We start from the raw sequence: 57,671 nt of genomic DNA, 5'->3' as shown, positions 1-57,671 counted from the left end.
ATCAATTTCCTCATTCCTATTCAATAAATACTAAGCATTAACGCAAAGTGATACTAGTGAACTCATCATTTTCAATGCCAATCACTAAAGGCTTCCCAATCTGATCACTGTTCATCAGTACGGTTGTATTCAGCTCTCGGCTTGATCTGCGTATTTTGCTTTTTCTTATGATATGAACATTCACAATATAATCGGAATACTCCTTTATGATTCCGCCGGAAAATTCTACGTGCTCACTTTCATTGTCTCGGACAACATGAAATTTTCGATTGGCTTGAATATCAGTACTGATGGAGGAGTCACCATAGTTCAGCACAACGGACGTTGGTTCGCTATCTTGATTGGCAAAACAGCCAAATGCGAACATGCTTAATGCGAGTATACTTTTTGATTTAAACATTAATTATTCTATTTCTAGTTATTTTTCTGCTATTTGCATGACCAAACAGCACTTGTTCTGTGAGCGCCTATTGTGCCATAGCTGAGCGCTGACTCTAAACGCGCAAAAAGATGAGCGATGAAAATTCCGCCCAAAACAAGCAAATGCGAGACAATGTGAGGGTCCCAAACTCACTCAATCAGTCAAAATCCACTGTAAACCTCTGTTTTTTCAATGTTTTTAATTCATGTGGCCGTGTAAGGAATACATACAACCTCTTACTTTTTCATACGCAACTAGACGAATCGTTCGAGAAATACGGCATCGTCTATGCCACATGTTACAAATCGGCTTACCTTATTATTACGTATGAACTGGAATTATGGCACTAACTTCCCTCTCTCTTTTAATAAGGAGAGGATTTCAACTATCAGACTTGCCACGTTTTTATAGCTAAAATCAATAGAGCGTTACCAGCATCGGTTGGTCTAGGAGCAATAAATGAAAGACCTTCTCAACTTTACTCACCTTGTAAAAATTTGGCTCATGTCAATCGCGGTTATGCTGGGTGGATGCACTCAAGGAGATTGGCGTACCGCTAGCAGAGAACCTGCGGGTATCGCACCCGATCCTTCCAATGTTAAGCATGCTGTGATTGAGTTTTACGCCGCAGACGCGTTTGGTTGGCGAGGCTGGTTTGCCGTTCATACATGGTTTGCAATAAAGCCTGAAAATGCGAACGAATATACAGTGTATGAAGTAGTCGGCTGGAGAGTGAATCGCGGACAACCCGCTCTATATCAGTACCAAACTGGGACGCCAGATCGATATTGGTATGGTGCAAAACCAGAAAAGATCCTCTCCATACAAGGTGAAAAGGCCCGCCAGCTTATCCCTAAAATACAAAGTGTGATTAACCAATACCCTTGGGCTGAAGAATATACGCTGTTTCCAGGGCCAAATAGCAATACATTTCCGGCTTGGGTGGGTAAACAAATTCCAGAATTAGAGCTGAACTTGCCGTTTCGCGCAATTGGTAGCGGTTACGCCAGCGATTAACAGCAAAAATTAGTCACTGGCTCGTTTTATGTTCAGCATAAAGCGCAATATCTATTGTGCGTCGTCACCCAACTCCGTTCTATTTCTTCCATTATGTTTCGCTTTATACAGTGCATTATCGGCGTCTTTCATTACCGCTTCAATTGGTGTGTCATTGCCTTTCCAGTGAGAAACGCCCAACGAAACCGTGACCTTACCAACGACTTGGAAGTCATGTTTTTCCACGTTGTGTCTAATACGCTCTGCAACATCCATAGCGTGGTTTACGTCTGTTTTTTCCAAAAACATCATAAACTCTTCACCGCCAGAACGACACAGGTGATCATTAGAACGAGCTTGGTCTTTCATTAACTGCGCAAACTCTCTAAGTAAATTGTCACCCACGTCATGGCCATAGTTATCGTTTACGCTCTTAAAGTGGTCAATATCTAGCGCCAAAACAGAGAACGCGGTATTTTCCTGCTTAAACAAACCAAGAACTTTATCTAATCCACGTCGATTCAATAATCCAGTCATCGAATCTGTTAATGTATCCAGTTGCAGCTTATCAATGGTTTTTGACACGATACCAAATGCTTTAAGAAAACTAAGCTTCAAATGTGAGACCTCAAAATACCAAGACTTAACCAGTTTGAGATCATCGATAGATGATGAATGTTCTTCGACACCTCGCACAGCACCCGCTAACTGCCAAAGTGGTCTAGAAATAAGAAGGGACAAGAACCAAATTAGCAACAAAGTTAATAAACCAATTGGAATCGACTTAAGGAAAACATTCCACATCTGTTCATCTAGCACAGATAACGTCATCGATTTCGGGCGCTGAGCAACAATTCCCCATCCTGATGACTTTACTGGCGCATAACCAGCAAGCATTTCGACGCCGCGAGAGTTAACAATTTCTTTGTTGCCGCTCTGCCCCATCGTCACCGCTTTGATTGCTTCATTATCGTCGATTACTTCACCAACCCTCGATTGATCTGGGTGATAAATCAGAGTGTTACTCTCATCGACAACGTAAAGGAAAGAACCATCTTTGTATGCGTGCTGGCTGAGTAACTCTGCGAGAATATTTTCTTTTTCTAGATAAATAGTGCCGCCGATATAACCTAAATATTCATTAGATTGAGAAAATATAGGGTATGAGATGGTTAACAAGTAATTTCCAGCGGGCGATATAAATGGTTCAGTAACAACTGGTGCTTGAGCGTTTAAAGATTGGCGTTTTCTTTCACCCACTAACCTTACACCTTTCACCTGAAGTGTTTCAGGTGATACGGAAATAATAACCCCTTTTGCATTAACGACAACCACAGAGTTAAATGATTTGGTTTGCGTTCTTAATCTCTCAGCCTCTTTATCAAGAAGCTGAGCGTCATGCATCTTGTCTTTTAGCACGTTCGCACTGTATTTTAGCTGCGACATTGAGCTTTCTATGAAAGAGTCTGTCATTTCAGACATTTTTTGGGCGTAAACACGGTTTGATTCTAACGTGTTATTGATGATGAGATCCCTTTGAACACGATAAATCGAGTAGAATGCGTTGATCAAAGTGACAAGCACACTGAACACACATAGGGTGACAATAAGATTTCTAAGATTGAGTTTTTCTTTTCTTCTAAAAGACATTGCCAATGGCCAACTTTGAAGGCTTTCTATATGAATGAGCGTATAGGTTATATGAAATTGATTTGATTTTCAGGTAGTAAGTTGGGATCAATGTTAATATTTGCTCACATTAAAGAACACTTTATGAGCTAAAAAGAGAATTCAGTAGCACGATAAAGAACCGTGCTACTTTCATATTTGGCGTTTAAGAGGGTTTTGTCTCTATCATCGTTTTTAATATATCCACAACTAGCTGATGATCATCTAACTGCGGTAAACCCGATACCGTCACAACCCCAACCAAACCAGACCCAGAAAGCCGAATTGGGAACGCGCCACCATGAGCACAGTACTCACGAGCATCGAGATGAGGCTGGTTTTCGAAATCACGTTGCTTTTGCTTGTTGTACAGAGAAAGATAGTAAGAGCTGTGGCCATACCTTAACACTGAGTTTCGCTTCCTACGGACCCAATCTACATGATCAGCGCAGGTTCCTGCCATCGCGTATTGAAATAGCGTTTGTCCAAAGCCGTAAACCTCAATAGCAACAGCCGCGCCGCGAGCTTCAGCCTCTTCTTTTAGAGCGAGGCCGATAGACCACGCAATATGGTGATTAAATTCCGCCAACTGAAGTTCATGCTCTTGCAGGGCCACGAGTTCAAGCGTCAAACTCATGGTTTCACCTGAATCGTTTTACCCGTTTTACTGCTTTCCAATGCCATCTCAATCAGAGCGATATTCTGTACTGCTTGAGCGGCAGGAACCGGGTTATCAGTGCCCAAACGAATGGCGTCTGCCACACCAACAAAGTAAGCTTGGTACGCGCCTCTCTCCGTTTTGATAGTTTGCGCACCGTCTTCGTCGTAACGGACGCCGTATAACGCCTCATCTTCTTCCGACCAAGCATCGTTTTCCGGCAAACGGCCTTCTTTTAAGTAGCCCTCTTGAGGATCTAATCCGAACTTTTCATATTTAGCTTCCGTACCCAATACTTTGTAGCGGAGATTCGGCTCTGGGCTATACAAGTTTGAATGCAAGTGCACAATATGCTCAGGGTAATGAAGTATCAAGTTGTAATAATCAATCGTCGTCGCGCCCGGACGCATCATTCGACATTGTGCGTCTATCGCATCTGGCAAGCCAAACAACACCAATGCTTGATCGAGAAGATGAGGAGCAAGGTCGAATAGAATACCACCGCCATCTTGAGCCTGCTCTCGCCATCGTTGACGAACTTCAGGGCGGTAACGGTCAAAGTGTGACTCAAACAGCTTTATATCACCTAACTTACCTTGTTCGATAAGAGATTTAACCGTGAGAAAATCTCCATCCCAACGTCTATTGTGAAAAACGCTCAGCACTAGACCTTTCTCTTCCGCCAAGGCGATAAGTTCATTACCGTCTTCTATACGAGTAACAAACGGTTTCTCGACGATGACGTGTTTCCCATTGTTCAACGCACGCTTTGCAAGTTCGTAATGTACGTCATTTGGCGCAGTAATGATTACGAGCTCTGCATCACTATCATCGAGTAAAGTATTCGCATCAGAAAACCACTTAGCATCTGGCCAATCATTTTGAACCGCCTCCTGTTGACGAGAGCTTATCGCGCTCAGCGTTAAATTTGGTAGCGCTTTAATGAAGGGTAAATGAAACGTTTTTGCTGAATATCCGTAACCAATCACAGCGGTTTTTACGGGATCGTAAGCCATTCTAAGATTCCTTATTTCGGTGACACAACAATACATTCAATATCATTGTGATCGAGGAGTTGTTGAAAATCTGATTGAGGGGGATGATCGGTAATAATGACGTCGATCTTTGACAAATCACATACGTGGTGGAAATTGTCGCTACCAATTTTTCGGGATTCACAAACGACGATGACCTGCTGAGCTTGAGCAATCATCGCTTGTTTCATTGTAGCTTCTAACAAACTATTTGTTGTCAGCCCTCGGGATGTCAATGCACACACGCCAATGAACGCTTTGTTCACGTGATACTGCTGCATTTGCTGCTCTGCTTGCGCCCCTAAAACTGCTCTGGCATAAGGGTCAAAGTGTCCGCCTAAGAAATGAACGTCCATTGTGTCGTTTGTCTCAGCAGCGGTCAGCACATCAATGCTGTTAGTAACGACGTTGAGCTTGTTTTCTCCACAACGCGCTTTTCCTGCATAGAGTGGGAGCAGAGACAAAATGGTGCTGGTATCAATAACAAGATGGTCGCGCTCATCCAACAACGCTGCGGAAGCTTGAGCTAGTCGATGTTTAACGTCACTCACGGGTCGACTCGCGTATGCCTCGGTATGGGAAGAGATCGGCGCAAGCATGACACCACCTCGTATTCTTTGTAACCCAGGTTGCTGACTCAACTTAACTAAGTCTCGACGAGCTGAATCTCGCGAGATACCAAAGTACTCACAAACTTCAGACAACGTTACTTTATTTTGCTGATCCAGCTTCGCTCTGAGCGCTACGAGTCTTTCTTCTTGTGTCATAACTTAAATTCACTTAAGTGATTTTAAGTAAACTTGCCACAATGATAGAAAAATTACCAACAAAACCACTTATAACCAACTCAATTGACCAAAAGTTAACCAAAGATAAATGAGCAGCAAGGCAAAACTTCCTAGGACGGTACGTTCACTCAAGCCCACATAGTTAGGCGTATGAAGTTTATTTATACCCATTTAAAACAACTGGCTCATCTAGCCCTAACTTCACTCTATTTATTTTAATAAGCGCTTTTGGTAGTGGAATAAACCCAGCATTTCGTACCTGTTGTGTATTGTTGTCGGTTGTAAGGAGTTCAAATAGCTTTGATTTTTTGATCTTCTGATTAGTGTCGAATTGTTTATTTATATAAACGTAATAGACCACGGAAAGTGGATAGCGAAGAGAATAGATGCAATCTGTGCTCAAAGAGCATGAGTCATCGTTATGATGAACAGAGAGAGCCTTGTAGCTCGACCACTGTTCTGAGTATTTAAAATCGGAGTATCGCATATAAGCTTTGGCTGAAAAGTCGTCACTTAAAGCCCGTTTCAATCGGTCTTCATCAAGCATTTGAATCGATGATTGACAACCATTAGAGCTCACATCTGGGTTACTTAAACGCATCTCCCCGAAAGCATACGTATTTGCATCACAGCGTTTCAATTCACTAACGGAAACACTATCTACCGTACTCTTTTGACTATTGATTACGACAATAGCGTTTGCCATTAAAAACAAACGTGTAGGCCTGTGGCCTCTTTCTCGTTGAAATCGGGAGATGTTTTCATCTGACCATTTCTTAGATGTGATCGCAATAGAGGCTCCGTCATTTAGCATGTCGTTAAAACCACCAGACTGAGATGCAAGCGCTACATTTACACTTGGCTCATCTATCAATGTTTCTATCGTTTCTAGTATCTCTGGTTCGACAAAAATCGATGTTCGAGCCTCAGAGTCAGCAAATGCCAGCGGTGAAATCAAACATGAAGCTAGAGCAAAGAAAGGCAAGACTTTAATTTTCATAATTCAACTCCAACTTCGAATTAGGTGTCAACTCGCTGTCCGAACTAAATATAGTCCACGCTTGTTCAGTACTTTCAGCTTTCGTGTTTACAACAGCAATTGTGCGCCTTTCCCGTTTTTTTAGTTGTACCGTCAATGCCGTATTCTGATAAAACTCTTGCTCTTCAATTCGATTGTCTTGAATTCCGTTTCTCACTAGCAATTCTCGTATAGCTGCCGTTCTTTTCTTTGCCAACGCTTTGTTGTATTCGAGTGACGCTTCAGGGCTTGTGTCTCCTATCAGTATGACTTGCGCATTTGGGTTACTCTGAAGCAATGCTTTCAACTCGCTTAGCGGCATATCATGAGATGGCGTTACCTGATGCTCATCCATCGCAAAGAAAAAACTGATCAGGTGTGTCTGCGAGTCGTTGACCCAATTCGCACAGCCCTCACTGTCAACAACGACACCTTTTGGCGTATCTGCGCAGTTATCTCGTTGGTTTATCACACCATCACTATCATTGTCTTTAAGGTCGTTGTACTGGTAAGTGGTCAACGTCGTATCCGGTGATTCAGCACAGCCCGCTAACATGAAAACTAGAAGACTCGTCACTGCGAATTTATCCATTATTGTTCTCCTTCCAGTTCTCTGGATACTCAACTCGCAACGCATAAGTCAGAATCCCCATCGAGTTGAATAAACGGTAAGTGGCAACCAAATGATCGTACTTTGTTCGGGTGTAGTTCCGTCTCGCAACAAACGTTTCAACTTTGGCATCTAATACATCTAACAAACTGCGTCGCCCTACATTGAACTGCTGGATGTACCCTAATTCAGTTACTTTCGCCGCATCAACGTTGACTTTTAAAAACTCCATTTGCTGTTGAAGCAATGTATGTGCGTCCCATGCCAGCCTTACACCTTCATTCGCATCTAGTTCTGCATTTGCTCGAATAGCCCTCGCCTCCTCAACTCTCCAGGCGGATGACTCCACTCGGGAGTCTGTAGAAAAGCCGTTAAAAAGATCGTAGTTGACCGTCAGCATAACCTTTGCATCTTCGTTAATGCCTTCAATATTATCCACGTTGTCTGTTTTGTTGGCTGACAGCTCAAGCTTGAGCTCTGGGTAGTAATCCCCCTTTTCTCTTTTTACTTCATGTCGAGCCGCCTCTAAATCTTTCATCGCCGACTGTATGGATGGGTGCAGCCTAACCGCTTGTTTGAGTGCTTCGTCAAGCTTATTCGGAAGCAATTCCTGCGGGTAAACAGGCTCAACTAAGTTTTGCGGCGCTCGACCAACCAAACGTACAAATCTTGTTCTAGCATCGGAAAGATTGTTTTGGGCGGCAATCAATGAGGACTGTGTTGTCGCGACACGCGAAGAAACCTGTGCTAAATCGGAGTTGCTGGTTAAACCTTTTTCTTTTTTATCTAGAATGAAACGGTAGATCTCTTGGTGTTCACTTAGGTTTCTTTCTGTCAGTTTCATCAACTCTCGGGCATGTAAAACATCCACATACGCTCTGACAGTATCTAATGCAACATTTTCCGCAGATGCCAATAAGTCCAAGCGTTCAGCTTCAGCCTCGTAAGATAGGCGATCAACATCAGCACTTGTTTTAAATCCATCAAATAACAGTTGGGAGATTCTTACGCCCATCTCCGTTCTTTCTAATGTTCTATCTTCACTGTCGATGTAGTTTCCGTTGTTATATCGAGTACCTTCGTACCCTGCTGCTGCATACAAATTAACCTGAGGAAGAAATGAACCATTTATGGCATTTCGGTCTCGTACCATCGACTCATAGCGAGAATAGCGAGCAAGCAAACTGGGGGAGCTATCGAGAGATAACGTAACTGACTCTTCTAAAGTCAAAGCGTTTGGCGACGATGATACTGCAAACAAGACCAATAACGTTGATTTAAGCCGCATCTTATATCCTTATGTCTATCTTTCTCTGAGCGAATTCTCTTTCGCACGTAATATAGGTTTTAACCAATAATTCAGTACTGTTTTTTCTCCTGTAAGAATGTCTACCACAACCTGCATTCCCGGGATGATCGTAAACTTATCATCAACCTTGAAAGTAACGTTGGCACGGTAGTAGGCATTGCCCTCTTCATTTTGAAGTGCATCGGCGCTTACGTAGGTCACTTCTCCTTCTAGGCCTCCGTAAATGACAAAGTCATAGGCAGACAACTTTACCGTTGCCGGCAGGCCAGGCCTTATGAAGGCGATATTCTGAGGAGAAATTCTCGCTTCAACGATTAACGTGCTATTACGAGGGACTATTTCTAAAATAGGCTCACCCGGCTTAACCACACCTCCGATGGTTCTGACAAAAACATCTTTGATGGTTCCATCGACCGGAGAAAGTAACTGCGTTCGATTCAACTGATCCGCAATCGCCTGACGACTTTCATTGAGCTGCGCTAGTTGCGTCACAACTTCATTGAGCTGCCCTTGTGCCTCTGCCCTAAAAGCAAGCGCAGTACCACGATAATCTGCGATGGATTCAGAATACACAGCCCTTTGCTTTTGGGCAGCAGCTCGTGAACTCGCGATGTCTCCTTTGAGCTTTATAACGTCTCTATTCAGTTTTAATAATTCCACTTCAGCCACCGCGCCACTAGAAACCACCTCTCTCAACATATCTCGCTCTTTCGAGACAATAACCAGACTGCTTTTTAGTGTTTGAATGGTATTCAAGGTATCTAGATAAGCTTGCGATTGTTGCTCAATTCGCAATTTAGCCTCCTCCAGCTCAGACTCCAGTTGGCTCAACCGCTCAAGATAGTTTGCTTTGGCATTCAGATAGGCAGAGTGGCCGGTCATCGAAATATCAAATGTCTGAGGCTCGATACTCACTTGTTGTTTCCAATCCAGTTGGAGGCTATTCACTTTTACCGTTTCTAATTCAATTTGAAGCCTCTGCTTTCTGGCGAGCAAAGATTCAACTTGTTCAGAGGTCTCCGAATAGGTCGACTTAAACCTTGTATCATCCAGAATAGCGATGGTTTGCCCCTTAGTGACGCTTTCACCAGGCATGACAAGTAACTCCTTTAGAATGCCTCCCTCTAAGCTCTGAATCGTCTGAACAGACAAAGTAGGAACAACCTTTCCTTCGCCGACAACCACTTCGTCTAACCTCGCCCACGAGGCCCAAATAATCACACTTAGCACTAACGCGGCAGACAACCAAATCAACGTTCTCGAACGGTTTGCTAAATGAGCATTACTCCAACGAACTGTGCTCATCATTGACCTCCTTCGCGTACAATTGATACTGCGCGTACTCTGTTCGTTTTCGCGTTAGACTGTTGTTTAGCAAAAATTTCTTGGGGCGATCCTTCCCTCAAAATTGTGCCTTTATCAAGCACAACAATTCGATCACAAAGCGATAATAAGGAATGTTTATGAGAGCTAATAATCATCGTCGTCGAGTGCGGCAACGATTTGAGAGCATTAAACAATGCATTCTCAGCAGGCTGGTCTAAGGAACTGGTTGGCTCGTCTAAAATTAATGCTGCTGGGTTTCGATAAAAAGCTCTTGAAATCGCTACAGCTTGCCTTTGCCCCCCCGACAAATAACGCCCTCCTTCTCCGACTTGCGTTTCTAGACCATGAGGAAGGCGACTCATGTACTGGTTCAAACCCGATAATTCTATCGCACGGCGTAATCGTTCTTGATCAATAACATGATGTCCTAATACTATGTTTTCCATAATGCTGCCGTATATAAGATGCGAATCTTGGCCAACCCAACCCGTTTTCTCTCTTATCAATTCGGCGGGCCAAAGCTGACTGTCAATGTCATCAAAATAAACGCTACCCTGTAAGGCACTGAGTTGATTGGTAATAATAGAAAGGAGTGTAGACTTTCCTGCTCCTGCACTACCAATAACGCCAACGCGTTCGCCTTGCTTGATAGTAAGATTAATATCTCTCAAACATGGCATATCAACATCTGGGTATTGGAAGCTCACGTTTTCTAAACGTATATTCCCTGTAAATTCGGCAGACGTAATGACCTGACTGCGTTGCGCCTCCTGAGGTAAAGACATGATAGAATTTAAGCCTTCAACCGCTGTTTTTGTCTGTTGATAGCGAAGTAACAGCATAGCTAACTGGTTAATCGCCCCTGCAGCACGACCGCTAAGCATGACAATAGCAATGAGCCCCCCCATGCTGAGCAATCCCTCAGAAATTCTGTACACGCCTGTTACAAGTAACATTACGGTAATTATCTGCTGGCTAGATTGAATGGAGTAAGCAACGATATTCGAATAGTTTCGCGATTGATTTTGCCAATCAGAAAGCATGGATACCGTTTGCTCCCAACGCTTTTGTGCTTCTCCCGTAGCGTTATTTTGCTTAATCTCTTTTAAAGAGGACAATGAATCAAACAAGTGAGCTTGTCGCTTCATGGATAGTGCAGCACTTTCCGTATGTGATTGTTCTATTTTTGCTTTTACCGCAAAGCCAAGGATCAGCAGGATAAACATGACGGCAATAGGTATGAACATCATTGCCCCACCTAGCCAACCTATTAAGACTAAAAATAACAACGTAAATGGGAGATCAACTAAGGTCACAAGAGATGCAGAAGTAAAAAAATCGCGAACACTATCAAAATCTTGTAGTTGTCGAGCGAATGCACCGACTGATGCAGGACGGTGTTCAAGTTTCATCCCCATAACTTTAGAAAAAAGTATCGAAGAAAGCTTGTTATCGATGTACTTACCCGCGGTATCAGTGACAACTCCCCTTGCTTTACGCAATAGCCAATCAAAAATAATGATGACGGAGACACCAGCGACCAAAACCCATAATGTACTGAAAGCTTGATTAGGCACTACACGATCGTAAACGTTCATAGTGAAAAGCGGAATAACTAGCGCTAGCGTATTGATAAGGAAAGAGGCAATCAAAAGATCTCGATACCACGGAGACATTTCTTTCACTACGGCGAAAAGCCAATGTTCATTATAATCCGCTTGAATAGAACTTATCCGTTTGTCCAGCTCTGGACGCATAGAAACTTGCCATGCTTGAGGCTGGAATTGATTATGCAGCTCCTCGCTCGTGACGTATTGCGTTTCACCTTGATCTTCACTAAATAACGTGACTTGATAATCGCTGTTATGTCGCTCAGATATAATAGCGGGTTGTAACGTCTTCCTATTGATTACCACCAATGGAAAGCTCAACATTGCGGTGGATTTTAAATCGATTAATGTGAGTTCAAGATCGGCTCGCTCAGCGGCTCTGATGAATAAGTCACTATCCAATCTACCCTCAACAAGAGGTAATCCAGAAAGCACCTTTTTTGTATGGTGTCTAACCTCAAAATAACGCATCAACCAAGTTAACGATTGCCCCCAAGGATCGTTAGTCAGCTCACTTGATGAGGATGAGTGATGCTTCATGACATACCACCTACTAGCAAGTTGTTGTCATCAATCATCTTCTGTAAGACATTTTCTTCGGCTACGCCAGTCGAGTCACCTTTGTAAAGCTGATCAAGAGTGACGCCCTGCATAAGAATCTGTTGTTTTGTCCCCGTCTCTTCTGGTTTTATGTGAAGCGTTACGCCATCATCATTCTCTGTTAAATCGAGCTTATTATCGACTTCTGTTATCGAGGTAGCGGTGATTATCGAGGCGATGTCAATTGTGTCATTATCATCACCAATAACGGATATTTGGAAATCGTTGATCACATCGTACGAGGGCTTTAACTCGTTACCGAGCCCTGAACTGTCAAACTGGAATACATCGCTGCCACTTCCTCCAATAAGCAAATCATTAGCATCTGTCGCAAGTAATGTTTGGCCCCCTTCTTCCACTAAGGTAACATTGACTGTCTGAGCAGCACCTTCTGCGACTGTAGCACCCAGTGCTGCAATCGGTTTTATCGACAACGTAAAATCACTTGCACCGCTAAACCCGCCAACGATGGAAAGATCAGCGACATCCTCTTGATCAACAGTATAAATGCCGTTCAATCTTTCACCATGACTCAACTCTAGATCTGTTGGTAATCCGCGAATCTCCACACTTCCAAACTCTTCGGGTGCAGGATTGACTAAATTCATGCTCAACCCCAAAGGAATACTCCCAGACGCTTCAGACACAATAGACTGATAATCGGCCGTTAGTGTTGGCTCATCAGCTTCAGGGGTAACAACAATGGTTAGATCGGTAGTTTGCACATCTCCAAAATCGGTTTCGAGTGTCTCTGACACTATCGCTTGATCAAACGTTCTAACATTGAGAGCAACATCCATCGTTCCAAATGCATCCTTCGGAATGAACTCCAAACCTGACACTTCATTTGCTCGCACTAATACCGTCGCCACGGCATTGCCCGCCTCATCGAAGGTAAAGGATGAGAATTGAGTTCCAATACGAATCCTACCTAAGCCTTCCAATGCAGAGGGTTCAGAGCTTGCTTTGATCAACATCGACACTTCTATATATTCGTTGCTATTTGTTTCAAAACCGCTCGCTAAAAAGTCAATCGAAATGGAATCACCTTCATCTCCAGTGAACGTGTTAGAGGTTGTATTCAACGATACATCATCGCCAATCGGTTTTACGCCGACGTTGAACTGAGAAGTGGTATAGTTATAGTCGTTTGATCCAGACTCTTGGGTAATAGCTTGCAGTGTTAATGAAATATCCCCACTAAAATCTAGTGGCGGTAGAAAGTAAACCTTATCAAGTTGTGCTTGAGTTAGCTGCCACTCCTTGCTCTCACCATCCGTTGAACCGTTATCAGGGAGCAATTCGAACGTCCCATTATTGTCCCAAACCAACACGGCTCCGTCTGGCACTCCTGTCATGACCAAAGACATCGACTCAGAACCATCTTGATCGATTAATGATGCAGATAAGTTTCCTAAATAAATATAATTATCTTCATTACCAACTACGTCTTCTGTTTCCAGAACCGCTTTATCAACCACTGGGGCAATGGTAACGGTAACTTCTGTTGATTTAGTTTGAGTATCTTTCGCATTGTCAGTACTTAAACAACTTCCCGTGACTTCATCAGTAATGTTTGCGTCAACGGAAATAACAAGCTCTCCACTGTAGTTTTCAGGTGGGATTAACTGAATTTCGTTTAGACGCGTAACATCTGTCACTACCCATGTTCCATCACCGTTGTCAATGAGTAGGCTCGGGTCCACGGCAGTAAACCGCGCATTCTCGTCAGACACAGATAAAGAAACCCAATTGACACTTTCAAGGCCAGTCGCTGCGTCACCTTCTCCAGTAATGGACTGCATTGGCCCTTCACTATCGCCCAATACAAGAGCAAGATTCAGGTTGGTTATAGTATCTTCTTGAACCGTAACTTGGCTTGGTGCTATCGCGATATCATCGACAACAGGAGAGATTTGTACCGTAATGGTCTGAGCGGTTGTTTTCGAGTCACCATCGCATGGGGCCGTTTCTGTCACTTCTAAATTGAAAGTAATGCATCCAGCAAAGTCCTCATCCACGCCAGTAAGCGTCAAAGAAGACAATCCAGCGCTAGAAATTGAATAACCCAACAGATTGCCCGCATTATCATAAGCAGGTATCACACCTTCGCCAGTAAGCTCGACTCCTTCAGGTAAAGAATCTGCGGCGACAAAGAAGGAAACTAAGTTACCGTCACTACTCGCTACATCAGGGTTTAAAAACGCCCCAATTGAGACATCTTCACCTTCTTTACCTACAATATCCCCACTTTGAACGCTTCCTGGTTCACCAGGATCAGCACACTGGTCTCCATCTCCTTCATGGCCAGTAATTTGAATTTGGAACTGACCAGTGATGTATTGAGCATCCGTTCCATCTCGAACATACGCTAACACATTCACATCAAGTATCTCTGTGTTAGATGGGCTATAAATCGATGCGCTAGCAAGCAAATCTTGAGCGGTTTCCAACACGCTATCACTTGTGATTCCTTCCATTGGAATCAGCCAGTTCCCATCGGCATCTTGAGAAGCACCGTTCGGATGAGTAACAATGAGGTCTTGACCCTGCGGTATCTGTAAAACGATGTAATCGAGATACTCTGAACCATCAATATCCGCTTCTGTAAATGTAATGCCTCCACTCACGTCGACAGCAGACCCATCCGTACTTGTGAATACTTCAGTCGCGCCTTCTAAACGTGTTTTGTCAATATCTTCATTACCAATATCCACTTTGCCAGAAACCACGACGCTCAAAGAGCCATGGATTGCCTTTACATCAGTCTCCATCGTCGGAGACGTGTCTGTCACTTCGTACTGAACTTCCAGGCTAAACGTCCCACTTAGGTCTTCATTAGCTTTTACAGTGATTCGTCCACTGTTTAACAACTCAGATAATGTTGCCGAGCTACCATCGAGTAGTTCATTGAGTTCTAACGGTAAATTACTTTCCTCTACTGCATTACCATCAAAGTAAAGTGTTAAGCCATCTGGAATGGATACAATGGTGTATCCTGTCAAGGACTCACTAGAATCTATATCTTGATTAACGACAGGCTCAAGATTTAGTGTGATGAAATTGTCCTCAATACCATTGCTTTGTAATTCTTGACCGTCAGTTTGATCAACAATAGGTGAGATTTCCATTTCCACTTTAAGAGGGGTTTCAGCAGAATCACCATCCGGCTCTGTTGAAACGACGATAACATCCATGCTCAGTGTTCCACTAAAATCTTGCTCTGTTTTGAGGTAAGTGTTTTCAAGAACAGCGTTTGAGACCTGATAAACTGGCCCCGTTATTGGGTCCACGTAAGCAATTGGAAGAACAATAGGGTCACCATTTACATCTGTCAGTTGTGTTCCCAAAGGGATGTTCTGAAGCAAGATATTAATTTCTTCTGATAGGTCGTCGTCTGATGTCTGGATGATAAAATCCAGTTGTATCAGGTTATCTTCGTCTAACGTAGAGAGATTACTAATTACTTTAGTCGCTTGATCATATTGCCAATTCCCCTGTCCACCATCTAGGACAATTGGTTCATCGACCACGCCTTTTAGCTTAATGTCAATGGTTGCAAATTGGCTCTCGGCGGTTTCATTAAGAGGTGCTAAGCCATCAATAGTCGACTCTGTTGAAATGGCGGTTACTTGAAGGGATAGAGATTCAGTAAATGAGCTGATATCCGATTTTGGTTGAAGTAACGCCTCTGAATTGGCTAGAGCATTGGAGGTCACTAGGTAGGTATTAATACCGATAAGCGTAATCCCAGCTCCGACAGGCAATGTCCAACCATCTTGAACTTCTATGCGATAAGACAGAGACTCCGAGCCATCTGTGTCAGTGAGCCGCCCTAAGATGTACTCTTTTAAGTCAATCGCTTGGTCTTCAAGCCCCTGAATGTTTTTAACGGTCAGCGTAGGCACATCGGCATCTGGAGATATATCGATAACAACTTGCTCAGTGATCTCCGCTGTTTTATCTTGCTCATCGGCAAACACACTACCCGACTCAGTCGTTACTGCCGTTACATCAAAAGTAAATCTTCCGGCTAAGTTTTCGTTAGATGTGATTTCAATTTGATCTAACTCGGATTGGCTATACGCTTTCCCTTCCTCAATAGCACTTCCGTTAAGTGTTAATATAAGTCCATCTGGAATATTCGAAATTTGGTAGTGGAGCGTTTCAGAACCGTCTTGGTCAAACTTTTCAGCGACAATATTGAGTGAAAGTGATTCAGCGGAATCTTCAACACTTTGATAAGAAAAGTCCGAATCATTAGACCACTCTGGCAAATCTGCAACCGGTAAAACGTTAACATTTAACGTATTATTGCCTTGTAATACAAAACCATCTGGTTCGACATCAGATACGATTAATGCAGACACTGCTAAAGAAACTTTGATAGTGTTGCCCGACAGGTTTAGTGCTGGTTGATAAGTGAGATCACCATTTGGAACAGTGAATATACCCACCCCCATTAGCTCTGTACCAGAAAGACTAATAAATCCGTCATTATCATCATCTTCAAGGCGCGCTCCGTCTAAAAACAGAGCCCCTCCTTGTAGAGATTCAACAGAGATCCTTATCGCTTCAACACGCTCATTATTCTCCGTATCCCCAGGAGAAACTCTAATCGGTAACGCGACTGGCGTAGGGTCTCCACTATTATTCGCGCCATTATCTTCTAACGTATCTACATTAACGGTTCGAATAAAGCCCCTAGCATCATCAAGAATTAATTGAGCTTCACTGCTTGCTTGGTCACCGTCTGCATCCGTCACAGTTATCGTTAGATCATCAAGCAAACCACCTACAGGCGTATTAACAATAAGCTCGGTAGTTAGCGTAAATGTCCCATCTTGAGCAATAGTCAGCGTTCCATATTTTAAGTTACCATCACTACTATTGATTAAATCGATGGTCCAAGCATCATTGCTAAATACCGAACTCGCCGTATCGTATGTTTCACCTGCATAGGTCAAACTTGAAATCAACGTGCCATCTGAACTGATTAAGTCGGCATTATTGCTAAACCAGTTTCCCGAAAACTCATCCCCCTCGGTAAGTTCAATTTCTATTGGTGAGCTTGTGTCTTCGGGGATATCATCCACTACACTAACGGTATATATCTCAGCTTCAGACTGGTCGCCATCCTTATCAACGGCATAAATTGAAAAACTGAGTTCTAATGTGTTCTCGTCCGCTGGAACACCGTCAGGTTCATCGTGTTCAAGTGCACGGTATAGATCAAACTCGACAGTCCCATCGGTATTAAATCTAATTCTAAAGACGTCTTGCTCGCTTTCATCTCTTGCATATAACCAACCATTCGAGTCCGGTGAATCAAGCGCAACCAGGCTGCCACTACTTGTTTTATAGCCGAGCGCATTGAACATATCGATATTCACGCTCACACTGGCGATAGAGTCTGAACCTTGTAATAGCGTAATGGATGGTGACGAGCCCTCGATGCCAGAATCAAGCGAATCATCATTCAACCCGCTTTCATTGACTGTGATTCCCTCTGTAATTACTAGTTCCGGAAACAAGCCATCATAGACCAGTATGTTGGACTCCGTAGAGATCTCGCTTCCATCAGAATCTCTCGCCACGATGGGCATAGAGATCGACAATTGCGTCCCATCACCTAAAACATGGTCAAGCGAGTGATAAAGCTCTACAGTTACATTAACGGTAGACGTATCATTTGATGGCAAAGAGAAGTCACTAGGTAACGTGACCCTAAATACAACGTCTCCAGTGTCTGAAATTACGTCAAAGCTTCCATCATTGTTATCGTACCAAGTGACAGCCTCTCCGTTATAAGTAACAGCATCACCAAGTGTAGTTTTGACAGTATCTCCATCATTTATGTCAACACCCAGATACACAATCGGATCGAATGATGACGTAACTATCACATCCGTATTCGCTATGGCTGAAACCCCATCAGGAGCAATGTTTGTATCGACAGGTGTTTCGGTTAACTCGACATTGCCACTATTGATTAACGCTTGTCCATTGTCGTTATCTATCACATTAATGTCTAAAACGACCGACGTGTTATCTTGGTCTGAGTCCATTGCAGTAACAACGAGAGGTACGTTTGGATCAGTATTTTCTTGTTGGTCGAGAGCCTGAAAAAGCTCAAAGGAGTAGGTAATGTCGCCATTTGTATCAATAGGTAATGGAGCATTGAGGATAGCTTGAAAGATGGGAATCTGAGTTTGCCCATCTTCGTCAAGAATATAACCATCAAGTGTTTTGCCATCCGCAGAGACTTGATAAAGCACAACTTGTTCACCACTCGTCAACAAGGGTTGTTCAGAGACGATGAACGACAAAGATTCGAGGTAATCACTGCCAACCTCAACTTGAAAATTCCCTGAGCTCAACACACCTCCATTTGCGAGATCAGATTCTTTTACTTCTACCCCATTCAAATTATTTAAAGTTGGGTCTGCGCCATCCTTTAGAACATAGTCAATTTCATTCTCTACAAGCGGTGTGGCATCTAAATCTACGCCACCAATGGTCAACGGGAAAGTGACCGTATCACTGCTATTGAATTGATCGATAGGGTGCTCAAGAGTAAGCGAAATTGAAGCTAATACATCGTTACCCGATTCAACGCCACTCAATGTTAACGTAAATACAGTGACACCATTGGCAAATGCTGTAATTTGCTTTCCACTGGAGCTTAACGTGTAGCTAAGCTCATTATCAGAGACTGAGCTTGTAAGCCCTAATGCTTCTAACTTAGTAATAGATGACCCACCGAAATACAAACTACTCGGATCCGGATTGTCAGATCCCGCGACAATATTAACAGTTCCTTCAAAGTTCAATATCGGGCCATCCAAAGGGACTTCTGTTACGTCTATAGTCGCATTGCCTACGTAACCTGCTTGTCCATCACTAATATCAATCGTCGCGTTAGCCAAGCCATAGTCTTGGGAGTCATCTGCAGCTAAATAGCTGAAAGAAACACTTTGCTCGACCGAATGATCTAGGTTTCGACCTGCATCAAACTGCCAAGAGCCATCAGAAAATACGGTTAATTCGCCTTTTTCTAAACTAAAACTTACGGATCCCCCCTCTAGAATTGACTTCTGCTCCCCGCCAGCCTCTACAAATTTCACATAAAGTGTTCCATCAAGATCAATATCATTTTCAAGTAGATTGCCCGTAATTGTTTGATCTTCTACGACTGAGTATGTGTCATCTCTAATCACCGGATCAGAGTCATAAATAGTAATCGTTAACGGTGCCACAACCGTCTCTTGTGTACCGTCAGCATCACTTTGAATGCTTTCAACCAATACGTTAGTCACCAGCTCATCTTGACCTACACCATGATCAATCGCTTCATAAAAAGTAATTTGAACCGTACCATCATCATTGACCTCTGCAGAGAAAACTAATCGGTCGTCAGTCGATGTTCCTTGTAAGCTCAACCCATCTTCTGCAACAACAACATTAATAGATTGACCGACCGATGTAAGCGCGCTCAAACTTGGCTGCTCTGCATGCAGTGCTGGCACACCATTTTCTATGTTGATGGCTGCCGAGCTGCTTTGCTCACCAAAAAATCCAACGATGTTTTCAGAAAATACCGTTGAACCGGGTAGCACTATTGTCGGCATGGTATCGACCGCATGGTTGCCGGCGGCATCCAACACTTCAGCTTCAATGGTCCACGTGCTGTTTAGATTGAGAGTGTTTACGTCAATTCCGGTTACTGTCCACGAACCTGATGCATCAACAAGGCCAGTAAAATTCAGCGTGCTGTCTCCGTCACTTACCCGAATCATCACTGCCAGACCTTGCTCTACACCACTGGTTGTCCCTCTCATTTCCGTGACTATACCCTCACGGAAATCATCAATGGCAAGACCACCGCTAATATAAAAATCCGTATCGATATCAATGGTGGGAGCAGTGGCATCTATGGTCGTAGCCTCATCCATCGCTTTCGCTTGGTTGCCCGCCACATCATTCACGGAGGCAGATACGGTTAACGCCCCATCGGCTAACGTGGATAAGTTCGCCCCTTCGACTTGCCACATACCATCAACGACAACGGTATTGAACGAGAGCATCACCCCCAAGCTGTCTTGAACCGTGACAGAAACCGTCTGACCATTTTCAACATCACTGACTTGCCCTGACAAAGTGACAGATTGGCGCTCTTCAATGTTTAAATAGCCGTCTCCGCCATCGTCAACGTCCACCGTCACACTTGCGAGCGTATCTTTGATGATGGTGTTTTCACTGGTTGCAGGGTTGCCCGCTATATCTATACTCTCAGCAACAACGGTCAGCGTACCTTCAGACAATCCAGAAAGGTCAACGTCGTCCAGAGACCAACTTCCACCAGTCACCACCGTTTCTGAGTTTATGACCGCTCCTAACGAGTCGGTTACCGTAACTTGGATACGCTGGCCATCTTCAATGTTTTCAATCGTCCCTTCGAGGCGAGTAGTCGCGATTTCGTACTGATTTAAATACTCATCCCCTCCACCATCAAAATTGACGTTCACCGTTGCAAGCGTATCTTTAATGGTCGTATCGACGGCGTTCAGGTTATTGCCATAAATGTCAGAAACCACAGAAGTCACCGTAAGCGGCCCTTCAGCAAGAGAAGACAGATCAACGCCTGATAGGGTATACGCCTCATTCTCTACGGTCGTTGTAACAGTAATGGAATTATTGAGGCTGTCGGTAATGGTGATAGTAACAAGCCACTCATCGCTTATCTTGAGTGCGTCACCTTGAATCGTGACACTAGGAACTTCAAACTGGTTTTCGTATCCATCGCCGCCATCAAGAATATCCACCGTTAAAGAGGCATCATCGTTCAAACCTTCAATTGCCTCTAAGGTAATATCCAATGTTACGGAGGTGGTGTCACCGTCTGAATCTGTTGCATTAACTAACAATGGTATATCCAGGATTTGATCTTTTGACAGATCGAAAGAGCGATATAATTCAAAGGAATACTCTATTTCACTACTCGACTCTAAAGGTAATGTGGATAATAGTTTCGATTGAAAAATATTTACTTCCACCCCACCTTCTAAGATATAGCCAGTAATTGTCGTACCGTCATCAGACAGACGGTAAAGCAACTCACTTTCACTACTCACTAATGTGGGCTGGTTTAATTCGCTAAATCGAAGAGAGTCAACATAATCACTCCCGATATCGAGTTGAAGGCTCCCAGTCTTAAAGATTGCCCCACTTTCTAGATTAATCTCCTCGATTGCAACAACAGTCAAGTTGCTCAACGTAGGATCAACACCATCTTTCAACACGAAATCAATTTCATTCTCTACAAGCGGTGTGGAGTCTAGATCTGTCCCTCCAATGGTCAGCGGGAAAGTGACCGTATCACTACTATTGAATTGATCGATAGGATGATCAAGAGTAAGCGAGATTGAAGCTAGTACATCGTTACCCGACTCAATGCTACTCAATGTTAACGTAAATACAGTCACACCATTGCCAAATGCTGTGATTTGCTTTCCACTGGAACTTAACGTGTAGCTAAGCTCATTATCAGAGACTGAGCTTGTAAGCCCTAATGCCTCTAACTTAGTAATGGATGCCCCACCAAAATACAAACTAGTCGGATCAGGGTTATCAGAGCCAGCAATCACATTAACACTGCCTTCGGTGGTTAATAATGCCTCTCCCAGAGGTACTTCTGCTGTGTTTATAGTAGCGCTGCCTACATAACCCGCTTGGCCATCTATAATGTCGATAGTTGCGGTTGCTACACCGTAATCTTTTGAATCATCGGCTGCGAGATAATCAAAAACGAGACTTTGCTCAACCGTGTGATCTAAGTTGCGACTGGCATTCAACTGCCAAGAGCCATCTGAAAATACGGTTAATTCCCCCTTCTCTAGACTAAAACTTACTGAGCCACCATCAGGGACAGACTGGATCTCTCCTCCGGCTCTGACATATCGAATGTACAAGTCACCATCAATATCAATGTCATTCTCCAGTACATTGCCAGAAATGACTTGGCCTTCGGTTACACTATATGACTCATTTGCGATCACTGGATCGGCATCAAGGATGGCGATTTCTAGGGGGGCCACAACCGTTTCTTGTGTACCATCAGCATCACTTTGAGTGCTTTCAACCAATACGTTAGTCACCAGCTCATCTTGACCTACACCATGATCAATCGCTTCATAAAAAGTAATTTGAACCGTACCATCATCATTGACCTCTGCAGAGAAAACTAATCGGTCGTCAGTCGATGTTCCTTGTAAGCTCAACCCATCTTCTGCAACAACAACATTAATAGATTGACCGACCGATGTAAGCGCGCTCAAACTTGGCTGCTCTGCATGCAGTGCTGGCACACCATTTTCTATGTTGATGGCTGCCGAGCTGCTTTGCTCACCAAAAAATCCAACGATGTTTTCAGAAAATACCGTTGAACCGGGTAGCACTATTGTCGGCATGGTATCGACCGCATGGTTGCCGGCGGCATCCAACACTTCAGCTTCAATGGTCCACGTGCTGTTTAGATTGAGAGTGTTTACGTCAATTCCGGTTACTGTCCACGAACCTGATGCATCAACAAGGCCAGTAAAATTCAGCGTGCTGTCTCCGTCACTTACCCGAATCATCACTGCCAGACCTTGCTCTACACCACTGGTTGTCCCTCTCATTTCCGTGACTATACCCTCACGGAAATCATCAATGGCAAGACCACCGCTAATATAAAAATCCGTATCGATATCAATGGTGGGAGCAGTGGCATCTATGGTCGTAGCCTCATCCATCGCTTTCGCTTGGTTGCCCGCCACATCATTCACGGAGGCAGATACGGTTAACGCCCCATCGGCTAACGTGGATAAGTTCGCCCCTTCGACTTGCCACATACCATCAACGACAACGGTATTGAACGAGAGCATCACCCCCAAGCTGTCTTGAACCGTGACAGAAACCGTCTGACCATTTTCAACATCACTGACTTGCCCTGACAAAGTGACAGATTGGCGCTCTTCAATGTTTAAATAGCCGTCTCCGCCATCGTCAACGTCCACCGTCACACTTGCGAGCGTATCTTTGATGATGGTGTTTTCACTGGTTGCAGGGTTGCCCGCTATATCTATACTCTCAGCAACAACGGTCAGCGTACCTTCAGACAATCCAGAAAGGTCAACGTCGTCCAGAGACCAACTTCCACCAGTCACCACCGTTTCTGAGTTTATGACCGCTCCTAACGAGTCGGTTACCGTAACTTGGATACGCTGGCCATCTTCAATGTTTTCAATCGTCCCTTCGAGGCGAGTAGTCGCGATTTCGTACTGATTTAAATACTCATCCCCTCCACCATCAAAATTGACGTTCACCGTTGCAAGCGTATCTTTAATGGTCGTATCGACGGCGTTCAGGTTATTGCCATAAATGTCAGAAACCACAGAAGTCACCGTAAGCGGCCCTTCAGCAAGAGAAGACAGATCAACGCCTGATAGGGTATACGCCTCATTCTCTACGGTCGTTGTAACAGTAATGGAATTATTGAGGCTGTCGGTAATGGTGATAGTAACAAGCCACTCATCGCTTATCTTGAGTGCGTCACCTTGAATCGTGACACTAGGAACTTCAAACTGGTTTTCGTATCCATCGCCGCCATCAAGAATATCCACCGTTAATATAGCATCGGGATTCAACCGCTCAGGAGCCTGAGTCTCAGAAGTTGGGTTTTCTCTTTCTTGCACTGCTGGCCTGGTAACATAGCCATTAGAAACGAGTTGCTCAGGTAAAACTGCGCGAATATAGGCAACAAAACTTAACCCACCAGAAGACTCACTAAAATCTCGAACGCTCTGATTAAAAGTGGATTCAATACCGTTTTGAGAAGCAATTAAAAGATCATTCGAACTCGATTCATCCTCACTTGTTGTATCTTCATTAAATGCAATATCGAGAATGTCAGTATTAAGAACAACCACCTCTACTTCTGGAACTAATTGTTCGTTAGGCAACATTTGGATCCAAGAACCGTCACTTAAAACCGCCCAAAGAACATTACCGACTTGAATGTAGAGTATTGGCTGCATAATTCGCCCCATATGAAACAACGAACTTTAAGTATGGTCGACGAATGTGACTGTTCAAATGAAACTAGAAAAAACATGGCCCTAAATGGCTCTAATGAGATATTGAACCAAAAACATACCTCATGTATGCGAGAAAGAGCCATTGGGGTAAACTACTTCTGGCGTAACCCATCCACTGGAAATTGATTGAAATTCCCCTTGCTACAATCGGGCTTATATCCAAATGGAGCAGGGAAAGGAATCGTATCGCAGCTTGTTGCAACGGAAGATTCAAACTTTACTCTCTTTCCTATCATGATAGGAAATAACCATGTGGCATTATTTCTTAAATCAAACTCCTCTTTAGGGTCATCAATCAAATTGTATATTTCAGGGATCTGTAATGGGCGCCCTTTCTCCGGCATGATATCTTGATCAATAAAGTGCATCTTGTAATTTTCCCACTTATAAGCGTAGGTTTCAGAGCCATTGTTAACGATAAAACCATCTCGATTAGACTTTTCACTATCTCCCTTTAAAAAGGCCCACTGATCAATACTATCTATTGTTCTATCGCTTGGTAATTTGTATCCACCGACATGAGAAAGTGAGGCAAATAGATCCACAACATGGATAATTTCATCACTCACTCTACCCGGTTTGATGTGGTTAGGCCAAGAGGCAATAAATGGTGTTCGGAGAGACCCTTCAAGAGCCGTAAAGTACGCACCACGCCATGGCCCGCTAGAGCCTTGGTATGGCATATGCCACTCTGGACCGTTGTCAGAAAACCAAATCACTAGTGTATTGTCTTTAATTCCTGCTTTTTCTATTGCACCAATAACTTGCCCAGCTCGAAAATCTATCTCAGCTAACACATCTGAGTAATTTCCTTTGCCTGTTTTACCAATAAAATCAGGATGAGGTAGCGTCGGTAAATGTGGTTGAGTAAAAGTAATTACAGAGAAAAATGGCTTATTCTCTTTCACATTTCGATTTATAAAATCTGTGGCATGTTCAACTAGCTCACTGTCAATCGTTCTACGTGAGTCCAAATTATATTCTTTGACCCCTTTAGGGTCCTGCCCTGCTCTAGCTGAAAGGATTTGAGGTTTAGGTAATATAGCTTTATAACCGGGTTGAGAGCTATATTCTGACTCATCCGTCGTATTTGCAATGCCATACCATTCATCAAAGCCTTGATCCGTTGGAAAGCGCCCTTTTTGGTCTCCCAAATGCCATTTCCCGTAAAGGCTCGTGTTATATCCTTGTTCCTTAAACTTCTCTGCAATGGTTATTTCCCAGTTCACCATACCGTAAGGCACTCCCCAAACAACCTTATCTGTCCCAGATCTAAGCGCTCGCCTCCCCGTCATGAATGAGGAGCGAGTTGGCGTGCATTGCGGTTCCACATTAAAATTAGTAAGGCGTACACCTTCTCTAGCAAGTTGATCTAAGTTTTTAGTTTCAACACCTCTGGTACTCCCATAGGAACTTAGTTCCCCCCACCCAAGGTTATCAACCAACATTACCACGACATTTGGTGTCTCTTCCGCAACCACTTCTAACGGGATACATAGAAACAGGATAGTTGCTATTTTATTTTTCATAGTGTCGCCTTTCATTGAAATTCAATCCTGTAAGTGCGTCTTATCACACTTAAAACACACTAAAGTCTAGTCCATGTTAGTTAACATTTTTGAAAAACAGGGATTACTTGGAAGCAACAAAAAACCTCTACTATATTCAACTGACTACATTGTCTCATTTGGTGTCATCTCACTCGACTTCGCCATGATGAACACAATTAGTAACGTTATATAACGATAATGGATTCATTTATCGCGGAGGATTTTCATGCGAAACTCGATTAAAAAGGTAATGGCATTGGTCGGTACATTAGCTGCGTCCACAGCCTTTGCTGCCGATAAGCCCAACATCCTTGTGTTCTGGGGTGACGATGTAGGTGTATACAACATTAGTGCGTATCACAATGGTATGATGGGAGGGAAGACTCCTAACATTGATAAAATCGCCAATGAAGGTGCCATTTTCACAGACGCTTACGCACAACAGAGTTGTACTGCCGGACGAGCCTCATTTATTCTGGGCCAACATCCGTTTCGTACCGGTCTATTGACTATTGGTATGCCCGGCGCAAAAGAGGGTATTCAATCGAAAGATCCTACTATCGCAGAGTTACTTAAAAATCACGGCTATGTGTCTGGTCAGTTTGGTAAAAACCACCTTGGTGATCAAGATGAGCACCTACCAACTAACCATGGGTTTGATGAGTTCTTTGGTAACCTATACCATTTAAACGCGGAAGAAGAGCCTGAGTCTGAGTTTTATCCAAAAGATCCAGAGTTTCGTAAAAAATTCGGACCTCGAGGCGTGTTGAAGGCGACTGCGGATGGCAAAATCGAGGACACAGGTCCCCTTACTCGTAAGCGTATGGAAAACGTAGACCGAGAGTTCATGGATGCTAGCTTGGCATTTATGGAAAAAGCAGTAAAAGAAGACAAACCATTCTTTATTTGGCATAACTCAACCCGTATGCACGTCTGGACACATTTGAGTGAAGAATATCAAGGGAAGTCAGGTTACGGCTTATACGCCGATGGCATGATGGACCTAGATGATCAAGTAGGTGTCATGCTTGATAAACTTGAAGAGCTAGGCGTAGCAGATAACACCATTGTTGTTTTTAGTACTGATAATGGCGCTGAGAAATTTACCTGGCCAGATGGTGGTACTACACCGTTCAAGGGCGAAAAAGGTACGACTTGGGAAGGCGGATTCCGCGTTCCGATGATGGTACGCTGGCCTGGAAACATTAAACCAGGAACGGTTATCAACGATATCTTTTCACAAGAAGACTGGATGCCAACTCTACTCGCAGCTGTGGGCGAACCTGATGTGAAAGAAAAACTATTGAAGGGTCATAAAGCAGCGGGCAAAACCTTTAAAGCACATTTAGATGGCTACAACCAACTTGATCTGCTGACTGGTAAAGCTGATGAAGGCGCACGCAAAGAAATCTTTTACTTCGATGCTGGTGGTAATTTAAACGCCGTTCGTTATAAAGACTGGAAGATCCACTTCAGTATTATGGAGGGTGCCATTAATGAGGCATACCGCAAAACACCTAGTTGGCCTTTGATTGTAAACCTTCGTATGGATCCATTTGAGGTCGGTCCAGATGCAGCACTTTACGTCAGACATTTTTACGCTGATCAAATGTGGATGTTCGTTCCTGCTCAAGCTATCGTGCGTAAGTTCCTAGAGACATTTAAGGAGTTCCCTGCAACGAAAGGTAGCTCGTTAAGTATTGAAAAAGTGGTAGAAACAATGACACAGCAACCTAGAAACTAGACCCTAGGTATCGAAGCTATTGTGGAATTAACTAAGGCCTCAATTGTGAGGCCTTTTATTTCGTTGCAATTGTTTGGTTGCAGCAAGTTATGGTCAAACAAAGATTATCATTTAGTGCTCTCTTTAAACACTTGATTCCAATCTTGTTTCATATCGACAAATAGCCAACCTTGCTCTTCACCTACTTTAAACGATTTATCTAACTTACCAACATGAGAATCTTTATCATACGCCCATTCACGCTTGTCATCCGTGTGATGGATAATCGCAGAAAATCTTGGACCTGAACCTGCTTTCGTCCACTCTAACATCTGTAAATCACCATCAGAATTACCAAACGCCATTACCGGACGTTTGCCAATGAAGTTTTGAATCGTCACAGGCTTTACTGCTTTGTCATTGACAAAGTCTATTTCCGGCATGCGTTGGATGGTAGGTTTTCCATCAACACTTTGATATTCCGCCTTTAACGTCGTTCCCACGATGTTTTGCGTTGGAATGCCGTATACTTCCGGCGCCCAAACGCGCATAAATTCAATTCCGCCTCCAGAAACGATGTAGGTCTGATAGTCGTTCGCTCTTAAATAGTCGAGCAGTTCGAGCATAGGTTGATAGACCATTTCAGTGTATGGTCTACCCGTTGTTGGATGGACAGCCGTTTTCAACCATTCCTTAACTTCTTGATGAAACTGTTCAGTAGACATTCCAGAATGGGTTGCCATAACAAGCTTCATTACACCTTCGAGTCCTTGTTTACCAATCCCCTCCATGTCACCTTTTAATGCGGAAGCAAAGGGTTCGGTTGTCTTCCAATCAGGATGCTCAGAGGCCATTTCTTTTACTCTATCGATCGCAAAAAACAACTGTAGATAAACAGGCTTTTCTGCCCAAAGTGTTCCATCATTATCAAACGTCGCGATTCGTTGGCTTTCAGGCACATAGGAATCCGAACCTTGGGTCGTTGTTTTCGTAACAAACGCCACAATAGCTTGCTTAGCGTCAGTGTTGTTCCATGACGGAAGTGGATCTTGCATATCAGCAGCAACAGCATAACTAGACAGAGCAAAACCTGTTGCTAAGACAATCGTCTTTAACTTTATAGCCATCTTAATTCCTTATATTGAGGTGCTAGGTGCGAATCCAATCAAAAGTATAGTTCAATTGAAACAGGCGCATATTGAACTGACATATCCAACGGCCACCAAAGAGTGACGCCGTCACTAAATTGGTTCACTATTTTATTGAAATAGGAACATGGAATTTACCGATTAGAGTTTAAATTCATTGGCTTCAACTGATGTAGAGGCACTTTTACGTCCCTTTTTCTGATTGAGCTCTTCAATAACATAGTCGGGAGCGACCTTCGTTAGCTCTGTTAAACAGTCATCCGTTTTAGGGTTGCCGTATCTGACATAGATGTCACACACGGCATACAATTGTTCTGGAGCACCGGATATCAAATACGCTTGCTCAAAAGCGTTGACAGACTTCTTCAAGTCTAACTCTTCTTGCAGAACACCATTTAAATACCAAAAGTAACTGTTCGTCTTTGCCATCGTCGCAGCTTTGTCTATTTCAAACGCCGCTTCTTTCTTTTTGTCTAATCTAACCAAAGCGAGAGATTTAGAATAATGCAGCGAGGCATCTTCTGAATTTAGCTTGATACCCTCGTCAAGCACGTTGATAGCTTTTTGGTCTAGCTGTTGCGCTCGGAAGTTGTCTGCATAGCTTAACCAAACTTGAGGGTTGTTTGGCTCAAGCTTAGTTAACTCTGGGTATATCAGCGCCGCTTTATCCCAATCACGATGCCAACGGTAAACGTCTGCAAGTAATAACTTGGAAACATTATCGTTCTTACTGGACAAGTGTGCTGTCAGCTCTGAAACAGGCCCCTCAAGTGACTGCTGTTGCTCCGAACTCAAATTGGCGTAATCTCGAACGAGGTTAATCGCTGCTGTAATTCGCACCATGGCGGCGTCATCACTCAATAATGGTGAAATCAAACGCCAACGGTGCTCAATCATATATGGCTGTGCTCCCACGATCGCAGCTTCGCGAATACCTGCATCTTCATCCTGCAACCCACGCGCAACTGCAACCAATGCATTTTGGCTTGGATAGTTGGCTAACTCACGTAAAGCATCAATACGTTTTTCTGAAGACAACTTTTTATTTTGCGCATCATAAGACAGCTTTTCGACTCGTTGCGCCGGTGTCATTTGAGCTTCTTGTGGAGTGACAACCGTTGTCGGCGATACCTGGTCTGGGTCTAGCAATGTTGTTTCTTGTGCCACTGCTGTTTGACTCGCAGCAATGCCGATCGAGATCACGAGTAATGATTTAGAGAGCAGCTTAATTTTTTGCATTCAATAACCTATATTCTTTCATTTCCGGGCCTGTAGCAGGCGTAGTGACTATCTTAAAACTTCGTTTCAAACACAGTCTGTGTTTGAGTAGCTTGCTGGCGTAGAATCTGGTCACTGTATTTACCGTGAACCACTGGGTTACCTGTCGCTCGTAAGATGTACGCCATCGACTGATCAACATGGGTAAAAAACTTCTTCCAACCCGCGCAGAGATAATTAAGACCAGGCTCACCTTGCCTAGTACGGATAAAACGGTTTTTGGGACATTCTCCAAAACATGCAAATTGATAATCACATTGAAGGCACTGTTGGGGCAGCGTACGACTTTTAGCAAACCCAAATTTCTGCTGTTCAGAGCTATAAGCGAGCGTATCGAGCTTTTCGTGATGAAAGTTTCCAACCTTATATTCTGGGTACACGTAATGATCACACGCAAACACATCACCATTAGGCTCCATTGCTAAGCCCTTCCCGCAGATTTCACCTAACGTACACAGTGGGTTTTTTCTGCCCATCCAGGTTTCGATACTGGCTTCAAAGTACTGCACAAACACGTTGCCGATATCGTGTAAAACCCATTCATTGAAAATCGCGATCAGAAAATTTCCCCATGCTTCATCCGCAACGCAAAAAGGCTCAACAACGGCATCTTTATGACCTGGGATCAACCGTTTATCTCCTTGCTTTAGTTGCTCGTTTGGCTCCCAAGTTTGAGGGGCGGTTGTTCTGAATGTTTTCTGCTCAACTATTGGAATAAACTGCATTTGAGGGGAGCGTACTTCATCTCGCAAGAATCGGTACACTTCAAGTGGGTTACGGCCGGTCAAGTTGTTAACACAAGTGAGCGTAGCAAACTTTACTTCGTGCTTATGTAATAATTCAACCGCATTCATAACTTGCCGGAATGTGCCTCTACCAGCTCGGTTTGTTCGGTAAGCGTTGTGCATCATTTCTGGGCCATCAATGCTTAAACCGACGAGAAAGTTGTTCGCCTTTAAAAACTCACACCATTCATCGTTAAGCAGTGTGCCATTAGTCTGGAGGTCATTGGAGATCGTAATGCCATCGGGACGGTATTTATTCTGTAGCTCAACAATTGTCTTGAAATAATCCAAACCTAGCATTGTCGGCTCACCACCCTGCCAAGAGAAAATAATTTCAGGTCTATTTTGTCCCGCTATATATTGACGGATATAGGTCTCGAGCGTTTCCTCATCCATGACTGGTGAGCAGCCTGGCTTGTACTCAAGTAAATCTTGTTTGCTTAGGTAGTAACAATAGGTGCAATCGATATTGCACACTGCACCGATAGGTTTCGCCATGACATGTAATCGCTTGGATGCTTTTCCATTGAACTGCGGACCTTGAGTTATGTGCATTCATCACCTTCTTAGTTGCTAGCCTGTGCCCAACGGCGCTAAGACTAATCATTAAGTTAATCGCCTAGTGTGATGATAATGTTCAATTATTCGTGGCGCTTGTTATAGTGTGTATAACTGTTTTTCATAGACTTGCCTGATAAAATTCTTTGATCATAAATGTTGATGGAGCTCCCCTATGAAGCATTCCAAAAGTAATACTCTTTACCTTGGTGCCGCTATTTCGATTTCGCTAATTATGACTGGATGTGCAACAACACAACCTAGCCCTCTTGCCCAAAAAATCGATCAAGATATGGTTCTTATTGAAGGTGGACAATTTACGATGGGCTCGGATAATCCGTCAGCAAATAAATCCGAGCGCCCGGCTCGCACCGTTCGCGTGGAAGATTTCTATTTGGCAAAATTTGAGGTAACCCAAGAGTTATTCGAATCGGTTACAGGCTCTTCTCTGAGTTATTTTAGAAATCCAAATACGCCCGTGAATAACATTAGCTGGCAACAAGCCAATTATTTTATAAAGAAATTGAATGAAAAAACGGGAGAGCACTATCGTTTACCCACAGAAGCAGAATGGGAGTTTGCAGCGAAAGGGGGGAATCTAAGTCAAGGATTCACTTACGCGGGAGCTGATGATATTAACGACGTTGCCTGGTATGCCAGTAACTCAAACAATAAGGCACACAAGGTAGGTCAGAAAAAACCGAATGAGCTTGGCTTATACGATATGACGGGTAATGTTGGTGAGTTTGTTATTGATGCGTTTGATGAAGGTTATTACAAATCAGCACCAAGTGATAATCCGGTAAACGCAAAAGATGAAAAAGAAAGCCTTGCACACAAGTCTGTACGAGGTGGTAGCTTTGCCTATGATGCTGACGAATCCGAAAACTATCGTCGCGATTTTGCTAGCCAGTCAGTCATCATGTCCGACATGGGGCTGAGATTAGCGAAAGACGCTGATTAAACTAAGCAAGAAAAAAGTGGAGCGATAAAAGCTCCACTTTTGGTAATTAGCTCCTATTGACCCCGACAATAGAGGCTTTAAGCTGATCAATAGCTTGTTTAGGTGCATAGTGACTAAGCTCTTGTATGCACCTATCGAAAGCAAAAGCGACAGCACCTTTTTTATGATTTCTCGCTAGAACCTCGCATTGAGCATACAAGTGCTGTGGATTGCCACCGACTTCAAATGCTGTTTGCAACGCTTTACTGGCTTCTAGAACATCGCTTTTTTCTAGGGCTAGACCGTACACGTACCAATAATGAGCATTAGTTTCACCAATTTCTGCGGCGCGTCTAAGTAGCTTTTTCGCATCATCAGCTTTGCCTTGACGCAACAAAGAAAGACCTGCGCTGTATGGTAACGTGCTGGATTTAGGTTGAGCTTTCATCCCTTGTTGTAGCACCGTGAGCGCAGCTTCTTCTTTACCTAGGTGACGATACAAATCTGCTAGGTTAACGTAGCTATTTTCGAAATAGGGTTCGATGCTGATCGCTTGTTTATACAGCTCGGCCGCTTTGTCGATTTCACCTAAGCTGCGGTACACATTCGCCAAATTGGTTCTTCCGAAACCACGATCGGCATTAAACTCTTGAATTTCCATGTACTCTTCTAAAGGTGATTTAATGATATCTTTTTGTAAAGGGGTCATTTGTGCGTAGTTCGCTACCAGCACCGAGGCAGCTTCCGCTCTCACTGAAAGCACCGGGTCACCAAGCAATGGCTCTAGAATCCGCCACCGATCATGAAATTCATAACCAGACGAGCCTGAAATTGCCCCTAATCGAACCATTTCATTCTCATTCTTAACGGCCCTAGCCAAAGATACTGTTGTATTTTGGTCAGTGTTGCCCCCCATTCTCTCCAGGGCTGAGGCGCGAATAATGTCTTTTAAAGACGAATCCTGAGCAGAGTATGCCAACGCATTTGCTGCTCCTTGATGACCAATTGAATCCGCATAAAATGCGACAGCAAAATGTTGTTGATTACGATACTTCGAATTCGGGTACCATTCTGCTATCTGTTCATCGGCCCATTGATTGCTTTTATCTTCATGGCATGACATGCAAACATTGGGCGTTCCAATGTGTTTGCTCAAATCCGGTCGTGGAATATGCCAACTGTGGTCTCTACGAGGATCGACTTGCATGTAAGTCGTTTCTGGCATGTGACAAGTCGTACATTGCGATGCTTCAGATCCAGCCTTATGAAAGGTATGCTTTTCAGGTGTATATTCCGATGCAATATGGCATTGCGAACATACTGCCTCTTCTGGGATCGTTAACTCTGCCGTGTGTGGATCATGGCAATTAGTGCACGTGACCCCCTTCTCTGCCATTTCAGATTGAAGAAACGAACCATAAACATAATCTTCGTCGTAAATCTGTCCATCATGATAGTAGAGTTCAGGTGTTATAAGACTTAAGCGATATTTATCAAAAAAAGAACCTTTAACATGATCACCTGTTTCATTTAACTGGGTTCGGCGACTATGGCATTGAGCGCATGTTTGCACTTGATTGGTTGCTTCAATTGATTTCGGCTGTAACGTACTATGGCCTTCCTCAAACACCCAATCCGACACTGCTTTAGACAAATTTCGATCAAAGCCATAATGGCTGTCATGCTCAAAAGAAGTGCCAGCATTTTTGTATTTCTTGGCCAGTTCTATGTGCTGACTAGCGGGACCATGGCATGCTTCGCATCCCACATTAATCTCTGACCATGAGCTGTTGTAAGTGTTTTTGTCAGCGTCGTAATTCTTCTTTAGGTTCGTTGAATGGCAATCAGCACACATGAAGTTCCAATTTTGCCCGGTATTGGTCCAATAGAATTCATCCGTTGTTGTCGTTTCTGGATAAAGATGAAACCAACGCTGTCCCCCTTCAACTTTAGCTCTTGTGTCCCAAGCAAAAGGAATAAGCTGCACGCGGCCATCTTCAAACTCGACCATGTACTGCTGTAATGGCTCCCAGCCAAATGTATAGCTGATCTTATAGTCACGCCATTGCCCGTCAGCACCTTGAATATTGACCCAAAATTCGTCGCCTTTTTTAAAAAAACGATTAGGCATTCCTTTGTGCGTTACAACATGGTTATCAAAATCACCACGCACAGAGGTTGTACTTGCATGCTTCATGGCCATATCGTGATGTGACCCTTTCCAGGCCTCCACCTCGTTTTGGTGGCAATCTATACAAGCTTGTGTGCCAGCATATTCTGGATTTAAGCCTGAAGGAATATTTGGTTTCTCTGTTAATAACTCTTGAGAAAAAGCCATAAAACTGACAACAACGTTGACCAGCAATAAAATGCGAAACCGGCCTGCCCACTGACTCATAGATATCCTTATATTTATAATGTACAACCTAAATCAATATAGACACTAAATCACTGGTTATACAAATAATTACAAGCAATACATAACGACTTTAGTATTGCTTTAGGACCGTAAAACAAGCGAGCATCCTATTGTTTTTCATTTCCATCCCCTCTTCTACTACGCAATAAAAATAAGGCTCTTAAGTGATCTAAATCTACTTTACGAATCTCTACAAACTAACAGAACAATCCTATTTCTTTTTAATTAACAAATGGTTACAACCTAGCAATAACTTATGGTTATATCGAGTATAAGAGGATTTTTCTATATACATCATTAACTTATGCAGCAACTAAGCATAAGGCTCACTTGTGCTTATCTTTACTCTCAACAATCTGGAGTTTTTATGGCAAATCAATTGAGCAAAATCGCTGTAGGCGCAGGACTGTTAGCGGCGTCCAGTGCCGCTATGGCAGCCGACAAACCGAATATTCTGGCAATTTTTGGTGACGATATCGGCTACTGGAATATCAGCGCATACAACCAAGGTATGATGAGTTACAAAACGCCAAACATCGACCGTATAGCGAATGAAGGCGCGTTGTTCACAGATCACTACGGACAACAGTCTTGTACTGCTGGTCGCGCGGCCTTTATTACAGGTGAAGAGCCATTTCGTACGGGTTTGTTAACAATTGGTATGCCAGGCTCTGACCACGGTATACCTGATTGGGCGCCAACCATTGCAGATCTGTTAAAAGAACAAGGTTACATGACGGGTCAATTTGGTAAAAACCACTTAGGTGACCAAGATAAGCACTTACCGACCAAACACGGCTTTGACGAATTCTTCGGTAACTTATATCACCTAAACGCAGAAGAAGAGCCTGAAACTTATTACTACCCTAAAGACCCAGAGTTTCGTAAAAACTATGGCCCTCGTGGTGTCATTAAGTCTTATGCCGACGGTAAGATTGAAGACACTGGCCCGATGACACGAAAACGTATGGAGCACGCAGATGAAGAGTTCCTAGAGAGCTCTTTGGCATTTATGGAAAAAGCAGTTAAGGCGGATAAACCCTTCTTTATTTGGCATAACGCCACTCGTATGCACGTTTGGACTCGCTTGCAGGAAAAATACCAAGGTAAATCAGGTGTAAGCATTTATGCCGATGGTATGCTGGAACATGATGATCATGTAGGTGTTTTACTCGACAAGCTGGATGAGCTAGGTGTTGCAGACAACACTATCGTTATCTACTCAACGGACAACGGCGCAGAAACCATGACTTGGCCAGATGGTGGCGCAACACCATTCCATGGTGAAAAAGGTACAACTTGGGAAGGCGGTATGCGTGTTCCTCAACTGGTTCGTTGGCCAGGCGTCATTAAGCCAGGAACCAAGATCAATGAAATGATGGCACACCAAGACTGGTTGCCTACATTATTGGCAGCTGCTGGCGTACCTGATGTAAAAGAAAAACTGGCAGAAGGCTACAAAGCAAATGGCAAAGAGTGGCGTGTACATTTAGATGGTTATAACTTCATGCCATACTTTGAAGGTAAGGAAGAAAAAGGCCCTCGTGAGTCGCTGCTTTACTTTACGTCTAATGGTGAATTAAACGCTGTCCGCTGGAATGACTGGAAACTTCACTTTGCAACGCTTGAAGGGAACCTAAGTAACGCAGTTCGTTTTGCTCCGAACTGGCCTAAAATCATCCACCTACGCGCTGACCCATTCGAAAAAGGCCCAAGCGAATCACAAATGTACTTGCGTTGGATGGCTGACAACATGTGGCTATTTGTACCTGTTCAAGACGTTGTGGGAGAGTTCTTTAAAACACTTCCAGAATACCCAATGCAACGTGGCACAGCGATGAACCCTGCTTCACTAAACTACGACTCTCTAAAAATGCAAGAGAAGCTGCAGCAACTAGACAAAGTTGAACAAGAAATCAGCAAGTTTAAGTAAACTAAGTTAACGTTAGTTAATCAGTAACATTAAGCCAGCAGACCATTCTGCTGGCTTATATGTATCGCCACACAGGAACTTACTTAAATCGCCTGTTTAGCCTATACAAAGCGGGCATTGTGAGTACAAACTGAAAAACAAAAAAAGGAGAGCTAACCTGCTCTCCTTTGTATTTTAACCGTGGATAAACTAAGCCACATTAACCGATTTAGCTAAACTGCTACTTTGGAAAAACTCATCATGCAATGCGCAAATCGCGTGCTGGTATTCCTTATCACCGACAACAAATTGAACATTTACATTTCTCAATGATGAGTGCAGTGCAACTGGCGTAACACCATTATTCATCAATGCAAGTACACCTTTTGCCAACGTCTTGTTGGTATCAATTTGTGAACCGATGGCTGAGATAAGCGCGACCATACGACCTTTAATCGAGGCATTCGGATAACGTTTCTCGGCTTTATACAATACTTTGTTTAAGCTATCTGTACTGCCACCTAGATAGTAAGTAATAGAGTTCGCGTTCATCTCTTTACCAACCAAACTTACACGAGCATCGGAGATGATTTCCATCAATTCGTAACTAACGTTATCGGCTTTTCCTACCATTGCTTGGTCAAACAAATGCAGTGCAAATACTTTTTCTTTACCTGCGATGATCTCGACTTTGTCTTCTTCCGGACGATAGCTTGAAGAGATTAAAGTACCTTCGTGTTCAGGTTCGAATGTATTTTTAATCTGTAGCTCAATACCACTTTCACGCAAACCCGCAGCGGCATTTGGGTGAATAGCTTCCATGCCAAGGTTCGCAAGTTGGTCCGCTACGTCATAGTTTGTACTACCAATTGGTAATACTTTTTCAGGGCCAACAACGCGTGGGTCCGCTGAGCTCAAGTGGTACTCTTTGTGAATTACTGCTAAATCCGCTTTTGTTATTGCTGCAATTCGGCTAAATGTCATCTCACTATAACCTCGGTCATAAGTGTGCATTAGGCCCTCTTTACAGTAAGCATAACCTGTCACGATTGGCAGTTCTTTTGATACATCGATATCAGCAAACGCGTCACTGATCGACTCATCAAGGCTTCTTGGCGCTTGATTATCCCAACCAGACAGGTCAACGAACTTAGCGTTAATACCCATATTTTTTAGTTTTAGTGCTGTGTTGTAAGCACTATGTGCCTCACCGATAGACGAGAGAAACTCTCGAATTTGAGGCAAGTACTGGCGCAACGAAAATTGACCGTACTGACAGGTTTCTAAAATATTCGCGATACAGTTTTTCGCTTCAGCAATGCGGGAGCGAATGAATTTATCCGCACGGATACGATTCATTGGGTCCGCAAAAATATTTTCATTGGTCAGCAACATACGGCTTTCAACGTACGCTAACGCTTCTTCCCATTTGTCGTCGCGTTTCGCGATAAGCTGATAAACGCCTGGTTTACTGGTTTTTTTACACTCGAGCAGCGCATCGGTCATACCACCGTATGCAGATACGACAAAAATACGATTGTATGGCGTTTTGGGACGAAGAATAATATTGTCGAGAACAGCATCAAATGCTGTCATTGATGTACCGCCGATTTTTTCTACGGTAAATGTCATGATAAGCCTTTTTTGATTGGTAACTTTAAAAAGAAAAAAGAAGAGATAGTAAAGTGTGGGGTGGCAAAGCACCCCACCATCATCTTTTAGTCAACGAGAGGATAAACACCGTTTTCATCGTGCACTTCAGCGCCAGTAATCGGTGGGTTGAACACACACGCCATTACCATTTCTTTATTCTTATAAGCTCTCAAGTAGTGCTCATCGTGTTTATCAAGGATGTATAATGTACCTGGTTTGATTGGGTACGTTTCTCCACCTACAACTTCAATCTCACCTTCACCACTCATACAAAACACCGATTCAAGGTGGTTTTGATAGTGAATATGAGTTTCTGTATCTTCATAAATCGTTGTGATGTGGAAAGAGAAACCCATGTTGTCGTCTTTCAACAACATGCGGACACTTTCCCAGTTATCTGAAACAACACGTCGTTCGCTGTTGCGGCATTCATCTAGAGTTCTGACGATCATAATTAAAATCCTTATTAAGATGCTTGTTTGAAATGTTTCGCAGCGATAGTCTCTACTGCATTTTCAAAGATGCTTAGTCCTTGATCTAGCTCTGATTCGCTGATGGTTAGTGGACAGAAGAACTTCACAACTTCATCGTCTGGACCCGCTGTCTCTATCACCATTCCATTCTCGAAACAGTTTTTCGCGATTTCAGATGCCATGTCACCATTGATACATTCAATACCAACCATCATGCCGCGGCCTTTTTTCTGCACAAACATTTGTGGAAAGCGACGAACACAACGGTCAATAACAGCACTTACCTTGTCTGAACACTGCTTGATGTGTGTTTCAAAATCATCGTTTGCCCAGTAAATTTCTAGTGCTTTTGCAGCAGTAATAAAGGCGTGATTATTGCCACGGAACGTACCGTTATGCTCGCCTGGCTTCCACTGGTCAAGCTCAGGCTTAAGTAATACGACAGCCATCGGCAAACCGTAACCACCGATCGACTTCGATAGCGTCACGATATCCGGTTGGATACCAGACGGCTCGAAACTAAAGAAAGTACCGGTACGTCCACAACCTGCTTGAATGTCATCGACAATCATAAGAATGTCATTGGCTTTACAGATTTTGCTCAAACGTTGTAACCACTCGTTTGAAGCAGCATTTAAACCACCTTCACCCTGCACAGTTTCAAGAAGTACAGCGGCTGGTTTATCCATACCTGCAGAGTTATCATTTAGCATTGTTTCGAACAGCGCGAGACCATCTACGCCAGCGTAACCTTCAAATGGAATACGAGTGACGTTACTTAGACTAGAACCGTTACCTTGTCTGTGATGCTGGTTACCCGTTGCAGCCAGTGCGCCAGCAGTACAACCATGGAAACCGTTAGTAAACGCAACGACGCTGTCGCGGCCTTTTACTTTTTTAGCCAGCTTCAATGCCGCCTCAACAGCGTTAGTACCTGTTGGGCCCGTAAACTGAACCTTGTAATCCAAGTTTCTTGGTTTAAGGATGTAAGTATCCAACGCTTCCAGAAACGATGCTTTCGCTTCTGAGTGCATATCCAAACCGTGAGTAATACCGTCCATTTCAATGTACTCAAGCAACGCTTGTTTTAGTACTGGATTGTTATGGCCGTAATTTAGAGATCCCGCTCCAGCAAGGAAGTCTAAGTATCGTTCACCTTGTTCTGTTTCTAGCCAGCAGCCTTTCGCTTTACGAAAAACGACCGGGAAATTGTTTGAATATGAGCGTACGTTGGATTCCTGCTTTTTGAAAATATCCATGATGAGACCGTTTTTAATTCCTATTGTTTGAGGATTATTTGAGAGGAATGCGATACAAATATTCTGTATCGTGTTTGCCTTTAAAGTGGGCTTCTTCATCCAAAAATGTGCTTACTTGGCCAGAATTGCCGTTCATCGCATCTAACTTTTTGAACAGTGCCCAAGAGGCTTTATTATCTTCCGTGATGGTAGTTTCTACCGATTTAACACCGCCTAATTCCTCTCGGGTGAGAAGTTCTTTCAACATGCGGAATGCTAAACCATGACCTCTAAAGCGAGGTGAGACTGCAACTTGCCAGATAAATAAAACGTCTTGCTCGTCTGGTTTCTGATAACCGGAAATGAAACCTGCGATTTCGCCTTTTTGCTCAACCAAAATACTGGTTTTGCTGAAATGCGTAGACTGTAGGAAATTGCAATAAGATGAGTTCATGTCCAATGGAGGACAGTCTGCAATCAAGCTGTAAATGTCGTCACCATCAGAGATTTTAGGCTCACGAAAAATCCATTTTTTACTTGAGTCTTCTCCAATCTCTGGATAAAGGACCCAAGGTGCTGATGTGATCATGTGAAAATACATATCCTTTGAGGTCTAATTAAATTTCCTTTTTATTATGGGCATCCCTCGCGACTAAAAATCAAATAATCCGCCTTTTTATCGGTATTTTTGTGATATATATCACAAAAATAAACCTATTAACCAAAAGTTAAAATAGTTCGAGGTCTAATTTATTAAATAGTCACCTAAATGAGAAGCACAAAAAACAACCAGAATAAGACCGTTTTCCATGCTGTTCATTTCTCAGAGAAAAATAGAAATCCAAAAAAAAGCGGCATGCTTTCGCATACCGCTTTTATCAATAATTTAACTGCTGATACTAGTTATTTTGATTTCTTAGAAACCGCCTTTGGACGAGGTTCATCCATCAAACCTTTTATCAAAGATACCGTTGCAACAAGCAAAACAATAGTAAATGGTAAACCAGTCGTCACCGCCATTGCTTGAGCAGCAGCTAGACCACCACCCAACATCAATGCAATCGCAACCAAACCTTCAAACGTACACCAGAACACGCGTTGTGGCGTTGGTGCATCGACCTTACCGCCCGCAGCAATAGTATCAATAACCAGTGATCCTGAGTCAGAAGAGGTAATGAAGAACACCACGACTAAGATAATGCCGACAAAAGATGTTATCTCAGCCAATGGCATAACATCTAACATGGCAAAAAGTTTTAAAGGTAGCTCTGCGTTAAACACCGCCTCGTAGCCATCATTAACGTATTGGCTAATTGCGTTACCGCCAAAAGCCGTCATCCATAACACACAAACTGAAGATGGGATAAGAATAACGCAAATAATAAACTCACGAACTGAACGACCGCGAGACACACGTGCGATGAACATACCCACAAATGGTGACCAAGAAATCCACCACGCCCAGTAAAACGCCGTCCAGCCTTGAGAGTAATTCACATCCTCTCGTCCAAATGGCATAGATAAGGCAGGGATGTTAGCCACATAGGAAACGATGTTCTCGAAGAAACCAGTTAAAATCGCAATCGTTGGGCCAACAACAATAACAAATAGCAATAGCAGCGCTGCAAGACCCATGTTGATTTCAGATAAGATTTTCACGCCCTTATCGAGTCCAGCCACAACAGAGATTAAAGCGAGCGCAGTAATACCAATAATCAATATAACCTGCGTGGTATTGGTCATTGGGACATCAAACAGGAAGTTCAAACCCGTTGCGGCTTGAGACGCACCGTAGCCTAGCGATGTTGCTAAACCAAAAACCGTCGCTACCACTGCAAGAATATCGATAATATGACCAGTCCAACCCCATACACGCTCACCAAACAAAGGGTAAAAAATTGAGCGCATGGTGAGTGGCAAACCTTTGTTAAATGAAAAGATAGCCAGCCCAAGAGCCAAGAGCGCGTATATTGACCACGGATGAAGTGCCCAGTGGTAAATCGTCGCAGCCATCCCTAATGCCGAAGCTGCAGTTGCATCGCCCTCTGCACCACCTAGCGGTGCCCAGTCAGTACGTACACCATTCTCAACGCTCACGCCACCAATCGCAGAACTAAAATGGGACATCGGTTCTGATACACCGAAGAATACGAGACCAATGCCCATACCCGCAGCAAATAGCATTGCCAACCATCCGGCATAGGAGTAATCCGGTGTTGCTTCAGTACCACCGATTCGTACACGGCCTAATGGTGTGAAGATCAATCCGACACAGACAATGACAAAAATATTACCTGAAGCGAGAAAAAACCAGTCTAAATTGTGCAACAAACCCGCTCGTAGGTCTGCAAAAAACGGCTCTACCTGTTCTCGGAATAATAGTGTTATCACAACAAACATGACGATTGCTAAGCCAGAAATTGCAAAAACACGGTTGTGAATATCAAGGCCAAATGGGCCTACCTTTAGCGCAACGTTATCCTGACCAATTTGATAGTCAGTATCTATTGCGTTTACTTTTCCATCGGGGCGTTGAATGCCACCGTTATTATCGGTGCTCACGGATAATCTCCTTAAAAATACGTGACCAAGTTTAAATTACTTTCGTCGGAGTTCGAGTAATGAAACGTCTTCATCACTACCAAGCACATGTTCATAAAACATTGTTCTTATAAGCGGTTACTCAATCCGCCATCATAATCTTAAAGCCCCCTATCTCTCATTGCATTTTATTGTTTTCACCATAAATAACGCCTATTGCCAAACCGAAGATATTGGCATGTTTCGATTAAAGTGATACTGCAGTTGTGCTTGAAACAGCTCCGCAGTTGCTAACGCATCCGTCAGGGCATGGTGAGGTTGATAAGCAGGGAGGCCATATCTTTCACGAGCGTGCCCTAATCGTACAGAACCGGGTTTCTTGCCTTTCAACTTATTGATAAAACCTCTGCATTCACGGCGTTGTATCGCATACTCAATATCTAACGTATCAACAACAGGAAACTGTATCCCCTCTCCGATGCTATTTAGCAAGGCGTTATTAAAGAACTGCCTTTCAATGTTCTTGTAGTGAACAAGTACCACTTTGCCTGACAACGCATCCAATATTTCACCCAAGATCTGAGACAGCTGCGGCGCGTTTTTAACCTCAGAGTCAGTGATACCGTGAATAATGACAGACTCGTGGTTTAACTCTCTGTTTGGGTTAACGACCCAATGAGCAGAGCCATTACATTGAACACGATCAATAGTAAACGGCACAAGTCCGATCGTGAGAATGACATCCTCTTCCGAGTTCAATCCTGTTGTCTCAAAGTCTACCGAGACAAATGGCACTTGTTCAATTGGTGTTTCCCCATTAACCATTGGTGTCGAATAATAGCGTTTGAGCCTCTGGTCTTTCGCTTCTTTAGCGAGTTGTTTGAACAACATTGACCACTCTGGCGTCTGGGATGTATCCAACAACGGCTGTTCTTTTTCTACTTTTTTTGAGAACCACATTATTTGCTACTTCTCTGGTATCGAAACTTAATGAAGTTCTGAGCGTTACTTAGAATTTGAAATGCTGCTTTTAAGTTTCGACGTTCAAATTCAGACATGTTCTCCGGCTCAATATTGTTGTCTGGCTCTTCTCCATTTTCTATATCAAGGGCTTGGTGACGAATTCGAACCATGTAGATTAGCTCCATCGCATCCCTTAAATCCAAACCTCGACCTTTCGGTAAAATGCCAGCATCATTAATGTCATCTAAACGGTCGAAAGAGTTTTGCGATCGCGAACCGATTGCCAGAGAATGCACCCGTATTAAATCGGCCAACGGAGCCGTCCCCCTTCGCTTCAAGTTAATCGAGTTGCGATGACGACCATCTTTCTCCATCACAAAGTCTTTGAAAAAGCCCAGTGGAGGCGTCCTACGTATTGCGTTATACGCCATACAAGCAAGAAAGCGGTTATTTCTTTTCGCTCGTCTCACAATAAAGCTGCTTAATTGCTCCGCCCATTTCACTCGCCCATGCACACCGAGGAGATCAAAAAAGATATTACTATTTAACAATCTCTCAGGAGTTGGATTGTCTATCCAGTTTCCAAAGCATTCTTCCCATTCTGCACGAGTTTTTCGCCATTCTGGGTTGGTAGCCATAATGTCTCCAGTACAATAAGCATAGCCGCATGCCGCTAAACCATCACAAACAAATTTAGCAAACTTTTCAAAGTACTCTCCGTGAATCTCAACGTCATAACTGTTATCGAGAATAAGGGCGTTATCTTGATCCGTTACAATTAGCTGCTCATCCCTCGCCATTGAACCCATTGCGACTAAACAATAAGGAATGGGCGCTGGGCCGAACTCTTGCTCAGCTAATTCAGCGAGGCGTTGTTTGAAACTACTGCCTATAACCGACATGGCTCGACCAATCATGTGCGCGTTGGCATCTTCATTGACCATCCTTACGAAACAGTCTTTTACTTGTTCAGAAACCTGCTTGAGATCCTCGACACTGGTTTGCTGAAAAATAGAGCTCACTAGCAATAGGCTGTTCTGAGATTCGTAACGAACGATGTCCGTCATGCCAATAATTCCTATCGGCTTTTTATCTTTTAAAATTGGTAAATGATGCACGTTGTAACGCAACATGGTTAACATGGCCTCAAACACATAGGCGTTATAATCCAATGAAACCACGTCATAACTCATGACCTCACTCACTGGAATATTGGTATCAATACCTTGAGCTAGTACGCGAATGCAAAGATCGCGATCAGTCAATATTCCAAGCAGCTGTTCATCATCTTCTTCTGTGAGCTCCTCTGTCGGGCGAATAATGAGCAGAGAGGTGACATTTTCCTCTGCCATTAGTATCGCAGCTTCCTGAATTGAAGCCGTTGCCTCCAGAGTTACTGGATCTCTTGCTAAGATTTTACGTGCCTTAGCGGTGGTAAAGTCATTGCTTTCGGAGCGGCTAGATATTGCGCTTCGCAAACGCGCGCTATCTTCCAGTTCCATGTAGTCCGCAAAGTTTTCAAACTCATCACAAAGTTCATTGAAGATGTTTTCCGGAATACAGTAAACGAGAGTGTCTTCTATCGCTTTGGCTGGCATACGTACGCGGTTGTTCATCAACAACCCCATCTGACCAAACAGTCCACCAGCATCAATCCTGTTGTAAAGTTCACCTTTACGTCGATAAATCTCTACCGCCCCACTTCTCACCATATACAAGTCGCGGATCGTATCTCCGAAGTTAAGGATTTTTGTTCCTTGCCGAAAGTATGCAACCTCGGCATTGAGAGCAATTTTTCTAAGCTGCTCTTCAGGTAGGTCATCAAAAGGTGGGTACTGGCTAATGAAATTGAGCACTTCTAACTGTTCGGCTTCCATTTTTTATTCCATACGTTGCCTAAACTACAGCGATAAATATCACCCTGAGTGAAATCAAGCAATAAATAAATCTAAGGATAACAGTACCTAACCGATTTCACAGGACCAAGCCTTAACCAAAAATTAGAGCTCTAACCTTTTTATATGTAGAGTTCTAAGCTATCACAGCTTATATCTATGCAAGCGAGTTGAGTTGAAATGTACAAAAAAATTCAAAATAAATTCAACCCTACGTCAGGGCAACGTTATGGCGGATAAAAACACATCACAAGCAATTGTTTTAAATATAAAAAATAAGAATTGAACATACCTTGCTCAACGAATTCTCTATGCACGGCAGAACTAGTTAACCACCCCCCTTTCGTTGAAAGTTGAACTAAAATTAATTAGAGTACAAATCGTTAAACAGTTATAAACACACGAAAAAGGACAGATAACATGGATCCCATACTGGAAGTTAAGGGACTGTATAAAGTGTTTGGAGAAGACCCAGAGAGAGCCTTCTCGCTTATCGACAAAGGCGTCGATAAAGACGGTATTTTTGAACAGACAGGTTTAACAGTCGGCGTAAACGATGTATCTCTCACCATAAATGAAGGGGAAATTTTCGTAATCATGGGCCTTTCTGGCTCCGGGAAATCCACCCTTGTTCGACTTCTTAACCGGCTCATTGAGCCGACTAAAGGTAGTGTTTATCTCAAAGGAAGAGATATCGCCCACATCTCCGAGAATGAACTTCGAGAAGTTCGTCGTAATAATATCTCAATGGTGTTTCAAAGTTTCGCACTCATGCCACACATGACGGTGATTGAAAATGCCGCCTTTGGTTTAGAACTTGCCGGCATCGATGTTAATGAGCGTCAGAAAAGTGCCCTTTCCGCCTTAGAAAGAGTGGGTTTAGACCCTTATGCAGAATCTTTCCCTGACGAATTATCCGGTGGTATGAAACAGCGCGTTGGTTTAGCGAGAGCGTTAGCCTGTGATCCTGACATCCTATTAATGGACGAGGCGTTTTCCGCTTTAGACCCATTGATCCGTTCTGAGATGCAAGATGAGCTTATTCGTCTACAGAACGATGACAAACGCACAATTGTCTTCATTTCTCATGATTTGGATGAAGCAATGCGCATTGGCGACCGCATCGCCATCATGCAAAACGGTGAAGTTGTTCAGGTTGGTACACCTGATGAAATATTACACAGTCCAGCAAATGATTATGTCGAAGCGTTTTTCCGCGGCGTAAACATCGCAAGTGTCTTGACAGCAAAAGATATCGCGCGCAAGAAGCCAGCGGCTGTTTTTAAGAAATCGGAAAATGACGGTCCAGGCTCTGCGATGCAGATTCTGATGGATCACGACCGTGATTACGGCATTGTCGTCGATAAATCTAGCCGATATTCCGGCATCGTATCTCTTGATTCACTACGTTTGGCTCATAAAGAAAACCGTTCGTTAGCCAGTGCTCAATTACCGGATGAAGTTACTCTTCAGCCTGATCAGTCAATTAATGACATTTTGGGTCTGGTTGCTGGTGTTCCTTATGCCGTGCCTGTCGTAGATGAGAAAGGAACTTACTTTGGTGTCGTGACTAAATCACGTCTTCTACAAACACTAGATAAGGATTAACACGATGTCTTCAGAGCAAACTAACAATGATCCCTGGTCAAATACTGCTCCTGCGCAAGATGATCCTTGGTCGCAAGGTACAGAGGCCGCGCCAAGTAATGATTGGCTCAACTCAGAAACTGTAGAGCAAGCGCCATTCGATATTATGAACCCATTCCAAGATGCGGTTTTACCCCTCGATAGCTGGGTAGAATCCGGTTTGAACTGGCTGGTGGAACATGGTCGACCTGTTTTCCAAGCAATACGAGTTCCAATCGACTTTATTCTAACGTCGTTTGAAACTGCTTTGGTGTCTACACCTGCGCCTATAATGGTACTCATTTTATTTTTGCTAGCGTGGCAGTTTTCCAATGTAAAACTTGGTTTTTCTACTCTTGTATCCCTTGTTTTCATCGGCCTAATTGGTGCGTGGTCACAAGCGATGACAACGCTAGCACTGGTGTTAACCGCCGTTTTCTTCTGTTTGCTTATAGGGCTACCAATGGGGATATGGTTGGCAAGGAGCCAAACCGCTGCCAAATTTGTTAGGCCAATATTAGATGCAATGCAAACGACTCCCGCGTTCGTTTACCTTGTGCCAATTGTTATGTTGTTTGGTATTGGTAACGTTCCTGGCGTAGTAGTAACGATCATTTTCGCCCTGCCTCCCGTTGTGCGCCTGACTATTTTAGGTATTCAGCAAGTACCTGAAGAGCTTATCGAAGCTGGCCACTCTTTCGGGGCAAACAAAAAACAGATGCTTTATCGCATCCAGTTACCGTTGGCGTTACCAACTATCATGGCAGGTGTAAACCAAACCTTAATGCTGTCACTTTCTATGGTAGTGATTGCTTCAATGATTGCTGTTGGCGGCTTAGGCCAAATGGTACTTCGTGGTATTGGCCGACTTGATATGGGTCTTGCTGCCGTTGGTGGCTTAGGCATCGTTATTCTTGCAATTTTGTTAGACCGTATCACCCAGGTGTTAGGGGTTAATGCGGGCAACACTAAACTTCGCTGGTATCACACAGGTCCTGTTTCATACCTATTAAAACTGAAAACAAAGACGAACCAAGACGATCTAAAACTTAGGAGAAACATCAATGAATAATTCATGGAAGAAAGCGCTCTCTGTTGGAGCTCTAAGTACTATCGCATTTTCAACTTATGGTGTGGCAAGTGAACTACCGGGTGAAGGTGTCACTGTTCAGCCTGTTCAATCAACCGTTGCAGAAGAAACATTTCAAACGTTGATCGTAAACCGCGCACTTGAAGAGCTTGGTTACGATGTTAAACCGACCAAAGAAGTGGACTACAACGTAGGCTACACCTCTATTGCTAAAGGTGATGCTACTTTCTTAGCGGTTGGTTGGTTCCCTCTTCACGCCGATAAGTACACGATGTCGGGCGGTGATGATAAGTTCTTCCGTAAAGGCCAATACGTAAGTGGTGCTGCGCAAGGTTATTTGATCGATAAGAAAACCGCGGAAAAATATAACATCACGAACATTGGTCAGTTAAAAGATCCAAAATTGGCGAAGCTATTCGATGCAAACGGCGATGGCAAAGCGGACTTAACTGGTTGTAACCCAGGTTGGGGGTGTGAAATGGTTGTTGAGCATCAGTTGGATGCTTTCAAACTTCGTGACACAGTAACACACAACCAAGGTAACTACGCGGCGATTATCGCTGATACGATCTCACGTTACAAAAAAGGCGATCCGATTCTTTACTACACTTGGACACCGTACTGGGTAAGTGGCGTTTTAGTTCCAGGGAAAGATGTTGTGTGGTTAGAAGTGCCATTCTCTTCACTTCCTGGTGAGCGTAAGGACATTGATACGACACTAGAGAACGGTAAGAACTACGGCTTCGAGATGAACTCTATGCGCATCGTTGCCAATAAAGAGTTTACGGAAAAAAACCCTGCTGCTGCGAAGCTATTTGAAATCATCAAACTAAATATCAATGATGTTAGTGCTCAGAATATGATGATGAGCCAAGGTAAGAACAGCTCAGCGGACATCGAGTCTCATGTAAATGGTTGGATCAAAGCGAACCAGAAAAAGTTCGACGCATGGGTCGAAGAAGCGAAGAAAGCCGCAATGTAATCATGCCTTTATCAACCTCTAGAGCCAGTTGGTGTTATCAACTGGCTCTTTTTACACAAACACCCCTCCCCCTTACATAGACATACCAACACTTACACTACTCGACCATAAACCCACATTATAATTCACGTTTATTTCACGCTTGCTTTGCTAAAAACAACACAACATAACAATTAAACTATTCGAATAAATATGAAAAACTTATCAAAGAGCTCTGTGTGGGGGCCTTTGCAGCCAATTGCTGCCTTTTCTTTGTTTTCACTTCTATTTCTGTCTATTTCAAGAGTTTTGCTAGCCTTTTGGCAGATTGACCGTATTGACTCTCTAAACGACTTAATTTACATCCTAGGCCAAGGTTTGCGCGTAGATATTGCAACGCTTTGCTGGTTATTTATTCTTCCAGCACTGTTTTCAACCCTCATGCCATTAACCGGTAAGATGGGAGAGTGTTGGAAGCGAATATTACGCATATGGATGGTTTTAGGGCTTTGGGTGCTTGTATACATGGAGCTAGCAACAGCGCCATTCATTCAGGAATACGACCTACGTCCAAACCGCCTGTTTGTGGAATACTTAATCTACCCAAAAGAAGTCTTGAGTATGCTCTGGACTGGCTACAAATTAGAACTGTTTATTGGTGCGTTAGGTACAGTTTTAACCATCACTTTAGGTTGGAAGTGGAGTAAGAAACTGACCGATAAGGCGCAGCAGGTCAACTGGAAATGGCGACCACTATTGGCACTTTTCGTTGTTCTTTTTGGGGTTGCAGGTGCTCGCTCATCTTTAGGTCACCGCCCGCTAAATCCTGCTATGGTCGCCTTTTCTAACGATCCACTGCTTAACGACTTAGCACTGAACTCATCTTACTCATTGTTGTTTGCGGTTAATAGCATGAAGTCAGAAAAGAGCGCGGAGCAGTTCTACGGAAAAATGGACACTCAAAAGATGTTGGAATTAGTTCGCACTTCATCAACAAAGTCCGACTTCACCCCTTCATTACTCCCAACCATGAACAGTAACCCCGCGACTTACCAAGGTAAACATAAAAACTTAGTGATTTTGCTACAAGAAAGCTTAGGCGCCCAATTTGTCGGTGCTTTGGGTGGTTTGCCTCTAACACCAAACCTTGATGAACTCATGAAGGAAGGTTGGCAGTTCACACAAATGTACGCCACTGGTACTCGTTCTGTTCGTGGAATTGAAGCCGTAACCACGGGCTTTCCTCCATCTCCATCTCGCGCGGTAGTGAAGCTGAGTAAAAGCCAAACGGGTTTCTTTACCATCGCGGACTTACTGAAAGCTCAAGGCTATCACACGCAATTTATTTACGGCGGTGAAGCCAACTTTGACAACATGAAAACTTTCTTCTTTGGTAACGGTTTTGATCAAATAGTAGAAGAAGATGATTATAACAACCCAAGCTTTGTTGGCTCTTGGGGTGTTAGTGATGAAGATCTATATAACAAAGCAAACGAAGAGTTTGAACGCCTTTCAAAAAGCGACAAACCTTTCTTTAGCTTAGTTTTTACGTCAAGTAATCATAGCCCTTATGAGTATCCGAAAGGCAAAATTGAGCCATACGATTCAGAATATATGACGCGTAACAACGCCGTAAAATATTCCGATTACGCTTTGGGCACTTTCTTTGAAAAGGCGAAAAAGTCATCTTATTGGGATGATACCATTTTCATTGTAATTGCAGATCATGATGCGCGTGTTTCTGGCGCTAACCTTGTTCCGGTTAAGCACTTTCACATTCCAGCATTGATCCTTGGTAAAGGCATTCAACCACGTAAAGATGACCGCATAGCAAACAACATCGACATGCCGCCTACACTGTTATCTTTGATTGGGGTAGATGCTAAAACACCGATGATTGGTCGTGATTTAACGAAGCCACTGGCTCGCGAAGATGAACGCGCAATGATGCAATACGACAAAAACTTTGGTTATTTAACGCGCGACAATCTCGTTGTGCTTTCCCCTGGTGAAAAGGTATCGACCCTGGCGTACGACTTTAAAGACCAAACCATGAAGCCGCTAGAGGTGGACGAGTCTATTATCGAGCGTGCAAAAGCAAACGCATTATTTGCATCTAAAGCGTATCAAAACAACTGGTATTCTTCCAAACACACTCATTAATACCAATGATTGCGCTGATAAAAAGGAGCTAAACGGCTCCTTTTTCTTATTCTTTCACTTACCTTCGAAAATGTTCTACTGACAACTCCTGTCGTTCCTTTCCGTTAGATTGCCCCTACTATTTCTAATTGATTAAGGAACAAACCATGCTGACTATCAATTCATTCGTTCTCTACGTTGAGGACATCCACATAAGCCAAGTTTTTTATTCGAAACTGTTCGAACGCAAAGTCACGCAGTTGTCTCCAACCTTCGCCGCTATTCCACTGACCGAAGGCTTAACGTTGACACTCAAGCAAAGAGATAATCTTTCACCCTACAGCGGTATTCGAGGTGGTGGTACCGAGTTGTCTTTATCAGTGCCCAATAGTCATATGTTAGAGCGCATTTACAAGCGCTGGAAAGACCTAGGTGTTGAGTTTGTTCAACCACCAGCGACATCAGTGTATGGGTTAAATTTTATGGCTATCGATCCAGATAAGCATCGCATTCGCGTTTTCATAAATGAATAAAAATGCGTTAAAAATGCTTTTTACCCATTCCCAATGTGACTTCAATAAATTAGACTCAAGGAAACATCAAAAGCGGCGTAGTAATAAGAAGGAATGCCCATGAGCTCAAGTATGATCCTTAGCGAATCCCTAATCGAGAGCGGAAGAGATATCCCCCTCAAAGAACTGCTTTATGCAAAGCGCGTGCTGGATAACTACATGGCAGTAGCCAAAGAAAGTAGCCCGCTTGAGCTATTAACTGAGATGAAATCGGCAGCAAAGCAAGTAGAATACTTTACAACGACGAGTAACCCGTGTGAGGCTCGTAATGTCATCAGTCAGATGATTGATAAAATCGACACCGCGGAATCTTTTGATTCGTTCAAAGCATTAGCAGGTAAGCCATCTCAAGCACTCAATGAACTAATTGAAGATCGAGCTCAGCTGATTAAACACGAACGAGAGCTCCTGCTCGCCTCAGGCTATGACGCCTCACGAATCTAATATACGCGACAGCCTAAAAGTCATAGCTAACAACGAAAAAGGAGCTCTTAAAGAGCTCCTTTTTCTTTTCAAAAATCGGATACAAAAGACTTAAAGGCCGATATCTTCCGTTATTGCTTTGATTTGTTTGAGGTCCATTTTATAGACTTCAATCATTTGATCGACCTGACTTAGTCGTGAATTAGCTTCGTCATGTTTATCACACGCGTCCGACTTCACGTCCCAAGATTTGCCTTCTAAAAATACGTCACACTCTTTCTTGAGTTTCTCAATCTTAGGTAATAATTTCGACCGTTCTTTCTCGAGAGACTCTAATTCTTGCGAAATTTTTAGCTCTTTCTGGAATACTTCGCGGGACCGCTCAAACATAGTCGCTTGCATATCCGCTTGACGACTCAACTTCTCATTTTCTGACTTCGTCGTGTTGATCTTATCTGCCTGCTGCTTCAATTGAGACTCTAGTGACAAGTTAACCTTCTCGACCTCAGTCAATTGCTTTTGCAACTTCTTAAGTGCTTTCTGGTGCGCTTCATCTTTCGCGGCGAGTAACTCACTAACTTGGTTTTGTATCTCTTGGTCAAGCGCCTCTTCACGCACTTTTACTTGAGATGCCAACTGGGTTTTATCTTGCGTTAGTGCTTGATACTTTTCTTCTAATACGTGGTAAGTCGATTCCCACTTGTTCGCAGTGACAACCGATCCAACAAGGCCACCAAATGCCAAGCCTAACACCGCAGCGATTGCGATATAGATATGCGTACGTTTGTCACGCTCTTCAATGACAACTACATCGTCTTGCTCTTCCATTTTGTTCTGAGAACTCACCGTATACTACTCCAAGGACTCTTTTACTTTGCTAGCGGATCAATTCCGCAAACATAATTGATGCTGTATAAATCAGAAATGCGCCAATTAATGTTATAACGGTCGCTTTTTGGACTTTTTCATTGGTTCGATAACGAAACAGCACAAATGCTACTGCAATCAACACCGCAATGGCTAATAATCTGGTCATACCGCCTCCTTGTCCACTCATGAAAAACTGCCTAGGTCCGTAGACTGTTTCACAAAGATTCATTGTAACCCATTTATACGTACCATAAGGTCAACTTAGCGTAGATTTTAAAATAAGTGCTCCGATTTTAATCAATTTTGTGTTCTTAATTGAATAACTTATGTCGTAACGATCGAAACACATTTATCGTTCTGAAGTGTTTTTGGTTTCCATTCCCTAACCCAATAAATTTTATTTATGCCGTGACTCGCACAAAAAGATTGGCAAACATACCTTCATGAAAATAGATGAGGTTATTTCATTGAAAATAAATTGACATAGGGTGTTGAAATGGACCAAAAACATGATAGAGTTCACACGTTAATGATGACCAGCATCATTAACTAACCTTTACTCATTTAATTGAGTAATTGTTCCGATGAAGACTGCAGGAGAGTGGTTATTAATCAAACTTTAACATTTGATTAGCATAACTCGCCGAAGAATTAACTATTTCAGGTGCTACCTAGGTAGCGGAGACTGTAGTTGGAGGAACCTCTGGAGAGAACCGTTAAATCGGTCGCCGAAGGAGCAAGTCTTGCACTCACGCAAGGTGAAACTCTCAGGCAAAAGGACAGAGGAGTGGAAAGTTACAACCTAACTATTTTGCTTGGCCTTCCCGCCTACAACCAATAGCTTAGTTCTTTTAGAGATCGTTGATCTCGTCCTTTCCCTCTTCTCCTTATTAGTTGTTTTATTAAGGGGAAATCATGAACAACCTACAATCTTTACTACAAACCATCGATAATTTTGTCTGGGGTCCACCGCTGCTTATTTTGCTAGTGGGTACAGGTGTTTACTTCACTTTTAGCCTTGGCTTGATCCAGTTTAAACACCTCCCAACAGCGCTAGCGATGGTATTCAGTAAAGATAAGTCATCTAATACTCAAGGTGACGTTTCTAGCTTTGCAGCTCTTTGTACTGCGCTCTCAGCAACAATTGGTACTGGTAACATTGTTGGTGTTGCCACAGCAATCAAACTCGGTGGACCAGGCGCTCTATTCTGGATGTGGCTCGCTGCCCTTTTCGGAATGGCGACTAAATACGCCGAATGTTTGTTGGCGGTTAAGTACCGAAGAGTCGATGATAAAGGCCAAATGATTGGTGGCCCAATGTATTACTTGCAATACGGTGTTGGCTCAAAAGCTCTCGCGATCATGTTTGCAGTGTTTGCTTTGGGTGTTGCTTGTTTTGGTATCGGTACGTTTCCACAAGTAAACGCGATTCTGGATGCAAGTGAGATATCTCTTGGTGTTAACCGTGAGCTATCTGCCTTCGTACTAACTCTTTTGGTTGCTTTCGTAACTTTGGGTGGCATCAAATCCATTGCTAACGTTGCAGGAAAAGTGGTTCCTACCATGGCTGTATTTTATGTGTTGGCGTGTTTAAGCGTGATCATCATGAATGCAGACCAATTGTTCAATGCCGTTGAATTAGTGCTGGTTTCAGCCTTTACATCAACAGCAGCGACTGGTGGTTTTCTAGGTGCAAGCATCATGTTGGCAATCCAATCAGGTATCGCTCGCGGTGTGTTCTCAAATGAATCTGGTTTGGGTAGCGCGCCTATGGCAGCAGCAGCAGCGAAGACAGACTCTTGTGTTAAGCAAGGCCTAATTTCAATGACGGGTACCTTTTTCGATACCATCATTATTTGTACCATGACAGGCCTTGCTCTAATCCTGACCGGTGCATGGCAAAGTGACCTAGCAGGCGCCGCGATGACGACTCATGCTTTTGCGGTGGGTTTAAATGCAGATACATTTGGCCCTATGCTCGTCTCAATCGGTTTGATGTTCTTCGCTTTTACCACCATTCTTGGTTGGAACTACTACGGTGAGCGTTGCGTTGTGTTCCTGTTCGGAACTAAAGCTGTGCTTCCATACAAACTGATTTTCGTTGGCTTGGTGGCATCTGGTGCATTCCTTCACCTCGATATGATTTGGCTACTGGCTGATATCGTAAACGGTCTGATGGCAATTCCTAACCTGATTGGTTTGATCGCACTGCGTCACGTCGTACTGGCAGAAACCAAACTGTTCTTTAGCTCAACATCGCAATCAGGTGAAGTTGAAGCAGTGAAAGCTTAGTGAAACGACAGCTGTTCGGTCACAAACTACCAGTAACGGAGAGCAAAGCACATTAGAAATGGTAAAAACATAAAGCCCGCTATTATTTAGCGGGCTTTATTTATCTTCGGTTAAATGGTTAATCTCTCAACCATTGATGCTCAACGTTTTCTCCACGTTCTTCAAAAAACTTCGCATTTTTTTGCTTGAATTGATCCGCTTTCAACTCTGATAGCGGCCAGTCTAAAAATGCTTCTGTTACAAACGAGTCGCCGACACCAACCTCAATCGATTCCAGATGTTTCCCGATGTAGCGATAAAAGTAGCCTTGCCCAAACGCATCGCACACCATAGGTACATGCCTGACACGTTGATGATTGACAGAGACCGAAGCCCAAGTCGTCGTTTTAGGTTCACAGGTTTGCTCTTTTACAACGTCGACCTCAAATTTATTGTCCATAGTTGTCGAAACAAAAACGACAATAGCGTCATGCAAATACACACGCCTGAGCAATAACTGTTTAGTGTCTTGAGTTCGCGTTTGTTGTATTCCATTAGCAAAAGGCTCGAAGTAGCCCCAGTGCCAAGACCAGATCATGCCGCGTTGCGCAAACTGTACTTGTGGCCACGTATGCCAAGCAACAGCGGCACCTATCCCCACAATAAATACAGCGAGTAGTATCAACAATCGATAAATATTACGCATTAAACGGGTTTTTCAATTAATAACTTCACACCAAGTGCGACTAATACTGCGCCCGTCGCGCCTTCCATCCACTTCATAAAGCTTGCATTCTTTAGTAGATTTTTAGCCGAGTTAAGCGCGCCAGCTAAACCACACTGCCAAACCATCGCAATAGCAAAGTGTACAGATGCCATCATCATTGATTGAAGCAAGGGTGAACCTTCTGGATTCACAAACTGTGGCAAGAAAGCCAAATAGAAGACCGCCGTTTTCGGGTTCAAGACGTTAGAAAGAAAGCCCTCTCTAAAAGAGCGCTTACCATTAAACACTTCGTGAATCTGCTCGGTCACGGTCAATCCATCTTTCAACGACATTAGCGCTTTTAAACTGCTCAAACCAAGCCAGATAAGATAAGCTGCGCCAATCATTTTTACGATTTGGAACAACTCTGCTGATTGCGCAAGAATCGCCGAGATACCAACCGCAGAAAAAAAAGCATGTACGAATAAGCCAAAGCAAATCCCTAGACTGGTTGTACATCCATCTTTTAGGCCCGAGCGGCTAGTGTTACGGATAACAAGTGCAGTATCTAAACCTGGCGTTAACGTTAAAATCGTAATGGCAATAATAAATGCCTCGAAATTCAAAATATCCATATTATCGTGATAATTAATTGTCAATCCTTCATCAATACCGCCAATCCACAAGATTCGCAAGCTTCTTTTTTAAGAGAGCTATACAACTGGGTGAGTTTATGGACAATGGGTTGGAGTTAATTATTAATTATTAGTAAATTAACGCAGGTTGCTTAGTGCAACACCATATGAAGGACCCGTTATCGGGTGTTTAGGGAAAGAACAAAAGAATAAGAGTAGTCACATGAACGCATTTACAAAACTCGTTGAACATTCCAAAAAAGTGGCAAATTTTGAGCATCTATCTGCCATCATAGATTGGGATCAAGCAGCGGTCATGCCACCTGGTGGCGCTGAAGCACGCTCGAATGCCACGGCAGAGCTTGATGTACATATCCATTCTTTAATGACTCAACCGCACTTGGGAGAGCTTTTCGCTCACGCAGAAGAAGACACGCTGTCTACAAAAGAAAAATCTATCCTAAGAGAAATGAAGCGTGGGTGGCAGCAAGCTAACTTACTACCAGAATCATTAGTTCAAGCTCAATCTCTTGCTGGCTCCAAATGTGAACATGCATGGCGTACACAACGTGGAGAAAATGACTGGGCTGGTTTTGAAAAGAACTGGGCTGAAGTAGTAAAGCTATCGCAGGAAGAAGCGCAAATTAGAGCCGAAGCAAATGGCACGACTCCTTATGATGCCATGCTCGATGTTTATGAACCTGGCACAACGTCTGCGTCGTTAGACATTCTTTTTGCTGACGTGAAAACCTGGCTTCCTACTTTGATCGATGAAGCGCTTGAAAAACAACAATCAGACAACATCTTATTGCCAACTGCGCACTACCCTGCGGAAAAGCAAAAAGCGCTCGGTTTGGAAGTCATGAAGCTACTTCAATTCGATTTTGAACACGGTCGACTTGATGAGAGTACCCACCCATTTTGTGGCGGTGTACCGACAGATGTGCGTATTACGACACGTTATAATGAAAACGAGTTTGTCCAATCATTGATGGGGATTGTCCACGAAACTGGCCATGCTCGATACGAGCAAGGGCTACCAAAAGATTTATCAGGAACACCCGCGGGAGAAGCTCGCTCTATGGGTATTCATGAATCACAATCACTCTTCTTTGAAATGC

At 43.3% G+C, this 57,671-nt stretch carries 40 protein-coding genes and 1 riboswitch (2 of these 41 only partly in view); of the genes, 12 read left to right on the top strand and 28 right to left on the bottom strand.

The window, feature by feature from the left end:
- On the bottom strand, positions 1-2 hold a 2-nt sliver of the coding sequence (locus R7040_RS02265) for a GNAT family N-acetyltransferase (RefSeq protein WP_005389117.1). It extends 463 nt beyond the left edge of the window; a 2-nt sliver of its 465-nt coding sequence is all that appears in the window; its start codon straddles the left edge of the window (only 2 of its three bases are visible, at positions 1-2); its stop codon lies beyond the left edge, outside the window.
- A gap of 35 nt (positions 3-37) precedes the next feature.
- The gene (locus tag R7040_RS02260) at positions 38-400 is read right to left on the bottom strand and encodes a hypothetical protein (RefSeq protein ID WP_025766707.1); all 363 of its coding nucleotides are present in this window, start codon (positions 398-400) and stop codon (positions 38-40) included.
- Positions 401-880: 480 nt separating this feature from the next.
- Between R7040_RS02260 and R7040_RS02255 the strand changes: the two genes are divergently transcribed.
- Positions 881-1,438 (top strand): DUF3750 domain-containing protein, encoded by a 558-nt coding sequence (locus R7040_RS02255; RefSeq protein WP_258470158.1) that lies wholly within the window; start codon positions 881-883, stop codon positions 1,436-1,438.
- A 51-nt stretch (positions 1,439-1,489) separates the two neighbouring features.
- On the opposite strand, the gene R7040_RS02250 is transcribed toward R7040_RS02255, so the two are convergent.
- The 11 genes from R7040_RS02250 to R7040_RS02200 all read right to left on the bottom strand — a co-directional run bounded on the left by R7040_RS02250 (position 1,490) and on the right by R7040_RS02200 (position 25,704).
- Positions 1,490-3,067 carry a sensor domain-containing diguanylate cyclase gene (locus R7040_RS02250; RefSeq protein WP_213877531.1) on the bottom strand — a complete coding sequence of 526 codons (1,578 nt, stop codon included), beginning with the start codon at positions 3,065-3,067 and terminating at the stop codon, positions 1,490-1,492.
- A 184-nt stretch (positions 3,068-3,251) separates the two neighbouring features.
- Positions 3,252-3,722: a heme-degrading domain-containing protein gene (locus R7040_RS02245; protein WP_213967682.1), complete on the bottom strand. Its 471-nt coding sequence runs from the start codon at positions 3,720-3,722 to the stop codon at positions 3,252-3,254.
- A complete protein-coding gene (locus R7040_RS02240) occupies positions 3,719-4,759 on the bottom strand; it encodes an oxidoreductase (protein ID WP_167415181.1) in 1,041 nt (346 codons plus the stop codon). The genes R7040_RS02245 and R7040_RS02240 overlap by 4 nt, the downstream gene beginning before the upstream one ends.
- An 11-nt stretch (positions 4,760-4,770) precedes the next feature.
- Positions 4,771-5,544 carry a DeoR/GlpR family DNA-binding transcription regulator gene (locus R7040_RS02235; protein ID WP_318081197.1) on the bottom strand — a complete coding sequence of 258 codons (774 nt, stop codon included), beginning with the start codon at positions 5,542-5,544 and terminating at the stop codon, positions 4,771-4,773.
- Positions 5,545-5,722: 178 nt separating this feature from the next.
- Positions 5,723-6,565: a phosphate ABC transporter substrate-binding protein gene (locus R7040_RS02230; RefSeq protein ID WP_318081196.1), complete on the bottom strand. Its 843-nt coding sequence runs from the start codon at positions 6,563-6,565 to the stop codon at positions 5,723-5,725.
- Positions 6,555-7,175 (bottom strand): OmpA family protein, encoded by a 621-nt coding sequence (locus R7040_RS02225; protein ID WP_005377755.1) that lies wholly within the window; start codon positions 7,173-7,175, stop codon positions 6,555-6,557. The genes R7040_RS02230 and R7040_RS02225 overlap by 11 nt, the downstream gene beginning before the upstream one ends.
- Positions 7,168-8,481, bottom strand: a complete 1,314-nt coding sequence (locus R7040_RS02220) for a TolC family outer membrane protein (RefSeq protein ID WP_213899330.1) — start codon at positions 8,479-8,481, stop codon at positions 7,168-7,170. The genes R7040_RS02225 and R7040_RS02220 overlap by 8 nt, the downstream gene beginning before the upstream one ends.
- A 15-nt stretch (positions 8,482-8,496) precedes the next feature.
- Entirely contained in the window at positions 8,497-9,810 is a 1,314-nt protein-coding gene (locus R7040_RS02215; protein ID WP_318081195.1) for an HlyD family type I secretion periplasmic adaptor subunit, read from the bottom strand.
- Positions 9,807-11,978 carry a type I secretion system permease/ATPase gene (locus R7040_RS02210; protein ID WP_258481441.1) on the bottom strand — a complete coding sequence of 724 codons (2,172 nt, stop codon included), beginning with the start codon at positions 11,976-11,978 and terminating at the stop codon, positions 9,807-9,809. The genes R7040_RS02215 and R7040_RS02210 overlap by 4 nt, the downstream gene beginning before the upstream one ends.
- On the bottom strand, positions 11,975-24,115 hold the full coding sequence (locus R7040_RS02205) for an Ig-like domain-containing protein (protein WP_318095329.1): 12,141 nt from the start codon (positions 24,113-24,115) through the stop codon (positions 11,975-11,977). The genes R7040_RS02210 and R7040_RS02205 overlap by 4 nt, the downstream gene beginning before the upstream one ends.
- Positions 24,116-24,267: 152 nt before the next feature.
- Positions 24,268-25,704 (bottom strand): arylsulfatase, encoded by a 1,437-nt coding sequence (locus R7040_RS02200; RefSeq protein WP_232284621.1) that lies wholly within the window; start codon positions 25,702-25,704, stop codon positions 24,268-24,270.
- Positions 25,705-25,951: 247 nt separating this feature from the next.
- Between R7040_RS02200 and R7040_RS02195 the strand changes: the two genes are divergently transcribed.
- On the top strand, positions 25,952-27,469 hold the full coding sequence (locus tag R7040_RS02195) for an arylsulfatase (RefSeq protein WP_005377761.1): 1,518 nt from the start codon (positions 25,952-25,954) through the stop codon (positions 27,467-27,469).
- Positions 27,470-27,576: 107 nt separating this feature from the next.
- Here R7040_RS02195 and R7040_RS02190 read toward each other — a convergent pair whose 3' ends face one another.
- From R7040_RS02190 to R7040_RS02180, 3 genes are all read right to left on the bottom strand, one after another.
- Entirely contained in the window at positions 27,577-28,575 is a 999-nt protein-coding gene (locus tag R7040_RS02190) for an HAD family hydrolase (protein WP_005377762.1), read from the bottom strand.
- Between the two features lie 162 nt (positions 28,576-28,737).
- The gene (locus R7040_RS02185) at positions 28,738-29,835 is read right to left on the bottom strand and encodes a hypothetical protein (RefSeq protein ID WP_005377763.1); all 1,098 of its coding nucleotides are present in this window, start codon (positions 29,833-29,835) and stop codon (positions 28,738-28,740) included.
- A gap of 53 nt (positions 29,836-29,888) precedes the next feature.
- A complete protein-coding gene (locus R7040_RS02180) occupies positions 29,889-31,214 on the bottom strand; it encodes an anaerobic sulfatase maturase (RefSeq protein ID WP_005377764.1) in 1,326 nt (441 codons plus the stop codon).
- Positions 31,215-31,452: 238 nt separating this feature from the next.
- On the opposite strand from R7040_RS02180, the gene R7040_RS02175 reads away from it, so the two are divergent.
- Entirely contained in the window at positions 31,453-32,181 is a 729-nt protein-coding gene (locus R7040_RS02175) for a formylglycine-generating enzyme family protein (protein ID WP_372434443.1), read from the top strand.
- Positions 32,182-32,227: 46 nt separating this feature from the next.
- Here the strand turns inward: R7040_RS02175 and R7040_RS02170 are convergent, their stop codons facing one another.
- Complete coding sequence (locus R7040_RS02170; RefSeq protein ID WP_005377766.1) at positions 32,228-34,558, bottom strand: tetratricopeptide repeat protein; 2,331 nt, start codon at positions 34,556-34,558, stop codon at positions 32,228-32,230.
- A gap of 388 nt (positions 34,559-34,946) precedes the next feature.
- Between R7040_RS02170 and R7040_RS02165 the strand changes: the two genes are divergently transcribed.
- Positions 34,947-36,512 (top strand): arylsulfatase, encoded by a 1,566-nt coding sequence (locus R7040_RS02165; RefSeq protein ID WP_005377767.1) that lies wholly within the window; start codon positions 34,947-34,949, stop codon positions 36,510-36,512.
- A gap of 189 nt (positions 36,513-36,701) precedes the next feature.
- Here the strand turns inward: R7040_RS02165 and R7040_RS02160 are convergent, their stop codons facing one another.
- The 7 genes from R7040_RS02160 to R7040_RS02130 form a co-directional block, all read right to left on the bottom strand.
- Positions 36,702-38,123 (bottom strand): aspartate kinase, encoded by a 1,422-nt coding sequence (locus R7040_RS02160; RefSeq protein ID WP_005377768.1) that lies wholly within the window; start codon positions 38,121-38,123, stop codon positions 36,702-36,704.
- 86 nt (positions 38,124-38,209) lie between these two features.
- A complete protein-coding gene (locus R7040_RS02155) occupies positions 38,210-38,596 on the bottom strand; it encodes an ectoine synthase (protein WP_005377769.1) in 387 nt (128 codons plus the stop codon).
- A 14-nt stretch (positions 38,597-38,610) separates the two neighbouring features.
- The gene (gene ectB / locus R7040_RS02150) at positions 38,611-39,876 is read right to left on the bottom strand and encodes a diaminobutyrate--2-oxoglutarate transaminase (RefSeq protein WP_005377770.1); all 1,266 of its coding nucleotides are present in this window, start codon (positions 39,874-39,876) and stop codon (positions 38,611-38,613) included.
- Positions 39,877-39,910: 34 nt separating this feature from the next.
- Positions 39,911-40,444 carry a diaminobutyrate acetyltransferase gene (gene ectA / locus R7040_RS02145; protein WP_005377771.1) on the bottom strand — a complete coding sequence of 178 codons (534 nt, stop codon included), beginning with the start codon at positions 40,442-40,444 and terminating at the stop codon, positions 39,911-39,913.
- 314 nt (positions 40,445-40,758) lie between these two features.
- On the bottom strand, positions 40,759-42,417 hold the full coding sequence (locus R7040_RS02140) for a BCCT family transporter (RefSeq protein WP_005377772.1): 1,659 nt from the start codon (positions 42,415-42,417) through the stop codon (positions 40,759-40,761).
- 192 nt (positions 42,418-42,609) lie between these two features.
- Positions 42,610-43,356, bottom strand: a complete 747-nt coding sequence (locus tag R7040_RS02135) for a 3'-5' exonuclease (protein WP_005377774.1) — start codon at positions 43,354-43,356, stop codon at positions 42,610-42,612.
- Complete coding sequence (locus R7040_RS02130) at positions 43,356-45,236, bottom strand: DUF294 nucleotidyltransferase-like domain-containing protein (RefSeq protein ID WP_005377775.1); 1,881 nt, start codon at positions 45,234-45,236, stop codon at positions 43,356-43,358. Before R7040_RS02130 ends, R7040_RS02135 begins: the two co-directional genes overlap by 1 nt.
- A 438-nt stretch (positions 45,237-45,674) precedes the next feature.
- On the opposite strand from R7040_RS02130, the gene proV reads away from it, so the two are divergent.
- The 6 genes from proV (at position 45,675) to R7040_RS02100 (ending at position 52,089) form a co-directional block, all read left to right on the top strand.
- Complete coding sequence (gene proV, locus R7040_RS02125) at positions 45,675-46,862, top strand: glycine betaine/L-proline ABC transporter ATP-binding protein ProV (RefSeq protein WP_005377777.1); 1,188 nt, start codon at positions 45,675-45,677, stop codon at positions 46,860-46,862.
- 4 nt (positions 46,863-46,866) lie between these two features.
- Positions 46,867-47,952, top strand: coding sequence for a glycine betaine/L-proline ABC transporter permease ProW (proW, locus tag R7040_RS02120; protein WP_005377778.1), 1,086 nt, complete (start codon positions 46,867-46,869; stop codon positions 47,950-47,952).
- Positions 47,945-48,952 carry a glycine betaine/L-proline ABC transporter substrate-binding protein ProX gene (gene proX, locus R7040_RS02115; RefSeq protein WP_054865582.1) on the top strand — a complete coding sequence of 336 codons (1,008 nt, stop codon included), beginning with the start codon at positions 47,945-47,947 and terminating at the stop codon, positions 48,950-48,952. Before proW ends, proX begins: the two co-directional genes overlap by 8 nt.
- Positions 48,953-49,144: 192 nt before the next feature.
- Positions 49,145-51,094: an LTA synthase family protein gene (locus tag R7040_RS02110; RefSeq protein WP_258470649.1), complete on the top strand. Its 1,950-nt coding sequence runs from the start codon at positions 49,145-49,147 to the stop codon at positions 51,092-51,094.
- A gap of 146 nt (positions 51,095-51,240) precedes the next feature.
- On the top strand, positions 51,241-51,606 hold the full coding sequence (locus tag R7040_RS02105; RefSeq protein WP_005377781.1) for a VOC family protein: 366 nt from the start codon (positions 51,241-51,243) through the stop codon (positions 51,604-51,606).
- A gap of 99 nt (positions 51,607-51,705) precedes the next feature.
- Positions 51,706-52,089 carry a hypothetical protein gene (locus R7040_RS02100; RefSeq protein WP_054576467.1) on the top strand — a complete coding sequence of 128 codons (384 nt, stop codon included), beginning with the start codon at positions 51,706-51,708 and terminating at the stop codon, positions 52,087-52,089.
- 90 nt (positions 52,090-52,179) lie between these two features.
- Here the strand turns inward: R7040_RS02100 and R7040_RS02095 are convergent, their stop codons facing one another.
- Both R7040_RS02095 and R7040_RS02090 read right to left on the bottom strand, forming a co-directional pair.
- Positions 52,180-52,914: a chromosome segregation ATPase gene (locus R7040_RS02095; protein WP_017820934.1), complete on the bottom strand. Its 735-nt coding sequence runs from the start codon at positions 52,912-52,914 to the stop codon at positions 52,180-52,182.
- Positions 52,915-52,945: 31 nt separating this feature from the next.
- On the bottom strand, positions 52,946-53,104 hold the full coding sequence (locus tag R7040_RS02090) for a hypothetical protein (protein WP_005377784.1): 159 nt from the start codon (positions 53,102-53,104) through the stop codon (positions 52,946-52,948).
- Positions 53,105-53,631: 527 nt separating this feature from the next.
- A riboswitch (glycine riboswitch) is annotated at positions 53,632-53,731 on the top strand.
- A gap of 122 nt (positions 53,732-53,853) precedes the next feature.
- On the opposite strand from R7040_RS02090, the gene R7040_RS02085 reads away from it, so the two are divergent.
- Complete coding sequence (locus R7040_RS02085; protein WP_005377785.1) at positions 53,854-55,230, top strand: alanine/glycine:cation symporter family protein; 1,377 nt, start codon at positions 53,854-53,856, stop codon at positions 55,228-55,230.
- A gap of 118 nt (positions 55,231-55,348) precedes the next feature.
- Here the strand turns inward: R7040_RS02085 and R7040_RS02080 are convergent, their stop codons facing one another.
- Positions 55,349-55,915 (bottom strand): hypothetical protein, encoded by a 567-nt coding sequence (locus R7040_RS02080; protein WP_005385713.1) that lies wholly within the window; start codon positions 55,913-55,915, stop codon positions 55,349-55,351.
- Entirely contained in the window at positions 55,915-56,550 is a 636-nt protein-coding gene (locus tag R7040_RS02075) for a LysE family translocator (RefSeq protein WP_213967975.1), read from the bottom strand. The genes R7040_RS02080 and R7040_RS02075 overlap by 1 nt, the downstream gene beginning before the upstream one ends.
- A 223-nt stretch (positions 56,551-56,773) precedes the next feature.
- Here R7040_RS02075 and R7040_RS02070 point away from each other — a divergent pair, with 223 nt between their 5' ends.
- A protein-coding gene (locus R7040_RS02070; protein WP_318081191.1) for a carboxypeptidase M32 crosses the window boundary here: on the top strand, positions 56,774-57,671 show its 5' portion. Its footprint extends 575 nt past the window's final position; only the first 898 of its 1,473 coding nucleotides appear in the window; its start codon is at positions 56,774-56,776; its stop codon lies off the right edge, out of view.

This window comes from Vibrio sp. 1069, assembly GCF_033340555.1.
Note: the sequence above shows the minus strand (reverse complement) of the source record. Positions and strands in the feature narration are given on the sequence as shown.

Coding starts and splice junctions, on each gene's coding strand:
- R7040_RS02260 (WP_025766707.1), bottom strand. CDS start 400: ATGTTTAAATCAAAAAGTATACTCGCATTAAGCATGTTCGCATTTGGC.
- R7040_RS02255 (WP_258470158.1), top strand. CDS start 881: ATGAAAGACCTTCTCAACTTTACTCACCTTGTAAAAATTTGGCTCATG.
- R7040_RS02250 (WP_213877531.1), bottom strand. CDS start 3,067: ATGTCTTTTAGAAGAAAAGAAAAACTCAATCTTAGAAATCTTATTGTC.
- R7040_RS02245 (WP_213967682.1), bottom strand. CDS start 3,722: ATGAGTTTGACGCTTGAACTCGTGGCCCTGCAAGAGCATGAACTTCAG.
- R7040_RS02240 (WP_167415181.1), bottom strand. CDS start 4,759: ATGGCTTACGATCCCGTAAAAACCGCTGTGATTGGTTACGGATATTCA.
- R7040_RS02235 (WP_318081197.1), bottom strand. CDS start 5,544: ATGACACAAGAAGAAAGACTCGTAGCGCTCAGAGCGAAGCTGGATCAG.
- R7040_RS02230 (WP_318081196.1), bottom strand. CDS start 6,565: ATGAAAATTAAAGTCTTGCCTTTCTTTGCTCTAGCTTCATGTTTGATT.
- R7040_RS02225 (WP_005377755.1), bottom strand. CDS start 7,175: ATGGATAAATTCGCAGTGACGAGTCTTCTAGTTTTCATGTTAGCGGGC.
- R7040_RS02220 (WP_213899330.1), bottom strand. CDS start 8,481: ATGCGGCTTAAATCAACGTTATTGGTCTTGTTTGCAGTATCATCGTCG.
- R7040_RS02215 (WP_318081195.1), bottom strand. CDS start 9,810: ATGATGAGCACAGTTCGTTGGAGTAATGCTCATTTAGCAAACCGTTCG.
- R7040_RS02210 (WP_258481441.1), bottom strand. CDS start 11,978: ATGAAGCATCACTCATCCTCATCAAGTGAGCTGACTAACGATCCTTGG.
- R7040_RS02205 (WP_318095329.1), bottom strand. CDS start 24,115: ATGCAGCCAATACTCTACATTCAAGTCGGTAATGTTCTTTGGGCGGTT.
- R7040_RS02200 (WP_232284621.1), bottom strand. CDS start 25,704: ATGAAAAATAAAATAGCAACTATCCTGTTTCTATGTATCCCGTTAGAA.
- R7040_RS02195 (WP_005377761.1), top strand. CDS start 25,952: ATGCGAAACTCGATTAAAAAGGTAATGGCATTGGTCGGTACATTAGCT.
- R7040_RS02190 (WP_005377762.1), bottom strand. CDS start 28,575: ATGGCTATAAAGTTAAAGACGATTGTCTTAGCAACAGGTTTTGCTCTG.
- R7040_RS02185 (WP_005377763.1), bottom strand. CDS start 29,835: ATGCAAAAAATTAAGCTGCTCTCTAAATCATTACTCGTGATCTCGATC.
- R7040_RS02180 (WP_005377764.1), bottom strand. CDS start 31,214: ATGCACATAACTCAAGGTCCGCAGTTCAATGGAAAAGCATCCAAGCGA.
- R7040_RS02175 (WP_372434443.1), top strand. CDS start 31,453: ATGACTGGATGTGCAACAACACAACCTAGCCCTCTTGCCCAAAAAATC.
- R7040_RS02170 (WP_005377766.1), bottom strand. CDS start 34,558: ATGAGTCAGTGGGCAGGCCGGTTTCGCATTTTATTGCTGGTCAACGTT.
- R7040_RS02165 (WP_005377767.1), top strand. CDS start 34,947: ATGGCAAATCAATTGAGCAAAATCGCTGTAGGCGCAGGACTGTTAGCG.
- R7040_RS02160 (WP_005377768.1), bottom strand. CDS start 38,123: ATGACATTTACCGTAGAAAAAATCGGCGGTACATCAATGACAGCATTT.
- R7040_RS02155 (WP_005377769.1), bottom strand. CDS start 38,596: ATGATCGTCAGAACTCTAGATGAATGCCGCAACAGCGAACGACGTGTT.
- ectB (WP_005377770.1), bottom strand. CDS start 39,876: ATGGATATTTTCAAAAAGCAGGAATCCAACGTACGCTCATATTCAAAC.
- ectA (WP_005377771.1), bottom strand. CDS start 40,444: ATGATCACATCAGCACCTTGGGTCCTTTATCCAGAGATTGGAGAAGAC.
- R7040_RS02135 (WP_005377774.1), bottom strand. CDS start 43,356: ATGTGGTTCTCAAAAAAAGTAGAAAAAGAACAGCCGTTGTTGGATACA.
- R7040_RS02130 (WP_005377775.1), bottom strand. CDS start 45,236: ATGGAAGCCGAACAGTTAGAAGTGCTCAATTTCATTAGCCAGTACCCA.
- proV (WP_005377777.1), top strand. CDS start 45,675: ATGGATCCCATACTGGAAGTTAAGGGACTGTATAAAGTGTTTGGAGAA.
- proW (WP_005377778.1), top strand. CDS start 46,867: ATGTCTTCAGAGCAAACTAACAATGATCCCTGGTCAAATACTGCTCCT.
- proX (WP_054865582.1), top strand. CDS start 47,945: ATGAATAATTCATGGAAGAAAGCGCTCTCTGTTGGAGCTCTAAGTACT.
- R7040_RS02110 (WP_258470649.1), top strand. CDS start 49,145: ATGAAAAACTTATCAAAGAGCTCTGTGTGGGGGCCTTTGCAGCCAATT.
- R7040_RS02105 (WP_005377781.1), top strand. CDS start 51,241: ATGCTGACTATCAATTCATTCGTTCTCTACGTTGAGGACATCCACATA.
- R7040_RS02100 (WP_054576467.1), top strand. CDS start 51,706: ATGAGCTCAAGTATGATCCTTAGCGAATCCCTAATCGAGAGCGGAAGA.
- R7040_RS02090 (WP_005377784.1), bottom strand. CDS start 53,104: ATGACCAGATTATTAGCCATTGCGGTGTTGATTGCAGTAGCATTTGTG.
- R7040_RS02085 (WP_005377785.1), top strand. CDS start 53,854: ATGAACAACCTACAATCTTTACTACAAACCATCGATAATTTTGTCTGG.
- R7040_RS02080 (WP_005385713.1), bottom strand. CDS start 55,915: ATGCGTAATATTTATCGATTGTTGATACTACTCGCTGTATTTATTGTG.
- R7040_RS02075 (WP_213967975.1), bottom strand. CDS start 56,550: ATGGATATTTTGAATTTCGAGGCATTTATTATTGCCATTACGATTTTA.